This is a genomic window from Leptolyngbya iicbica LK (assembly GCF_004212215.1).
GTDB classification, from domain to species: domain Bacteria; phylum Cyanobacteriota; class Cyanobacteriia; order Phormidesmidales; family Phormidesmidaceae; genus Halomicronema; species Halomicronema iicbica.
The window spans coordinates 57,240-104,175 of record NZ_QVFV01000011.1 but is presented as its reverse complement, the minus strand read 5'-3'; the positions used below and the strand labels follow the sequence as shown (position 1 = coordinate 104,175).

The following is a 46,936-nucleotide window of genomic DNA, read 5'->3' as shown; positions in this document are numbered from 1 at the left end:
CAGTGAGGCATTCATCTACCTCGCTATGATTCGGATTATGGTGCGACGCTTAGCCTAATTTGATACCTCGGATGAATTCTCAAACATCCTCTTAGAGATTGAGGTTCGAAAGCGCCCCCTCGGGGGGATATTTGACCTCGTACTCATAAAAGATGTACTGAGACGATCGCGCTGCCAATTGCGTTAGCCATCGACATTGATGGTCTGGGTCTAGGTCGACGGTGGGTTGGGCCTGAGTGACGTGCACCACGACCTCATCAGAGCGACTAATGGGAATTTGCTCGATCACGGTGACATCAATGGCGTGGTCAAACGGATTAGAGATAGCTAAACGATACGCTCTGAGATCACGTCCCGTCGCTTCGGTTTCTGATTTTTGAGTGACTAATTCCCGCTGAATCGGTACCCGCTCATCAAGTCCCAAACTGAGTTCAAAGGATGCCCCGGGCGCCACGTAGTCAAATGTCTCTGCGCCGACATACCCCCCATCGCGGAATAAATAGGCCGTGCCAGGTAACAAGGGCCACTTATCAGCAGGATTGGTCAACGCTGCGCATAAATAGGCGGCACTGCAGCGCTGGGGGAGCGCCACATAGGTGAGACGGCTTTCGAGTTGCAATTGACCCACCGGGACTCGATGCACTTCGCCGTCACTCAGCACACAGCCTGGCGCGGGTGCAACAAAACAGATGATGGCGTTTGCGGGTTGTAGCTTGGCGTCGCCCACCGGGTCGCTCTCCTTTTGGGGCGGAATCTCGCTGCCGGGCACGGCCCCGAGCATGCGGTAGGTGTCATCCAAAATTGGGCTGGCCGTCTTGCGAGACAGTCGCTTTTGCGAAGTCCCAGATGCAGTGGGCTTAGAGTGCAATGTGGAAGGGAGGCGGAGCAAGCTTGCATCGGGAATTTCGGGCGTTTTTTCTGGTACTGCCGTGGAGACTTTCAAGGCTACGGCTGACCAATCCTCACCCGTCTGCTGCTGCACTTCGGCGATGCAGTCGATTTGCAAGCTGGGCTGATCGGCCTGGAGCCGTACATCATAGGCGGGTTGCCATTTGGCCTCGGTCACATCGTAGACGATGCTGAGGTCGACGATGCCCGGCTGCTGCACGATGAGCGGCAGGCGAATGTGGTATTTGGGGGTTTTGCCGCTGGCTTGAAACTGCTGCAATGCCTGACGAGTGGTTTGCAACTGGTGGTCAAGGTCATGTTTTCGTCGCTCTTGTTCCGCGATCGCTTTACTCAAACGTTGATGGCTGGCGGCTAAGAATTGCGTGAACTCGGTCACGTGGGCGAGGTCAGTCGTTTGTTGGGCCAGGCCCTGGGCTAAAGTCCGGGCGGATTTGTCGGCCAATGATTGTAAAAATGTCTGCTGTTGCTGGAGTCCAGCGATCGCGTCTTTGCAAAGGTGAAACTGGGTTTCGGCCTGGTGAAAGCGATCGCTCAGTTCGGATTCCTGGGCCAACCAGTCATCGTTGCGAAACAGGGGCTTCAGGGTCGGTTTTTGGATGATGACCTGAGCCGTTCCTCGGGCATAAGCTTGAATACTCGGCGGTGCCAGGGTGGCTGGTAGCGGCCCAATATCTAAGATGACTTGCGGCGTCTTGACCTCGAGCTGTCCTTGGCGAGTCACCCGCGCCTGCTCGGGGTAAACAGTGACTGCCACAATCTCAGTCTCAACTGGGATGATTCCTGCGGAACCAGTTTCAGGCATCTGCACGGCTAACTCTCTCGACTGCAAACCACACGTTCAGAAAATCATTCGGTCCATTTGGTCATCACCAATCTCTAAAGAGATTGAGGGGATGCCGTGCAGCACTCGCTTGCAATACAAACTGTGACTGCGTGAGCAGCAAACCAACTGGGTCTCCCAAGAGCGCCGCATTGCACCAGTGCAATAAGCCTAAAGACGGCAGACCCAGAGCAGTGATCTGCCCATTGATGATCTTCATAAGCTGATCTAGCTTATTTCCCTTTACGTTGCGTGAGGGGGGACACCCTGAATGTCTGAGCAAAACTTTGTAGAAAATTCTTTTGAGCAAAGTTTTGGCTAGCGTTGAAGTTGCCAACATATTAACGCTAATACCTATTCATGGTTGCCAGCGGCGGATGCGATCGCGCACTCATCCGCCCTTTGGAAAATCCTTAATACATGGGCGATTGGTCAATGCATCAGAGGTTGGGTACCAATCTCTGGCCCGCGATCGCCGTGAGCCAGACAAAGTTCTAGACCTGGACCAAGCTTGCTGATCTCATTCGATCAGTTTCGATCAGTCCGCTGCTGCACAAACAAAAATTTACAGTGGGGGCGCTATTGTCAACGCCATCTCAAACGTATGTAGCGTTTTGAGAAAACTGATGATTTCGGCTTGAGGAGCGATCGCCGACGTCATTTCACCCAGTAGTCGTTTAACCATCGCCCAATAGGGCTTCTAAAAAGCTAGGTTGAGGCGACGCATTGTCTTGAAAATCGATCGGGCAAGCATAAACTCGGCGGTGACGCTCAAAACCATATTCCCGCGCTAAATCACCGCATGAAGCAGACACCCGCGACAACAGAGGTGGCATGGCCGCGCGGCTAGTAGCCAAAAGGGGATGGCCTTGGCAAATGGTTTTAGATAGGCCCATGGTGACTCCTAAGGACGACTAGAGGTGCCCATCGTGCTACCAAAGTTGACTACTGGCCCTACAGATCAGGCAGTTTTACGCTGGGGCAAGCACTGGGGCAAATGACCGTTACTTGATCAAAGCGGAGAGGACACAATCAACAAAATCAATTTTTCGTAGCTTTATACAATCTTTGTTGAGTCGGCCAACTCGTATGGTTGTTGTGAACTTGCGGATAGAATCAAAAGCCCAATCTAGTAGAGAGCGAGCCAATCAAGATTGAGTGTTGGGAAGGATGAGTCTGAATAGTCTTACATTACCCGTCAGGCGATGCCGATCGCATTTCTGCGGTCAGACCGAAATATTTTGCAACTTCAGACAACTAAGTGTTACTCAAGTCGTTACCTAATTAAGAATAGAAATCTGCTGTCATAGACAGGGATCGATGTGGACTCCATGAGAATTTAGTCATGCGGGGATAAATGGGTGATTGAAGGAATTCAAAAATATTATCCATGACTCGCTGTTCCGCATTAACGGCTGCGGATGGGCTGGCTCGTCAATGATGACTTACTGCTTGTGGCCATGGCTGACCTGATCGGCCGCGCATTAACTAACCCACTCGCAGTGCCAGTGAGATCGGCAGGCTTTCATATAGCCAAAAAAAGGAGGGCGATCGCTGAGTGAGCAATCGCCCTCCTTTTGGGCTATTCAAATAACGAACAGTACTTTTGGAGACTAATCCTCAGCTAAGCGATTATTCAGCTTCGTCACCAGCATCTAGTTGAATCAAATGAATATGCTTATAGCCCAGCTTGATTTCAAACTCATCCCCTGGTTTTAACCCCATTTCATCGGTATAGGTTGAGCCGATGACAATCTGACCATTTTTATGAACGCTTACACGATACGTGGGTTCACGGCCACGACCATCTTTGCCTTTGTCAGGATCTAGCTGAATGCCGCGTGCTTCGAGCAGCGCATCATAGAAACCAGTCACATCGACTCGAATTTGGCCATCTTTTGTCGTGGTGTAGTAACCACACTCCCGAGCCTTTTCTCGCTTGGTTAGATGGGCTAAATCTTTAACTTTTTGCAGTAGGGCCTTGCCCGTCAGCGCATCTGTTTTGGTGCTTGCCATTAGTGAGGGAACCTCTCCGTAACAGTGATTACCACAGGGGATGAATGCATCTTACCGCTAGTTTTTGACACCGCGTGTAGAGAACTAATCGTCAGTTTCAGAAAACTAAGCTTGCTGAACCTAAAAACGCTTCATATCGCCTATTGGCCATTCATCCGGCGAATTATTTGTATTATATTCACACTGATGAATGATGAACACATAAATTGTATTAGAAGTTGGGGCCTTCAGGAAAGATTTAAGCAGGATTATTCGCAGAAGAATTGGCTGAATAATGACTGAATCGCCTTTTCTCCGCTAAGAAATGCTCATTTCCTAGATGAGTAGATTCAATATTGTCAATACTATTGTCGGTGATCAGCACTGCCTAGTTAAAGTGGACTTAGCCGTGACATGTTTTTCTGGCTCAGCGGGGCTAACCTTTCCACTCGAACGCTGATGCTTTGTTTCATTTAACTGTCAAATGCCTGCAGTCAGTGACCGATAACGCTTGCTGATGATATGAGCCCAGACATGATGTGTTTGATTCTCAGTTTTTTTGAGCTGAATTGATGATGAGGCGGAAATCGACATGCCGCAAGTCGTTATTCCACTTAACAGAAAGGTCATGTAACTGTGATGTCATGGGAAGTTGTGGCGCTTGCTGGGGCGGTGGATAGTCAAGCAAGAGAGGATCCTAATTTTGTCTGGTGGCTGACGATCGCAGGCCAGATATCGGCTTTTACCCACAGGCAAATTGGCGAATTTAGAAGGCGTTCTCAAGCGCTGTTCTGCGGGTCAATCTAGCGACGGAAAAGGGTTGACTGGGTGAAAATTATGCTTAGTGGATCGCGATCGCAAATTATACAGATGTTGGGGTCGCGCGATTGACTAATCAAGACGGTTGCGGCGCATCAGCCAAGAATGCGCACGAAGTTCCTAAAGGCTGTTCTCACCATGACGGGTTAGTTAGGATAAGTCTAGCTGAATGGGGCACCTCAGATAATCAAATTCAATCGAGCTGAAAGATCGGTTTTCGAACGGTTGCTGGGCACTGCCAAGGTTAACGAGGGGGCAATTTTGGCGATCAAATTTCGTTCGCCAGCTAGATGTCAACCTTTAATAATCGGAAAAATTGAAAATTTGGCCGCCGTCGGCCAAGGTTACTGTTCTCAACATCCGTTCAGACGTTTTGGCGGGACTTAGGCATAATTTGAACAGTTTGTTTGGGGGAGTGTTGTGAGCAAAGCCCATCAAAATGGTCCCAAGCTTTCCCAAATTCGGGCGCTAGTAGCGGTGGCTGATTTTGGTAGTTTTGGTGAGGCGGCGTTGGAGTTGGGGCTGACTCAACCGACAGTCAGTCACGCGATCGCCACGTTAGAAGATGAGCTGGGGGTGATTTTGCTGGCGCGAGGTCGCCACGGGGCTCAGCTGACGCCAGCAGGTACCGCTGTGACGCAACAGGCGCGAGAGGTCTTGCATCTGTTGGAGCAAATGCAACAGACGGCCAACCTGCACAAAGGTTTGCAGGGCGGTGAAGTGAGGATTGCGACGTTTCGTGGGGCGGCAGCCAACTTATTGCCGCGGATGGTGGCGCAGTTCAACAAAGAGCATCCGGCGATCGCGGTTACCATCACCGAGCATTACGACTTTGGCTATGTTGAGGAACAGATTCGCTGTGGCAAGGCGGATATTGGCATCTCGTTTTTGCCGACCAGTGAGGAGTTTGAGAGTTGGGAACTCATGAGCGATCCGTTTTGGGTACTGTTGCCGCCGACCGCTGAGCCCCCTGATCCGACCTTGACCTGGGAACAACTCATGGCCCTGGCGCTGATTGTTTATCCCGAAGACAATAGTTGCTTTGAGGCGGTGCAGGCGCATTTTCAGCGAGCGGGGTTTACCCTCAAGCCGCGGTATCAGTTTCGTGAGACGAGCACCATTCTCAGCATGGTGGCGCAGGGCTTGGGGGCGGCGATCGTGCCGTCGCTGTCGGCCCATCCGATTCCCCCTGGGGTGAGCATTGCGCGGTTACCTGTCCCCCTCGAACGTCAGGTGGGCGCGATCGTACTGGCAGAGGCGCTGCATCCCCCTGGGGTTTTTGCCTTTTTGCAATTGTTGCAACAGCGATCGCCGGTCACAGCGGTGGACTAAATGGCTTGCTGCCAGGTGACCTCAGGTTTAGAGGTACTGACGAGCAGTTGCCCTCGGGAAATGACCTGACGGACGGTCGCCCGATCGCGAATGGCGGCGATCGCATCTTCGGCATCCAGCGTAATCAGATTGGCGGGTTGTCCTACGGCCAGGCCATATTGGTCGGCCACGTGCAGGGTTTTGGCCCCAAAGCGCGTGATCATGTCATAGCAGGCCATCAGCTCGTCGCGTCCGGTCATCTGGCAAGCGTGTACTGCCATGGAGGCGACTTCGAGCGGATTGCCAGCGCCCAAACTATACCAGGGGTCTTGAATGCAGTCATGGCCCAGACTGAGGTTGAGGCCGTTTTGCCACAGCTCTTTGACGCGCGTCAGGCCCCGTCGCTTGGGGTAGGTGTCAGCGCGGCCCTGCAAGGTCAGGTTAATCAGCGGATTCGCCACAAAATTGATTTGAGCCCGTTTCAAAAAGCCCATGAGCTTGAAGGCATAGGCATTGTTGTAAGACCCAAAGGCGGTGGTGTGGCTGGCAGTCACGCGATCGCCCATATTGCGGCGAATGGCTTCGGCGGCGACGACTTCGACAAAGCGGGACTGGTCATCATCAATTTCGTCACAGTGAATGTCAATCAGGCGATCGTACCGCTCGGCCAAGTCAAATATATAGTGCACCGATTTGACGCCATCTTCGCGCGTGAGTTCGTAATGGGGAATGCCCCCCACGGCATCGGCTCCCATTTTGATCGCATCTTCTAGCCGTTTGGCATTTTCGGGCTGGCTGTAAATGCCATCTTGGGGAAAGGCGACCACCTGCAAGGTCAACCAATCTTTAACGGCTTCGCGGACGGCGAGCAGCGCTTTGAGGGGCGTTTGAGACGGTTCGCTCACATCGGCATGGCTGCGCACAAACAGCACCCCTTGGCTGGCGAGCATTTTGAGGGCGGCGATCGCCCGCTGCTGTACATCTTCTATCGTGAGAGACTGTTTGCGCTCGCCCCAAATCTCAATGCCTTCAAAAAGGGTGCCGCTTTGGTTCCAGCGCGGTTGCCCCGCCGTCAACGCCGAGTCCAGGTGAATGTGGGATTCCACAAATGGGGGACTGACGAGTTGCCCCGCAATATCGAGGGTTTGGTCAGCCGCGAAGTCAAGATCAGGCGAGATCGCGGCAATGACGCCATTTTCGATGGCAATATCCACCACCGTTTGCGGATCTGTCACTAAGCGACCGTGGCGTAACAATAGTGAAGTCATGGGCACGACAGAGCTATCAGTGACTTCACCATACTGGCGATCGCGACTCGCAAACTGTTCGCGACTTTGCCTCTGATGTGATGGAAAAGTGATAAAGCGAGGGTTTGAAAACCATTGAAGCGTAGGGACAAGCGTTCGCCATCACAGTATTTGCATCCAACCCGTCACTCATCCCCCCATTCACCAACTTGGTCAGAATGGGGGTTGCCTGCCAGATTTTAATCACGCGGCGGGTTGACGAAACTGATGAATGGCGGTGATGACCTCAACCCATCCCTGGGTCAGGGCGGCGAGTAGGCGATCGCCCTTGGCCCGACTGGCGGCAGTGGCATCGCCCAAGACCCCACTCTGGGTCAGGTCGCGAGTGACCCAGGCAAACGGTAGCGCCCCTTCCATGCTGAGCAGGCCATCTGTCGGCAACCCCTGGGGATATTCGCACACGGCGCGATCGCTCCGTACTTGATCGGGCAACAGCGCCATCATCAAACTGGTCTCGGCATCTCCGGCGTGAATGCCCAGTTCCAACTCCTTTGCCGTCAGCATTTCCGCCGCCGGATTCGGCACATTCCACACAAAATGGGGAAACACCAGCAGATCGGGATATTGCTGGTGCAGGTCGCGGGCCGCCATCTCGAGCACTTGCGGCTGACCACCGTGGGCATTGAGCCACAGCAATTTGCGAAAGCCAGCGCGATAAAGGCTTTCGGCTGATTCCATCAGCACTTGTCGCAGGGTTTGCGCCGAGAGGGTAATGGTGCCCGGAAAGTGCCAGTGCTCATTCGATTTGCCGTAGTACAAAGGCGGCAACCCGTAGGCCGGAATGGTATCGGGCAGGGCCGTAAGCGCTTTCCCTAAAACCGCTGTCGCGATCGCGGCATCTACCGCCAGGGGCAAATGCGGCCCGTGCTGCTCGATCGCGCCAATCGGTTGAGCAATCACCACATTTTCTTTGTCGGGCAGGTCAGCAATCATTTGCCAGGTGAGGTAAGCAAAGTAGCGCTGAGGAGGAATAAAGCCGTGCAGCATGGGGAGTAGAAAAGACTATCAGGCCCTTAGCCTAGCGAAAACTAGTAGACAGAGCGCACACAGAGTGGGCTGAAATCTGGCTCTTTTTTTGTCAAGCTGAATGAAGGAAATCAATCACCCCTGTTCTGAAAAGCGTCGGAACCTTAGAGCGCATTGTAATGAGTCAACCATTTGCCGATTTGAGTAGCGACGATCGCGATCGCATTATTGAAATGGCGTGGGAAGATCGCACCCCATTTGATGCGATCGAGCTGCAATTTGGCCTGAAAGAGAAAGAGGTCATTAAGCTCATGCGGCGAGAGATGAAGGCCAGCAGTTTTCGCATGTGGCGGAAGCGCGTCACTGGCCGCAGCACCAAGCATCGCCAACAGCGCAGTTTTGAGGCGGGACGCTTTCGCTCGGCTAATCAAAAAGGTTCATGAGCTCAGGGCAGTGGCGGACTCCAATTGTCATCTGCCAGGGCGGCATATTGCCAGCATGTTATGGGTGCCAAGTTCTGAAATGACACTTTCAGGGGACGGGTCCCTAAACTGATTCCGCTTGTGAATCAAGTAATCTGACAGGGACCCGTCCCCTAGCTCTGCGTTTCACATTATTTAGAAGGGCACGATCGCTGCGTGAGCCCTTACGTTGAAATCATTCAGTCAAACTAAACACGATTGCCAACGGTGAAACTTGGCTTAACAGCCAAGTTTCACCACTGAACGTAAGTGCCGCTTACGACTCGATATCAATCGTTCTAAAGTTGGCGTCTTGGGTTGGGGAAGGACGATTTTTAGTCGACTTTTTGCGCTTGGTTGTAGCGCTCAAAAAGACTTGACTTAATTCGGCGGCCAGCAGTGTAGCCACGGCGGCGTCATCAATCCAACCGATGATGGGAATAAAATCAGGTGCGATATCGATGGGCGAAAGCAAATAAATTAGCGTGCCGCCGATAATAATCCAGCGATATTTGGGGTGGCGAATGGTTTGCTTATACCAGTTGTAAAAAGACTGCACTAGATTTTCCATATTCTGGATTTCCCATCAATGTTCCTTTTTATGGTCTCGGGAAATTGGCTGGTTTAACAGTGCTGAAATCTCCCTGATTCATGGGGAAAGCCGTACGTTCCTGCCTTATGGCGGCCATTTCAGGTCAATTCTGTCGGTTCAACGCATTTGCATGGGGGATGGGAGAAGCGATCGCTGTCAGTTTTGACTGGACGGCTTTAGACGACTCATCGGCAGATTCCGAGCCACCCTCGGCGGGGCGACCGTAATCAAACGACTTTGCATATCTCGATACGTTTACTGCTGATGGCGATTCAAGCGGGCCTGAAACTCGCTGGGGTTCCAGTTTTGCACCCATGACACATACTCGGTTACGGGCATTGGCCGGGCGAAGCCATAGCCCTGCCCAAAAGCACAGCCGAGCTGTTTGAGTGTGTGGGCGATCGCATAAGATTCGATGCCTTCTGCCACCACTTCGCGACGGTTATTGGTTTGCGCGATCGCCAAAATACTTTTTACCAGCGCCAGACTTTTAGGATCAGAGTTGAGCTGTTTGATAAAGCGCTGATCGATTTTGAGCGTATCGATGGGCAATGCATGAAAATGGGTCAGCGAAGAGTAGCCCGTGCCAAAGTCATCCAGCGCCACACTCACGCCGAATGCTCGACATTGACTGAGGATGGCGTGGGTGAACTCGAAATTTTTAATTGACGAAACCTCTAACACCTCAATTTCCAGGGTTTTGCCTGCCACCCCAGCCGCTGTGAGCAAGGTCGATAATTGCTGAGGAAAATGCTCATTTTCAACGGTTTTGGGATTAAGGTTCACGCCAAAGGGACCGATAATGCCGGCCTGGCGCAAGCCTTTGCTGTGTGCGATCACCTTGCCCATGACCCAGTTGTCGAGTTGCCATTCCCACTCGGTATCGCGAATGGCGGTGGTGATTTCTTTGGGGGAATAAAACCGGCCATCTTTGAACCAGCGCAGTAAAGCCTCAGCCCCGAAGAGAGAGCCGTCACGCAGATTAACGCGCGGCTGGTAATACAGCATCAACTCGTCTTGATTAATCGCGGTGGCGATCGCATTCAGTAGTTCGCGGCGAGATGACCGAATCTGATGCCGCTCCGTATCAAAGAAACAAATCTGCGATTTACCGTTTTCTTTGGCCTCGTACATGGCCTGGTCGGAATGGCGTAACAGCACTTCGGGGTCGACGCGATCTTGGGGATAGAGTGTGACCCCAATGCTGGCGGTGATATCAAAGCTGCTGATGCGGGTTTTGTAGGGGCCTTCGAGGGCGCGTTTGACTACCTGGACAGCTGCATCGAGGTTCGAATTGTCAAAATTGCTCAAGACCCCGGCAAACTCGTCGCCGCCGATGCGCGCAAAAATATCCTGCGGGCCGGCTAAATCCTGCAATCTTTGTGCGACGCCGACGAGCACTTCGTCTCCGACATCATGGCCGTGGCGATCGTTGATGCGCTTAAAATCATCCAAATCAATAAACAACACGGCGATGTGGGTGCGATCGCGATCGGCTAGTTGCACGGCTGCGTGTAAGCGATCGGCAAAAAACTTGCGATTGGGCAGATTGGTCAGCGCATCGTGATAAGCCAAATGCTCGATGCGTTGCTGGGCGGTGACGATTTCGGTCACATCCTGGGCGGTGCCAATCGAGCGATCGGGCTGCCCCCGCTGGTCGTACAGGGTGACGCCGCGCGCTTCGATCCATTTCACGGAGTCGGCGGCTTTGATCCGATATCGCAGACAATACTCTGTTTGCAGTTTCACAGAGTCCTGATAGGTTTGATGCACCAGTGCGCGATCGTCATCGTAAATCAGACTCAAAAACAGCCCATAATCAGGCTTCAAAGCATCATGATCGAGTCCATAAATGGCATAAATCTCTTCTGACCAGTACAGCATTTCATGCTTGTGGTCTAGCTCCCAAAAACCGACCCCAGACAAGCGTTGGGTTTCTTGCCGTCGGCGCTCTGATATCTTCAGAGCCTCTAGGCTCTCACGCAGATGATCTGGATTCATTGCTGGCTATATTGCACTTATCAAAAATAGTCAGTAAATGTAACTAGTTAAAGTATCGTTAGGTCAGATTGTATGCCAACCCCCTGATGATAGAAATCAGGGAAATGCAGGAAAAGCTTAGCGTTAGGGTTGGAAAACAAGGTCTGGAGGCGGAATTTATTGGGTCGAAAGGATGAATCTGCCGCATTTTTTTGCTGCAACTCTTATAAATGTCGCATGACTCTCTAGAATTGGAATGCCCTAGATGGGGGAGTGTCTCTGGTAAGTGCGATCGCCCATCGGGCAATTTCCCAGACACTAGAATTGCCCCAGAGTGTCAACGGTACGAGTGAGGAGGTGCTGTGTGAATATTGCGGAACTGTTTGCCCGTGGCGGCTTAGCCATGTGGCCACTGTTATTTTTGTCGGTTCTGTCACTGGGCACCATCATTGACCGGATCTGGTTTTGGTCGCGCATTTTGACCAAAGAGCGCGAAGTGGCTGGGCGGGTGTTGGAGGCGGCTCGGCGGGAGTGGTCAGCCGCTACTGAGATTGCCCAACGCGCTAATAAGCTACCCATGGGCCGCTTTTTGTACGCGCCGTTGTCATTAGAGTCTCCTGACCCCGAGGTTTTTCGCCTCGCGTTGGAAACGTCGGCGGACGAGGAACTGACAGTGATGCGTAAGGGGGAAAAAATTCTCGAAGCGGTGATTGCGCTATCACCGATGATTGGCCTGCTGGGGACTGTTTTCGGCCTGATCAATTCGCTGGGGTCGATCGATCTATCCGATTTGGCGAGTGACAGCACCAGCGGCACCGTACTCGGGATCGGTGAGGCCCTGATTAGTACAGCTGCGGGCTTGGTGATTGCGATCGTCAGCCTGGCGTTTTATCGCTTATTTCAAGGATTTGTGTTCGGCCAGGCGAGGGTCTTTCGGCAGTCGGGCAGTGAGCTAGAGTTGCTGTATCGCCAAGCTTGGTCGGTCAAAGCGCGATCGCCCGAGGGTCAGCAAGCTCAGCCTGCGGAGGTGGCTCAGTCCGATGAAAATTAATTTTTTAGATGCGCCCAATGAAGACGTGCGGATTGAGATTATTCCGCTCATCGACATTATCTTTTGTATTTTGACGTTCTTTATTCTCGCGGCGGTGGGACTGACCCGTCAGCAGGCGATCGATCTCGATTTGCCGAGTGCGAATACGGGCAATCCGTTGCCGCCCCAGGGCATTGGCTCCCAGGCGCTGCAGCGAGAGCGGCTATATGTCAGTGTGGATGCGATCGGTCAGGTGTATCTCGATCAGCAGCCAGTGACGCTGAATCTGTTGTACGACGTGCTGTTGCAGCACCAACAGGTGTCGCCCGAGGGGCTGATCGTGCTGTATGCCTCCCGCGATGCTCGGTATGAAGACGTGATTCAGGTATTGGATTTGTTGCGTGAGGTGGGGGGCGATCGCGTAGCGTTGGCGACCCTGCCGGGCGAATCGTTGGACGCATCGCCAGTGCCGGGCTTGGAATCACCACTGCCGGGCCAAACTGACCCCCAACAGGATGATCTGCTCAATCCCAGCCCCTTTCCTTCTGGTGTTGATCCACTAACGCCAGGCAGTGACGACCCCACGTTTGAAGATCGGCTACAACAACTACCGCAAAACGGTCAGGAGCTCGCACCATTGGAGTCGGCGCCCGCGCCAGATGAGCCGGAGTAATGACTCTTCAGGGATGAAGTTTCAATCACACCCAAATTGTTTAGGACAGGCAAGTTCCTGGCCTTTGGGACAGCTGAGACGGCGATGCCAACTCATTCAAGTCTCATCCGTTAGCGCTAACGTCTGTTCGTCAGTTCACAGACTGCGATGAGAGGGCGATGGCGATCTCCATCACCTGTTGTGAGGGCGATCGCGGGCTGCTTCAATACCCCACACTTGCGCGCCGACTTTAGTCAGGGCTTAACCTTGCCTCGAGGGAGCGACGTATTTTTCGGCACTCAAGTGGTTGTATCCGTAACGAATCGGCAAGATGCTCTTGCCGAGAATTTCGGTGGACTAATCGGTCTCTCGCCTGCTTTCCAAGATTTCCTCAACATCACAAGGGCCAACTTTATGAAGGAGAGATGAAGTTGGCCAAGTTGTTATCAAGCACTGATAAACCCTCCGTGATTATACGAAGGCTTAAAACTAGCATTACCGTCCCTTTACTTTCGTCTGGGAAAGTTACTGGTGAACACAATTGGATGGCGTGTGACTGAACCTCAATCTGGTTGGACAGTTGATCGGGCCTCTCCCACCTGTTTAACCCGGTGATATCAGCAATGCCTGGTTTGCTTGAGCTCGCTGAGTTTTCCGAAAGGCCGGGGTTAGAGCTGCGGGTCAGGGCCGCGTTAATCCAGCACAAGCATTGATTTTGGTTCGTTGAACGGATTTGAGTCGGTGTCAGCCCGTGGGCTGGCCCAACTTGTCGTGCTGTCTAATTTTTACTTCCGAGAGGAATTTATGGCTTATACGCTCGAACTGTTACATGCGGCTGACCAAGAGGCGGGGATTCCGGCTCTAGTCGATGCGCCAAACTTTTCTGCTGTTTTGAATGCTCTGAAGGCCCAAGACCTGGGTGGCGACGGCATTGATGACAATACTCTAGTGCTGTCTTCTGGCGATGCCATCATTCCGGGGTTGTTTTTTACCGCTTCTAGCGACATTTATGGCACTGCGGGAATTGCCGATATCCTCATTCAAAACGAGTTGGGCTTTGAGGCGATCGCGTTTGGCAACCATGAATTTGACTTAGGAACAGGCCTGCTGGCTAGCCTGATTGGCGGCACTCCTGACGATCCGGAGACGCCCGATATCAACGAAGCGTTTGCGGGGACAGCCTTCCCTTACCTCAGTGCCAATTTAGATTTCAGTACGGATGCCAATTTGGCGGGTTTCGTCGGGACCGATGCGGTGGCCCCAGCGCCTAACACCATCGCCGCCAGCACGGTGATTGATGTGAATGGCGAAAAAATTGGCGTCGTCGGAGCCACGACCCCCACCATTGATGTGATTTCTAGCCCTGGGGATGTCACCATTGCCCCTGCTGACTTTGGTGGTGCGCCGACTCCGGAACAGTTGGATGCGTTGGCCGCCGAAATTCAGGCTGACGTGGATGCGCTGTTAGCGGCGAATCCTGATGTGAATAAGGTGGTCTTGCTGTCACACATGCAGCAGATTGCGATTGAGCAAGCGCTGGCTGAGCGGCTCACCGATGTTGACATCATCGTGGCCGGGGGTTCCAACACTCGTTTATTTGATAGCGACGACACCCCGCGCGATGGTGATACCAGTCAGGGCGTTTATCCCATCATCCAGACCAGTGCGGATGGTAAGCCCGTGGCCGTGGTCAACACCGATGGCAACTACAAGTATGTAGGGCGGTTGGTCATTGACTTTGACGATAACGGGGTCATCATTCCGGAAAGCTATGATCCCGCTGTGAGTGGGGCCTACCGCACCGATGCTGAAGGCGTCGCGGCGCTGGGCGCAGAGGGGCTGATTGACCCGGAGATTCAGGCGATCGTCGATGCCCTGGAAGGCGTCATTGTGGCGAAAGAGAGCAATGTCTTTGGGGTGAGTAACGTTTACCTCGACGGGCTGCGCGGCAGCGTCCGCACTCAGGAAACGAATCTGGGCAACTTGACCGCTGATGCCAATCTGGCGATCGCGAAAGAGATCACGGGCGAAAACGTCTTGGTTTCCATCAAGAACGGCGGCGGCATCCGTGATGATATTGGCCAGGTGGTCGTGCCGGCAGGGGGCACGGGTGAGGCCGTTGAGCTCCCCAACGAAGGTATTCCTGGTGTGAAGCCCGATGGTGGCATCTCGGAAACTGACATCGCGAACAGTCTGCGCTTTAACAACGGCTTGACCGTGTTGGATATCACCCGCGCTGGGTTAGTGGCTGTGCTAGAGCATGGTGTTGCCGCGAGCAGCTTGGATGACAGCAATACTCAGGGCCGTTTCCCTCAAGTGAGCGGTATTGAGTTTAGCTTTGACTTGACCGCGCCAGAGGGCGATCGCATTCAGTCTGCCGCGATCAAAGATGAAGATGGCAACATCATCGACATTCTGGTTGAGAATGGCGAACTGGTGGGCGATGCTGACGCGACCGTGAAAATCGTGACCCTGGGCTTCTTGGCCGGGGGTGGGGATGGCTATCCCTTCCAAGATTTTGGCAGCAACTTTGTCGACTTGGCGCTAGACGAAGATGCGCCCCGCACGGGAGATGCCACCTTCGCGCCCGATGGTTCCGAGCAAGATGCGCTGGCTGAATACCTATTCGACAACTTCAATCCGGATAACGGTGGTGCGCCGTTTGACCAGGCTGAGACCGATCGCGAGGCTGATACTCGCTTGCAAAACCTGGCTTTTCGGGAAGACACCGTGCTCGGCGGCGGCAGTGGCGATACGCCGACAGAGCCGACCGAACCAGCAGTGGGTCTGTCGCTGCTAGGCACCTACGAAACGGGAGCCTTTGACGAAGGGGCCGCTGAAATTAATGCTTTCGACCCTGACAGCGATCGCCTGTTTGTGGTCAACTCCAACGCGGTGACCATCGACATTCTCGATGTCAGCGACCCCAGTAATCCCACCCTGATCAACCAGATCGACGCGACTCAGTTTGGGGCGGGGGCCAACAGTGTTGCCGTCAAAAACGGCATCGTTGCCGTCGCCATTGAGAATGAAACCGTGACCGATAACGGCAAGGTGGTGTTCTTTGATGCGGATGGCAACTTCTTGAACGAAGTGGAAGTCGGGGCGCTGCCCGATATGGTGACCTTTACCCCTGACGGCTCCAAAGTGTTAGTGGCTAACGAAGGCGAACCCGATGATGGTGTGAACCCCGAAGGTTCCGTCAGCATCATTGATATTTCCAGCGGTGTGGCCAGCGCCACGGTGGCAACGGCTGACTTCAAAGCCTTCGACGGTCAGGAAGACGCGCTCCGGGCTGAGGGGGTCCGTATCTTCCCCGGTATTGACTTCTCCAAAGATGCTGAGCCGGAATACATCACCGTCTCTCCCGATGGCACCCAAGCCTTCGTCAGCTTGCAAGAGAACAATGCCTTTGCCGTCATTGACCTGGCGACGAAGCAAGTTACCGATGTGGTCGGCCTGGGCTACAAAGACTACAGCTTGCCGGGCAACGGCATCGATGCCAGCGATCGCGATGATGCCATCAACATCCAAAACTACCCCGTGTTTGGCATGTACATGCCCGATGCGATCGCCAGCTACGAAGTCGGTGGCATGACTTACGTGGTCACCGCTAACGAAGGCGACGCCCGCGACGAAGATGCTCGTGTAGCTGACCTGGTGCTTGATCCGGTCGCTTTCCCCAATGCGGCCGAACTGCAAGCCGATGAAGTCCTGGGTCGTTTAGAGGTTTCCACCATCGATGGCGATATCGATGGCGACGGTGACTATGACGCGCTGTACGCCTACGGTGCCCGCTCCTTCACCATCTTTGATACCGCCGGCAACGTCATTTTCGACAGTGGCGACCAGTTCGAGCAGATTACCGCCAGCCTGTTCCCCGACTTCTTCAACTCTACCAACGACGAAAACGGCTCGTTTGACAGCCGCAGCGATGCCAAAGGCCCCGAGCCCGAAGGTGTCGTGATTGGTGAAGTCGATGGCAGCATCTATGCCTTTATCGGCCTAGAGCGGATCGGCGGCGTCATGGTGTACGACATCACGGATCCGACTAATGCTGAATTCGTGCAGTACATCAACAACCGCGACTTCACTGTTGATGCACAGTTAGGAGATGGCAGCACAAACCCCGCAGTGGGCGACCTCGGCCCTGAAGGTTTGACCTTCATTGCGGCGGCAGACAGCCCCACGGGCGAAGCGCTGCTGGCGGTTTCGAACGAAATCAGCGGCACCACCAGCCTCTTTGAATTCAACCCGCCTGAAAAGCCGGTTGAACCCGTTGATCCAGCGGAGCCAGTGGCCGAAATCCTCGACCTGACGGGCATCGATGGCAACATCACGGCCAACGTCAGCCTCATGCGTGAAGCGGCGTTCGACAACCTGCTGCAGTTCTACGTCACTGATGCCCAGGGCGCAGTGAACGGCATCAACCCCGGTGAAGCGGGCTATGAAGATGCCGTCCGGCACAACCTGCTAGCCATGCCGCAGCTCTTTGTTGAAAATCTGACTTCGAAGGATACCACCATCACGCTGGCGGGCGGTGCTTACTATGCGCCAGCGCTCATCATCGATGGCGACCTGCACAATCTGGCGACCATTGGCGATGCGGCCATGGGCATGACCATGATCAAACGCGATGGCAACGTGTGGACCTTTGAAGACTGGGTTGATGCGGACTTCAATGACCTGGAGTTTGCCATTAATTCTGTTGACATCACCCCAGCGGTTGCTTAGTTGTCGCTAGAAAATGAGTGAAGCAGGCGTTTTGGCTTGCTTCCTCATTAGCTTTGATGAAGCTGCACATCAGGGGGAGCTAGTTCTCCTCCTGATGTCATCAGCAAAAAATCCTTATCTTATAGAGAAGACAGCTATCCAGCGCTTATTTAAGATGATATTTTCAGTGCAGGCTCCTAACATTTACTCGTCGATTTATTTGAGAGTTTTTGTATATTTTGTGAGATGATCTGAGGCGAATGCATCTCAGTTTAATCGCCCTCACCCAGTTTTGGGAGAAGAAGTTTTCCGGTCCTCCTTTATCCCAGTTTTGGGATAGGCGGTTAGGGGATGGGGCAATTTGAAAAAGTAACATGCATCCAGTCGAGGCTATTGAAGCCCTGATGATCAGGATTTCTGGCAACGTAGATCAACTGTAGAGTAAACCCTGAAAGTCTCTGAATCTAAGGCTAATGAACGATTTCAAGACTTTTTCGTTTTTCCTGATTGATAAAGTTTTTTTAGGGCTGAGGTAAGACAATAAAAATAGGATGCACCTCAACCCTACAAAATAAAGAAACTTATTTGTGTGAATAATTCATGCAATCTTTACACTATATGTTGCGTGGATAACACGGGTTAATAAAGTTTTTAATGGTACGTTTTTCACGTGTGTTTCCATCCTTTTTTGTTTCGAGTTTGATGCGATCGCGGCTCAAATTAAGCTCTGCTTTTCGCTGCTTCAATGAGCCCGCGACTCTGATTTAGTAACTTAACTAGATAGTTTTCTCAGGAGTCAATAATCGAATGGCTACGACACTTTCTGCTGGCGATATTGCTATCACAGGCTTTAATTTTGATAACCCAGATGAGCTTGCGTTTGTCCTCCTTGTGGACATCGAAGCGGGGACTCAGATCACCTTTACGGACAATGGCTGGCTAGCGGCTGGCGGTTTTCGCGCCAATGAAGGGAGCTTTACTTGGCAAGCGACCGAAAACTTGGCGGCTGGCACCCTCGTGACTCCGACGGTGAGTGGCGTAGCGTTCTCGACTAGTGGTGACCAACTCTTGGCTTACCAGGGGGATGCTAACAGTCCCACCTTCATCTACGCGCTGAACAGTGAAGGGGCTGGGGTTTGGCAAGCCGATGCGACAAGCTCCAACACTTCTGCGCTGCCTGCTGGCCTGCTGGATGGCGCAACTGCTGTGGCGTTGGATGAAATTGATAACGCCATTTATGTTGGCCCCACATCAGGGACAAAAGCTGAGTTGTTGGCGGCGATTAGCGATCGCACCAACTGGACTGGCAGTAACAGCGATCGCCAAATCTTCTCGACATCGGCCTTCACCGTGACCGACGCGAGCGATGACTCTGGTGTGGGTGGTGACGATGACGAGACCACTGGCCCAGTGATCAATGAGGTGCTGGTCAGCACGACGGGAGCTGACGTTGAGTTCATCGAGATCTTTGGCACACCGGGCACATCGCTTGCGGGGCTGAGCATTCTCAATATTGAGGGCGGCACTGGCGCGGGCAGCATCGACAACCGCTTTGATCTCCCTGACGATGCTGTGATTGGTGACAACGGCTTTTATCTAGTTGGCAACAGCCTGGTGGCGACGGCCCTGGGGGTGATGCCCGACACGGAATTTCCCACGAATTTCTTTGAGAACAGCAGCTCCACCATTGCCCTGGTCGAAACGGCGACTATTGCTGGCGATGGGGTCTCCGGTGCCGAAGCCGTGGTCGATGCGGTGGCTCTGCAAGATAGCAATAGCGGTACCTTTTTCTACGGTGCACCAGTCCTCGGCCCCGACGGCAGTTTCTATCCTTCTGCTGTTACGCGATCGCCTGATGGCGGCGATTTCCAGATTGTAGATGCCTTTAGCCCAGCGGGCGCTAACACCACCCCCACCGCTGGCACCGATAACAATGGCGGCGACAACAGCAGCGGCGATGCGCCCCTAACTCTCATTAGCGCAATTCAAGGGAATGGTGCGGTCAGTCCGCTCGACGGCAGCCCGGTCACGGTTGAAGCCGTTGTAGTGGGAGACTTCCAAGATGGCGGCGCGGGCACGAACGGTGATTTCAACGGCTTCTTTGTGCAAGAAGAAGATACCGACGCCGACGGGGATGCGGCCACCTCGGAAGGACTGTTTATTTTCGACGGCAATAGCCCAGTCGTGGATGTGAACGTGGGCGATCGCGTTCGGGTCACCGGTACGGTCACGGAGTTCTTCGGCGAAACGCAACTCTCCGGCGTGACCGTCGAAGTGCTCGACAACGGCGACAACAGCGGACTGGTGACTCCGGCCACAGTGACCTTCCCGGTCGCGAATACGGTGACCAACAGCGACGGTGCCCTGATTGCCGATCTGGAAGCCTATGAAGGCATGTTGGTCACGATTCCTCAGGAATTGACCGTGTCGGACTTGTTCACCCTGGGCCGCTTTGGCGATATCGGCCTCCACGCCGATGGCCGGTTGGAAACCTTCACCCAAGTTAACGCTCCCAGTGTCTCTGGGTTCCAGGCTTACCAAGACCTGGGCGTGCGCAACACTGTGATTTTGGACGACGGCAGTACCGTGCAAAATCCCGCAGTGATTCCGTTCGAGATTCCCGCCGAACCAGGAGATATTGTGGGGCAGCTGGATGCGAATGACGATTTGAATGTGGGCGACACGGTCACTGACCTGACTGGGGTCGTGCGGTTTAGTCGTGGTTCCGGCGGCTCTGGGGACGAAATCTATCGCATCAACCCGGTTGAGACGGTGGAGTTTGTCAACAGTAATCCTCGTCTGACCGAGGCTCCCGAAGTTGGCGGCAACCTCAAGGTTGCATCCTTCAACGTCCTCAACTTTTTTACTTCGCTAGGCGATGAAGGATTAACGTCTGGGCCGGAGGGTCTTTCTCCCCGAGGGGCAGATAATCAGTTTGAATTCGATCGCCAGGTGGCAAAGCTGGTCGCGGCGCTGGCGGCAATTGAAGCGGATGTCTTTGGTCTAGTCGAACTCGAAAATGAGTTTGGCGATGTCAATGGCGACGGTGAGTTTGCGATCGGCTTTCTGGTCGATGCCCTGAATGCGGCGATTCCGGGGGCGAACTATCAGTACGTGGATCCCGGTATGGACTATGTGGGGACGGATGCGATCGCGGTGGGCTTCATTTACAACGCGAATACGGTCGGCATTGCTGAGGGCACAACGGTCGAAGTCCTTTCTGATAGCGACCTGGCAGGGCTCGGCGTTGATTCGGGTAACTCCGTGTTTGATGGCTCTGGCACTAGCCGCAACCCGATCGCCGTCACGTTTGAAGAGTTGGCGACTGGGGAAACCTTCACAGCGGTCAACAACCATTTCAAGTCCAAGGGCTCCATCAGTCCCTTCGGCAACAACGCCGGGACGGGCGATGGGACGGGCAATAACAACGAAGCTCGCCTGCAAGCCGCGATCGCGATCGATGCCTGGCTAGACACCGACCCCACCGGCTCCGGCGACAACGACTTCCTGATTCTGGGCGACCTCAACGCCTATGGCATGGAAGATCCCATCCAATATCTGCTGGGTGAAGGCTACGCCAACATGGTGGCAGCCTTCCTGTCGCCAGGGGAAAACAGTTACTCCTTTGGCTTCCCCCTGGATCTGGATACCAGCCCACAAGTCCAAGCCTTTGGCGCTTTGGATTACGCCCTTGCTAATGCTTCCCTCGCGGCTCAGGTCGTCGATGCCGCCGAATGGCATATCAATGCCGATGAAGCCTCCGCGTTTGACTACAACACCAACTTCAAACCGGACGCGCAAGTCGATGACCTGTTCGGAGCCAATCCCTTCCGCTCCTCTGACCACGATCCCCTCATCGTTGGGCTGAACTTGAGCAGCCCCGATGACGACAATAACGACACCGACCCAGACAACGGCGGTAACGGGGGCGATGACGACAATGACGACACCGACAATGGCGATACTGGCACTGATAACGGCAGTACTGGCGGCGAGCATGACGGCACCGATGATGACGATACCGATACTGACACGGACAACGGCGGTACTGACAATGGTGGTACTGACGATGGTGGCGAGGATGTAATTGCCGAAATCCTTGACTTGACAGGGATTGACGGCAACATCACGGCAAATGTCAGCCTCCAGCGTGAAGCTGCATTCGACAATTTGCTGCAGTTTTATGTCACTGACGTCCGGGGCGCTGTGAACGGCATCAATCCGGGTGAAGCAGGCTATGAAGACGCGGTACGGCACAACCTGCTAGCCATGCCGCAGCTCTTTGTTGAGAACCTGAGTACCCGGAACACCACCATCACCCTGGAAGGCGGTTTCTACTATGCGCCAGCGCTCATCATCGATGGCGACCTGCATAATCTGGCAACCATTGGCGATGCGGCGATGGGTATGACCATGATCCAGCGCGACGGCAACGTGTGGACCTTTGAAGACTGGGTTGATGCGGACTTCAATGACCTGGAGTTTGCCATTAATTCTGTCGAATCCACCGCGATCGCCAGCTAAGGCCGATCACAACGCCTGAGTGGTTGGCGTTGCCCTATGCACCTGGGTCTCAGGGGCAGTTCACGACCGCCCCTGAGACCCTTGCCGATCATTCTTGCCTTTCCTATCGTTTTAGACGGCTTGGCCCACGAACTAAGCTACGGTATTCACGGCAGAGATCATTGATTGCAGCATGGACAGAGTTCACCTGATCGTCCAAGGCCTTGTGCAAGGCGTCGGCTTTCGATATCACACCCAAAATGAGGCAGTGCGGTTGGGCCTCACCGGCTACGTCAAAAACTTGCCGGACGGCACCGTCGAGATTGTGGCTGAGGGACCGTCTCCGGTGGTGGCTGAGTTGCTGGATTGGGCGAAACAGGGACCGCCAGCGGCGCAAGTCAAGCAGGTGGATATCACCTACGGCAGCGCTAATGGGGAGTTCGGGAGCTTCACGATCGCACGCTAGATCTAGTGAGTGTGAAAGTAGCTGGGGGAACTTAATTTTCGTGAGGGAAATGGATGATCGGGCGAATTGTGCAAATTAGTCTTTCGCAGGGCGGGGTGCCCAAAACAGCGGTGCCGGAAGCCGAAGTGGTGACGACGGGGTTGGTGGGCGATCGCCACAGCAATCCCGACATTCACGGTGGTCCCGAAAAGGCCGTCTGTCTGTGGGCGCTGGAAGTGATTGAAGCTTTGCAGCAAGAAGGCCATAACCTCGCCCCTGGATATGCCGGAGAAAACGTCACCATCACTGGTCTCGACTGGTCGCAAATCAGGCCGGACTCGCAGTTGCAGCTGGGCCATGATGTGGTGTTGGAAATCGCCAGCTACACGACGCCCTGCCGCAAAAATATGCGCTGGTTTGCCGACAAGCGCTACAGTCGCATCAGCCAAAAACACCATCCCGGCAGCAGTCGCGTCTATGCGCGGGTGTTGCAACCCGGCAAAATTTGCACTGGAGATGCCGTTACTCTAATAGCGCCATAAACACTCACCACTGTGGTGACTGGCAAGGCTGTTTATCGGGCTGACCACTTTTCCCTGATCGTTACTCTGTTTGGTATCGGTGCGCTCCTCACAATTCACAGGGTTGCTTTGTACACTGGGAGGGTGCTCAGTCAGCCTGCGTGCTTGCAGGCAGTAACTAGGTGTATCGCGAGTTGTCCGACGTTGTGAAGTGCAGCGCCGGATTTCTTTGAAATTCCCCCATCACAGGGGCGAGTGCGTCACCGTTTCGCAGTGGTGTCATCCAGAGAGACTCATGGATAATCCTTATTCCCGCCCGACCCCGCAGCGTATCGTCAAGCGTGATGGTGAATTTCCCGACATTATTCGGTTGGGCGATCCCCATTCCCCCTGGCGCGATCTTTACCATCTCCTGCAAACCATTTCTTGGCCGGGGTTTGTGGCGGTTTTGTTGATGGCCTATTTGTTGGTCAATGCGGCTTTTGCAGTGGCCTATTTGCTGGGGGGAGATGCGATCGCCAACGCCGATCCCAACTCCTTTTTGGATGCGTTTTTCTTTAGCGTGCAAACCATGGCCTCCATCGGGTACGGGGCGATGTATCCCCAAACCGACTACGCCAACTTCCTTGTTGTGGCCGAATCCTTCATCGGGCTATTGTTCATCGCGATGGCCACGGGGATGATCTTTGCTCGCTTTTCGGTGCCCACCGCCCGCATCCTGTTCAGTCATTACGCGCTGATTGCCCCCTTCAACGGTGCCCCGTGCCTGATGTTTCGCACCGCCAACAAGCGCCGCAACCGAATTTTAGAAGCGCAACTGTGGGTGACGTTAGTGCGCGACGAGTTCACCAAAGAAGGCGACCTCTTTCGTCGTTTTTACGATCTGGAGTTGATCCGATCGCACACACCGCTCTTTGCCTTAACCTGGACGGCACTGCATCCGATCAACGAAAAGAGTCCTCTCTATGGCGCCACGCCGGAATCGCTGCGCCGAGACCACGCCGAAATCATCGTGATCATTACTGGCATTGACGAAAATCTGTCGCAAACAATCCACGCTCGTCACTCATTCGTGGCGGACGAGGTATTGTGGAATTTTCGTTTCAAGGACGTGTTGGGGTGGACGCGGGATGGCCGTCGCGCCATCAATTTCAACAACTTTGACAAGGTGTATCGCGTTGACCCAGTAAACGGCTATGCCCTCACACAGGAACCGTTCGAGGATATTGCGCCATCAAAGTCTGCACCTGCTCGGCGTGGTAAGAGCTCCGAGTAAGGGGCGACGACACCACCTGCAAAAAGCCCATCTCTTCGCCGATGACGCGCCACGCATCAAACTGCTCGGGCGTAATGAAATCTTGTAGCTGCAGGTGCTTGTCGCTGGGTTGCAGATATTGGCCGATGGTCAAGATATCGCAATCGACCCGTCGCAAATCGGCCATCGTCTGCCGCACTTCTTCATCGGTTTCACCCAAGCCGACCATAATGCCTGATTTGGTGTAAACCCACGGGGCCAGTTCCCGCGTGCGCCGCAACAGCTCTAGCGACTGGTCGTAGTTGGCCTGGGGCCGTACCCGCCGATACAGACGTGGCACCGTTTCCGTATTGTGATTCAGGACTTCGGGCTTCGCTTTTAGAATGTCGGCCAGCGCATCCCAGTTGCCGCACAGGTCAGGAATCAAGACTTCGATGGTCGTCTTGGGGGATAACTTGCGTACTTCTTCGATGCAGCGGACAAACTGAGACGCGCCGCCATCGGGCAAATCATCGCGGTTCACGGCGGTGATCACCACATGGTTGAGGCCCATGCGCTTCACGGCTTCGGCCAAGCGCCAGGGTTCCGTCGGGTCAAGTGCCTGGGGCTTTTTCTCAAAGTCAATATCGCAATAGGGGCAGGCGCGGGTGCAGGCTGGCCCCATGATCAAAAAGGTGGCAGTTCCCGCGTTGAAGCATTCGCCAATGTTGGGACAGGATGCTTCTTCGCAGACTGTGTTGAGCTGCAAATCGCGCAGCAAGGATTTGACGTTGCCGACTCGCTCCCATTGCGGAGCCTTGACCCGAAGCCACTCTGGTTTTACCGCCACGATGCTCTCTTCACGTTTCAATGACACGCTTTCCATCCTAACGGTTGGACTGGGCATTTTGCGGTTCGAGATCGCTCAAATCGTTTGCGAACCATAGAAGTCTGTGATGTGTCTTAAAGAAAGACATCTGGCTTTGGAAAATAGGCCCAATCGATCGCGCTAGGCACCCGGTCCCTGCGGTCTAACAGTTGGTTATCGAGTTACCCGTCAGGGACCGGGTGCCTCTTAACTTTGGTGTGGGATCTGCCTGCTTGAGGCAAGGCGGCGTCATCATAGGAGTATGTGGGGCCGTCACGCTGGAGCGATCGCCTATGTTCCGTTCGACGACTCCACCAACGACCAGGAGCGAACGATGACTGCCATCCTGACAACGGCTGATCAGTTTGCACCGGGGCGAGTGCTTGCCCTGCGGAGCAGCGTCGTGGATGTCTGCTTTGCCGAGGGGTTGCCAGAGTTGAACACCCGGCTGGAAGTGCCGGGCGAGCCGCCGGTCATTCTGGAGGTGGTGAGTCAAGTCGATGAGCACGTTGTCCGGTGTATGGCGTTGACCCCCACTTCGGGTTTGGCACGGGGACGCCAAGTGATTAATACGGGGCAGCCCATCACTGTGCCCGTGGGCGATCGCCTCTTAGGGCGAGTCTTTGACGTATTTGGCCAGGCGATCGATGGCAAAGACCCGGTGACCGGGGGCGAGTGGCGCTCCATCCACCAAGCACCGCCGCCGATTACGCGCCAGTCCACTCAGGCCGAAATTCTCACGACGGGTATTAAAGCGATCGATCTGCTGGCACCGCTAGAACGGGGCGGCAAAGCGGGACTGTTTGGCGGGGCTGGCGTCGGCAAGACCGTGCTGATTACCGAGATGATTCACAACATGGTGAGCCAGCATGAGGGCATCAGTCTGTTTTGTGGCATTGGAGAGCGCAACCGCGAGGCCGAGGAGCTGTACCAGGAGATGCAAGACGCGGGGGTTCTGGAAAATACGGTGATGCTGTTTGGCCAGATGAACGAGCCGCCAGGGGCCCGTTTTCGCGTTGGTCATGCGGCGCTGACCATGGCGGAATATTTTCGTGACGACGCCCAGCGCGACGTGTTGTTGCTGATTGACAATGTGTTTCGCTTCATTCAAGCGGGGCAAGAGGTGTCGGGCCTGATGGGGCGATTGCCGTCGCGGGTAGGCTACCAGCCAACTTTGGGCACCGAACTCTCGCAATTTCAGGAACGCATTACCAATACGGGAACCGGGGCGATTACCTCGGTGCAGGCAGTGTATGTGCCTGCGGATGATTTTACTGATCCCGCAGCAGTGCATACCTTTGGGCATCTATCAGCGTCAATTGTGCTGTCTCGCAAGCGGGCGAGTGAGGGACTGTACCCGGCGCTAGATCCGCTGCAATCCAACTCCAAAATGCTGTCGCCGCAGATTGTGGGCGATCGCCATTACCAGACTGCTCGCGCCGTTCGCAGTACTTTAGCAGCCTACGCCGATCTGAAAGACATCATCGCCATGCTGGGACTTGAAGAATTATCAGAGCGCGATCGCAAAACGGTGCGGCGGGCGCGGCGGCTGGAGCGTTTCCTGACTCAGCCATTTTTCAGTACGGAACAGTTCACGGGCAAAGCGGGTAAGCGAGTGTCGCTGGAACAAGTGCTAGACGGGTGCGATCGCATCTTGAATGATGAATTTGCCCACTACGCTGAACAGACGCTCTACATGATTGGGGCAGTGGACGAGGCTGAGCGATCGTCCTCAAGGGGCGCCGCAGCCGCAGCTGTCGTGGGTGATCCATCGACCGATGTCTCGCTGGCGGAGACGTAGCCCATGGCTGATACCTTTGCCCTGACCATTCTCTTGCCCCATCGAGTGCTGCTCACAACGTGCGCCAGCCGTCTCGGAGCCGATGCCGAGCAGGGGCGGTTTGTGGTGTGCCCCAACCATATAGATTGTGTCACCGTCCTCGTGCCCGGCATTCTCTACTATCAGGAGCCCGAGGAGACCCGATTTGTGGCGATTGATACGGGGCTTTTGGTCAAGCAGGCCGAGCAAGTGTGGGTATCGGTGCTGCAAGCAGTACAGAGCGACGATCTGGAGCAACTGGAACACATTATCGATCACGAATTTCGGGCGTTGAATGAGCGCCAAAAACAAACTCAAACGGCATTGACGCGGCTAGAGGTAAGTTTTATGCGCGGCATGATGAATATCGGGAGGGCCCATCGTGAGTTCTGACCCTCAATCTCAAAAGCCCCCGCCGCGCCAAAAGCCTGACGCTCATCAAGCCGAGTTTCGACTACGGTTACACCGCCAGCTCCAACGTCGCCGTCGAGCCCAGCGCGAAAAACAGCACCCCTTCTATGGTCTGAGCGTGTTTGGCGTGGTGGGGTGGTCGGTGGCCTTACCCACGCTCATTGGCATTGCGATCGGGGTGTGGATCGATCACAATTGGCCCAGCCAATATTCTTGGACGCTAATGTTGCTCTTTGCCGGAGTTGTTCTGGGCTGCCTCAACGCCTGGGTGTGGATCGATATGACCCATCGGGGCAAATGAGTTGCTCAGCGGTCAGCTCAATGAACTACCCAGGGGTCAGGTCCCTTGTGAGTTCATCGAGGCGTTTTACTGGGCTTACCCAAAGGGACCTGACCCCTGGAATACGGTATTTGACAGCGATTTCCAGACAATCGCCGAGATTTGTCGGGGAATCGCTCTGATCGTCTGTAAATAAAAACAGCAAATTCTTTAGCGACTGTGTCGTCTCATTTGGTGAATTAGCGATTAAATGTGATGAGAAAAATTGTTCCTGAACGATCGCACGTGGCTAGCTAGGTTGACCGACGGAAATGGCTGTTAAGAGGCGCTGAATCTATGCGTAAGTTGGCAAAATTGGGCGGGTGGTGTCTGTCTGGGGTGGTCATAAGCTGGCTGCTGGTCAATGCAGTTCCGGCGAGGAGTGCCATGACGCCTCCAGAGTCGCCATCCGCAGCAATGACGGCTCCTTGGTTCAGCGATCGCACGATCGCTCAAAACCGCACTCGCCTCGGCATTCCCCAAGATCTTGACCCCGCCACGCTGCCCGATTTTCCGTCTCGCGATTTAAACGGTGAGTCTCGCGACCCTGCCGACCAGATTGCCCCACCGGGGCTCCTCGTGCGTCCTGGCGATGCCCCAATTTCTTACTTTTTCGGCATCCGTATGGAAAAGGAACTCGATAGCCTGGTGGGGCGCTACGAGAGTGCCCTCTTTGCCGCCAACGCTGCGAGCCAGCCGGTCGAGGTGCGCCTGCCCGAAGCGGGGGAATCGGTTGCCACAACTGAAAATAAATCACGCCCTGCGAGTACTGAGCTCGCCGTCGTCAGCACTCCCGCCCTCGAAGCCGCCAGCCAGCTCAAGCAAGACTGGCCCGATTTGCTCGCTACCGAAGCCTATGGTGAGGCCCGTCGCCGCTGGCTCGACGTGCGCGATGCCCTGTGGGACGAATTTCCCCTCGATCGTCCCTTTGCCCAAACCGAAATTCGGGCCATGTGGCTCGATCGCGGCAGCATTGTGCGGGCTGGTTCCCGCGCTGGCTTGGCCCGGCTCTTCGACAACATGCAAACGGCGGGCATTAACACCGTCTTTCTCGAAACGCTGAACGCAGGCTTCCCGATTTATCCCAGTCAGGTCGCCCCGCAGCAAAATCCTCTGACCCAAGGGTGGGATCCCCTCGCTGATGCGGTGGAACTGGCCCATGAGCGCAATATGGATCTGCATGCCTGGCTCTGGATCTTTGCGGCGGGCAACTTACGACACAATGCGATTCTGGCGCAATCGGATGAGTTCTTGGGGCCGTCGCTGACCGCCAACCCTGATTGGGTAGGCTATGACCAAGCCGGGAGCCCGATTCCCCTGGGGCAGACCAAACCGTTTTACGACCCCGCTAATCGGGAACTGCGGGATTATTTGTTGCGGCTAGAGGCGGAGATCATCACCAACTACGATGTGGATGGCCTGCAACTCGATTACATTCGCTATCCGTTTCAAGATCCATCGGATGAGCGCACCTACGGCTATGGCACCGCTGCCCGCCAGGCCTTTCGCCGCCAAACCGGGGTTGACCCGATCTATCTCACTCCCCTGGTAGATCCCTGGCTGCCTCGGGGAGAGCGCGATCGCCTCCATGATCTCTGGCAAGCCTGGAATGACTTTCGCATTGAGCAAGTTACCAGCTTTGTCGCCGAAACCTCGGAGTTGGTGCGCCGCGAGCGTCCCGACATCACCCTCTCGGTGGCCGTTTTTGCCATGTCGGAGGAAGAGCGCCTGCTCAAAATCCAACAAGACTGGAATACCTGGGCCGAAGAGGGACTCGTCGATTGGATCGTGCTGATGAGTTATGCCCAAGACGCCAACCGCTTTTCTGAATTGATTACGCCGTGGGTGGTGGACCAGAGTTATGATTCGACACTGGTGATTCCGGGACTGCGCCTGTTGAATATGCCGGTGCCCGTCATGATTGACCAATTGCAGACCCTGCGGGATATGCCCGCTACAGGGTATGCCCTCTTTGCCACTGATAACCTCGATCGCCGCCTGCAAGGCATTCTCAACACCACTCAGGGGCAACACGAAAGTCTCATCCCGCAAAAAACTCCCTACGCTACTGCCTCAGAACGCTACCAAGCGCTGCAACGGGAATGGAATTGGCTGTTGACCAATGGGCTCATCACCCTGCAACCGCGTCTGGCAGAACGCTGGGTGATGGAGGTGAACGCCGTCGGCGCGAGTCTAGATGCCTTGGCCAACAACCCCGACGCGGCCACAGCGGCGGCTGTGCAACTACAGGTTCAAGCGCTGCAAAGGAGTATTGGGGCTGGGCTCACCCTAGATATCACTACGACCCCTGAGTATCGACTGGGCACCTGGAAAAATCGCCTGGAGGCGATCAACCGCTTTCTCGCTTATGGCGCGCAGAGATAGTTCACTGACAATGCCCTATGAGCTGAGGGCGATGCGCTGAAAGAACCTCTCCAGACTCGGCAAGGAGCTTTATGGGTTGAGCAATGCCCAACCCCAACAACTAAGGATGCGATCAGCAATCCCCTCTCAGTGCGGTCTAGAGGTTTTTGAATCACCGGGTTTTCCTTCCAGTCGAGGCATTTAGAGCGATCGATAAACGCGGTAATTGATATTGGGGAAGATATTGTCGATCGCTTCTAACTTCACCAGCCAGCCTGAATCGACTTTGCCCTCATTAATGTCTTCCCAGAGCTTGGTAAAGCGAGAGAGGTGAGATCGCGTCCGCCGCACGGCATAGGGCACCATCGTCCCCGTCCGCATGATGAAGGCCCAGTCCGACGATTGCGCCAGCAGGAGTTCTCGTGCCGCTTGGTTCAGAGCCCGCCATTCCAGGTCATCCGCCGGTTCCCGCTTAGCCAGATCAATCATCCGTTCCGCCGCTTTATGCAAGTGGGGATAAATCCAGGAATTCGTTTCATTGAGCCAGTATTCATGGAAGCCCTTATAGCCCCAACTGGACTGGGAGGGCTTCGCCACCTGCTGAGTGGGATTATCGCGCAGATAATCGGCCAGGTGCGTCATCTCGTAAGTGCCCTGGTCAAACCAGGTCTTGCGGAAGAGATAGTCGAGGAACCACGGCCCCTCGTACCACCAGTGACCAAACAGCTCGGCGTCGTAGGGCGACACAATGACCGGAGGACGCTGCATGATGCCGTGCAAATGCTCGACCTGTCGCTCTCTGTTGAACATGAAGTTGGCGGCGTGCTCGGCTGCTTTTTCCCGTGCCCAGTAGGGGTCGTACCAATCCTTATCAGATAAGCCGAGTCCCTTACCCGTGATCTTGTGATACTTGATGCCCACATTTTTGCGCTGGCCGTTGGGCATCACATAGGGCTTGATATATTCATACTCGGCATCCCAGCCCAGGTCACGGTAAAACTCGCGATATTCTGCCGCGCCAGGATAACCCACTTGGGATGACCACACCTGCTGTGAGGATTCATGATCGCGCCCAAAAGCTGCCACCCCAGTTTCCGTGTAAATCGGCGCATAGGAGCCAAACCGAGGTCGAGGACGCGCGTACAAAATACCGTGACCGTCGGTTAAGAAGTAGCGTAGGCCAGCATCGGCCAGCATCCGCTCGACACCTTCGTAGTAAGCGCATTCTGGCAGCCAAATGCCGTTGGGGGGGCGATCGAAGTGCTCGGCGTAGCTCTCCACGGCCACTTTCACTTGCGCCCACACCGCTTCGGGATACATCTTCATCAGCGGCAGATAACCATGGGTCGCGCCGCAGGTGATGATTTCTAAGTTATTGCTGTCCTGGTATTGCTTGAAAGCTTTGATGAGATCGCGATCGTACTTTTCCCAGATTTCACGAACGTGGCTAAATTCTTCAGCGTAGTGCTCGGCCAAGTAGCGCAGGTGACCGTTATGCTCGTTACGCTCCACTTCCATCTCGATCAGTTCTTCGAGCTTGCTGAGGTGCTCGTCATAGCGGTCTTGCAGCAGCGGGTCGCGTAACATCGACACCAGCGGCGGCGTCATGCTCATGGTCAGCTTGAAGTCAACGCCATCCCGCTTGAGGCCCTCAAACATGGTGATGAGCGGCACGTAAGTCTCGGTGATGGCCTCAAACAGCCACTCCTCTTCCAGTACGAAGTCGCTTTCTGGGTGGCGCACAAATGGTAAGTGGGCGTGCAGAACAAGGGCGAGATATCCGATACTCATAACGGTTATTTTTCTCTACTGGATGGATGGAGACGAAGCGAGGCTGACACCACGGAAGTATTGGACAGATTGTAAAGCAAATCTAAACCTTCGATAAGCCTCTCCGCGAATCGCTGACCAAGTCGGGATTTTGGGGTGTGGCGCTGGCGATCGCCCATGAACAAGGGCGAAGACGGGCGACTGTAAAGTGTTGGCGGGGCAAGTGCCGGTTGATGCCACATCAGTTTGACTCATTGGGTCTAGCGCTGGTTGCGGTAATGGGTGGCCAGCTTGAAACTTGTTGCATGGCGTTGTTGAAGGGGGCTCCTGAGAGAAGTGGCTGCGATCGCGCAGCGTCGCTTGGGCGAATCGCTGCCAAGCTTAATCGAGGGATAACGGCTCAGCTAGGTCAACTAAGGCTAACAGTGGCCCAGTCTGCTCCTGACCGTTCACCGCTAGGTCGCTGTGGCAGAGGATGACCCGCTCAGTGGTTCGACCGAGTAAGTCTCGCAAAATTCGCTCAAGGCGGGCTTCATGGCTGTGCTCGACAAAGTCGACGGTCATTGGTTGGCCGTTCCAATCTTGCAGAAAAGCGGCATAGCCAAATAGCTCATCGGTGCCGGTGAGCCAGCGGGGTGAGCTCGCATCGAGCCAATACTGTCGACGGTGCTGCAAGCGCTGCGATCGATATTGAAAGACGGTGGATAGGGTAACGCCCTGTTGGTCGGGCTCTAGCGACCTGACGGGGTAGGGATTAGCCGTCACAATGCCCTGCTGGAGTAACTGCAAAAATCGCGCCACGGGCGATCGCGATGTCTCTAAGCTGTCACCACTGAGCTGCTGGCGTTGGCGGAGTCGTCCTTGCACTTCCCAAAAATGTTGGGCGGTTTCCATCAGTTCGCGGAGGGCGGCGAGTTGGTCATAGGGGAGATAGTTGCCCCGCCAGAGAAACTCTTGAATGGCCCGATCAATCAGGTTGACGGGACTGGTGATCAGCCGCTGCTGGCGGGCTTGCTGCTGCTGCGCAATCCACTGGCGAATGGCGTTGTAGGCATCGGTGGCTTGATAGCCGAGGCGATCCCATCGAGGAAATTCGGTCACGTCTAACAGTTGTGGCTGTTCGGGATCGGGCTGAAAGCAGTGATCCACGATGAGCTCGGCCCGTACGGGATCAATTTGCACGCGCTCAAACCAAGAGCGCTGAGGGTTGCCCGTGGGCGATTGGCTGAGCACCACCAGCATTTCGGCGACGGCGTCGGTGGTTAAGTGTCTTCCTAAACCGGGATAAACAAAGGGCAGTAAGGTCAACACCGATCGCACTAAGGGCGTACTCACTAGGGGGCGCTGGTCGTTGAGCGACGCGACTGGAATGCCTTGCTTTTGTAAGATTTCGGCCAGGGTATAGCGGGCGATCGCGTCAAAACCGGGGCCAATCACCGCAATCTCTCCGGGGGGCACCGCCTCATGGTGAATGGTATGGGCGATCGCTTCGGCAGTTTGGCGTAGCAGTTCTCCCCGTGAAGTGGCTTGAATCAGGTTGACCGCTTCAACTGGTTGGGGCGTCGCGACGGGGTTTAGTACCGTTTCAACCACGGCGGTCGCCCAAGTGGCCGCCAGGGCATCGGGGGCTGTGTCAGGCAAGATTTCCACAGTGGCGATCGCTCGCAAGTCAAAGGTCGCCGCCGGATCCGCCCCGACGCCGACTCTGACTTGGCCATGGGGATTCCAGGTGACGGCAGTGGGCAAGCCCCAACGATCGCCATAACGCAAGAGATCGGCAAAAATGCCGGGATATTCATCCCAATCGTCGGCAAACAGTCCGCCAAACCGCTGCGGAAATTTCTCTTGATAAAGCGGATGGGGCAGTAAATGTTGCCCGTACAATTCTGTGGCGATGCCATAGGTTAAAAAGCCATGACGCAGACACCAATCACGCCAATGCATCACGGCCTCAGCGATCGCGCCCCAAACTTCCAACGTGGCGGTGCCCCTGGGCATGCCGTCTGCCAGCAGGGTGGGCAAATCGGCCGCAGGAATGCCCCCCGCCGCTGCCAATTGCAAAAAGTCGAGCGATCGCCGCACGATTTGCGTTTCCGTCCAGCCGGGCACTTCCAACTTCCCTTCGTCTAGAGCCTGCCGCCAAAGTTGAGTCGCCAATTCTTGCTCATTTTCGGGGCGCAGCTTCATCGGAAACTGCGGACTCAGATCCAGGGCTTCTACCAAAACTGGCCAGAATAAAGTGACCTCGTTTTGAATAAAGCCAGCAGGCGTCGCTGTGGTGATCGGCAAGGCTGCAGGTACCGCATCGGCCAGGCGATCGGTGAGCGTCAGGCGGGTATCGCCATTGGCCGCAAATAACAGATAAACTGCTCCCGGCGGCAGGGTCGCAGACGAGGCAACGGCCACAGTGGTTAAATGCTCCAGCAATCGGCCCGTCTTGCCGCTGCGGGTGCCCCCTTCAATCCAGGTGAGATTCGTCATGGCCCAAGCTTATCGCGTGCTCACACGCAAGACTGACCTACCAAGAGTCATCTGGCTTCGCACTGAGGGCATTACAGTCACCTATTTCACGGTGATCGTAATCGGGTCTGAGAGTACCGGCGGATCGTGGGGCACGTGGACGTAGTTGGCGAGCAACAATTGCAGGGTGTGTTCGCCCGGCGAGAGCGTCAGCATCGCTTCAGTTTGCCCGCCGCCAAAGTGCTTGATGTGATCGGTCGCGGGCAGGGCTTCGTCTAACTTTGGCAATTCGGCCAAGTCAATCAGCAGGTGATGGTGCCCCGTGCCCGCTTGGTCAATGCCAGCGGGGGCGACTCCCATCTCTTTGAGGCCAAATTTGACGGCGAATGGGCTCGTCACCACGGCACCGTCTTGCGGCGTAATGAGATAAACCTCGGCGTTGCTAGGAGCCGTAGAGCGATAGTCGTTGGCGAGTGCAGGCTGCCCCGCCGATAGCACCACGGTCACCATCAGCAACAGCCAACTCGCTAAAGCGATCGCGCGTTTCATAACCACCTATTCCCATTCCAATACAGTGCTGCCTGCATCCTATCAGCCCATCTGCCGGACTGCTGTCGACTGCTGCCAATCATGGGGCATTCTCACCAGAATGTGGATGCTCAGCCGTGGTGATAGTCGGGACGGTCGTTGACGGCCAGGCACTCTAAGAATGTGGCCAGCATGGCGCGGCATCTAACTCTGACCTGTTGTGGCCCAGGATGGTTAAAGATCTGCCAGGGCAGCGCCTGACTTGCCCGGTTATCGAATTGAGCCCTGAGCAATCGGGCAATCATAAAGATCAACTCCTAGCACCAAATCATCTTCAAAGGCGAGAAAACTTTGCGGCTCAGCGTTGACCTGATGGACTTGATAATTACGCTGACCATCTTCGCCATTAAATCCGATCTGGACGTAGCATTTGCCCCCGCCGACGCCCCAGTGGTCGTAATCGTATTCACCATTCATGGGCGGAGTTTCTGGCCAGTTCACAATGCCATTGGGGCGCGCGCCGGCATTTGTATCTGGCGGATATTTGCCATTTTCCAACAGGTAGGCCTGGACCTCTCTGGCCATCACCCCCATTTGTTGTTTGACCTCGGCATATCGGGCCCGACGAACCATTGAGCTATAAGCCGGATAAGCCAAAGCGGCCAAGACGCCGAGAATCACAATCACCACAAGCAACTCGATGAGGGTAAATCCGCTTTGATTCTGAATTTGCTGACGATTTTGTAGGCGCATGGGATGTATGGGGAGAGGCACAAACAGGTCATTCGGCTTGACCTTGCCAACCGTCGGACACGAGGTCCGCTCAGGTGTTTAAGGCCGATCTATTGACTGGTGACAGCAGCCATGAGCTTCATCACTATTCGCCAATAGACGCTTACGCTTTCTGCCGTGCGATCGCCCAACAGTATTTGCGGCGCAAAGTTAGTCAATTCCCCATAAAAAGCGCTGCTAACTTTACCGATTCTTTATAAATTTCTAGGGTTGATTCGGTTGCGATCAGAGTCAAACCCTGTGTCGAAAAGCGATCGCGTCATCGAAGTGTTGCCGAGCGAGCCGCCGACCAACCGGGATGAGTGTGGAGTGAACGACCGACTAGAGGTTCAAAATCTGCTGCCGATGCTGGAAGTTCGCCGCGTGTTGTGAACCCACCACCACTCACCCCTCTGGAAGGAAGACGCTGCACGTCTGAGAGCAAGGTATAAGGAGGCGAGATAATTCGAGTGCAGTCGGCAAGACTGATAACTAAATACTGATGTTGAGTTCAGCTTTGACGCTCTAGTGTCAAAGCTGAACTCTGTAGGCGATTTGGACTGTGGCGATCGCCTACGGAATCAGTGTTTTTCTGGGGCGTACTGAGATCTTCCCTCTGACTGCTCGAACTGCCAAAGTGGTCTTATCGGTGATGCAGCGATAGATCGCAACGTCAGGTGAACGGAGTGCTGAGAGACGGATTCACGACACAAACTCGGCACCTTCCGCCGCCCTGACTCATGAACCTAGCTCACATCATGAGCCAGGCAGTTATTTTTTTGCTAACTTCCTAACACTAGGCAGCGGTTTTGCTGGCTGCAGGCTGATGCCAGGAAAGCGATAACGTCTGTCGGCCCAACTCACGATGGTGGGGAGCACATTGCCAGTCAGGATGGGCGGTCATCAACAGCGACTCCAGCGCCTCTTGGTCAAAAAGATGCGTCGCCGGATGGCCGTTGACTTCAAAATCGATAGCAAAACAATTTTTCGAAGCGCATCGGATCGCTAATGCAGTACCCGTAGCGGTTGGCAGCTCTAACGTATCGCCAGCGACTAAACCTCGAAAGGCTAAAATCGCCTGCCGAAACTGATCAAAGTCGTGGGTGCTCAGCCCTGGCAAAATAATCGGCTTAGCTTCATCCCCATTGACCAGCAACCAATAGCGGCGGAGGGGATCAATCCCAACCAGCCAGGTTTGCTCATCATCTAATCGATATCGGGGAACTAGGGGAAAGCGATCGCTCATAGCTGCATCCGAAAACTCGTTCTTTAATAGGATTTCCTACTCGGCAGGATTTCTCAATCCTATGAAACAAAAGTTTAATGATGGCGATAAATTTTGTGAATGAGCTGCGACCAAACTGTTCCTGCTAGCGTGAGCGGAGTTTTTGCCCGGTGGCTTGTAACTGCGTGATTACTGTTCATGCTTCTACGCAAAAGCGCCGTTCTTCAGTAGCAGGTACGATCAGCGATCGGTTTTCAACCAACTCCATCAACCGATGAGGCTCTTCTGCGATGGTTTCCTGTTCTGGTCAACCACTGACAAGGGAGTGCAACTGATGATTTCTAAACGGTCAAGAAGTGGGAAGATAGACGGTGATTAAGGGCCACACGACTAGGGTGTTGGCTCAATCAGTGGGCGACTCGATGACTACCAGATATTGGCCTCCTGCCCTCTGAATTCACGTCGTTATGAACGGCTGACTCAGACCTGCGGCCCTAGTGAACCTGGCCCTTGGCCCACATAAGCGATCGCTTTACCAGCGCTTTTTGCTGAATTACTGATCTGAACGGAATTCTATGACTGCTGTCGAACAACTGGTGCCGCCCTCGATCTTTGGGTTGACCTTTCTGCTATTTATTGGACTGTTCTTTTTTATTCGGGCTTCGACCAAAGACCGCACCGAGACAGCCCTGTACGTGACAGCTCTATCGGATGTGGCCCTGCTAGAAAAACTGCAGGAGTATTTTGCCAATCGGGCCTATCGGGTCAAAGTGGTCGATCCGGAGTCGGGGCAAATCGCTTTGGAAGGCAACGTTGGGGCCAGCGTGTTTCTGGCGGTTTTTTTGGGAGGGCTCGCAGCGGTTGGTTTATTGTGCCTAGCGTTGGTAATAGTCATATCGGCCCCACAGCTGGGTTATTGGCCTTATGCGTTGTTGGGGTTATCGCCGCTGGCTGCTTGGTTTTATTGGCGCGGGGCCAATCGCTTAGAGCAAGTTTCGTTTTGTGTTTTGCCATCGGATGAGACAACCCAGGCCGCAGACCAAGCCGTTGAAACACGACTAAAGGTCACAGCCCACCGTGACGAACTCGCCACGCTAGTTGCTCACTTACCTTTAAAGCAACAACGAGAGACAGAGTAGTTAATCTCTGCCTCTCGTTAATTTAGGAGTCTACTGTTTCTCTTGTTTCTAAACGAGATACTGAAAGGCTGGAAAACTTTATTGTCTCAAGAACTCCAGCGATCAGATGAAACGCTTACTTCGATAAGCTCACCACTTCATCTTCATCTTCATTCAACAGGGCTCTCAAGCTAGGAAACAAAAAGTGGTTCTCTTCAACATACTGGGCACCAAACAGACCTTTCTCTGCCCAAAAATATCGATCAGTTGTGTGCTCGTTACGTTTCACCAATAACAATGCGGGGGGAGCAATGTTTTCACTATGGATAAAGTTACGAGCTGCGGTCACCGGTTTATCAGTGCCACTTTCGATACTATATTGAGGTACACACTCCAGAATACGCCTACCTTCTAGACGACGGCGGCTTTTGCGTTTACGTCTTCTTGCCAACCTGCCTACCTCCTACTCTCTGGTGTACATATAAAATAGGGGATGTAGTTTGTGCTACAAAACCCTAACCTTGCAAAGTATATCCGGTAAAAACTAAAATTTCAACTTGTCTAAACGTACTATTGGGTAACTGGCGTGGTTAAATGGTAAGTTTTCGTGAGCCGCCCCTTACCCATAGTCTGAAGCTGTATACAGCTCCTGGTCAGGGGTTTGATTTTTCTTTTTGAAAGGCTTTTCGGCGATTTTGATGATGTTGATGCCTGCCAGCGCAGAATTTGCCGCCCTGTGTCAGTCTCAATTGGCGATGATGACCAAGCTGGTAGGGGCTGACTCGACTGCTGTCTACATGGCGGAAGGGTGGTCAGATCAAGCCAGCCCTAATTTATTGCCGATCGCGGTCTACCCACCAGAGCCGGCTGGGACAGAATCCCCAACGTTGAACAGGTCGTTGCCGGCAGCAACGGGTAACTTAGCCGCGCTACGGGGGCGGCCTGATAAGCTTGCCGCCGTCCGGCCGTTTGAGTCTGCTCCTTCTGAGTCGGCTGATACAGCAGCACCGCCGGAGCAATTGGCGATTCCTATGATGCATGAGGGCGGCGTGTTTGGGGTGCTGGTGAGCTGGCGCGCCGATCGCCCCTGGCGCGATGTCGAGCGCGATCGCCTGGAGGAATGTGCGCGATCGCTGACTCTCGCTTGTGTGTTAGATCAGCGTGGTCAATGGCTGAAAACGCAGATGTCGTCTTTAGACCATGTGCAGGCACAGCAGTCCGATCGCTTCCATGAGCTGCTGCATCAGTTGCGCAGTCCGCTGACGGCGCTGAAAACCTTTGGCAAGTTGCTGACCAAGCGATTACCGACGGAAGATCCCAATCGGCGGCTGGTGACTAACATGCTGCGCGAGAGCGATCGCATGCAAGAATTGCTGGGCTACTTTGATGACACGCTCCAGGCGGCGGATGATTCGCGGGAGGAGACCGCGACCACCATTCCCTTACTGCTGCCTGCTGATAAGACGGTTAAGGCCTCGCCAGCCTTGGCGGCAGCCCCGGATTCATTGGCTCATTTTGGGGGAGCCTTGACCCTGCAGACGATCGCGATCGCCACGATCGTTTTGCCATTGGTGGAACTCACACAGCCCCTCGCCGAAGATGCGGGGTTATGGCTGCAAGCGATTGCGGATGATGAAGGTCTGCAGGTGCAGGCTGATCCTAAAGCGCTGACTGAGAGTTTGAGCATTGTGATCGACAATGCGCTGAAATACGCTACGCCTGGCAGCCAAATCTGGTTGGAATGGGGGTGGTCTTTGCCCAGCGCCCCCGACTTAGTCGGCATTGTGGTGGGAGATACGGGCCCTGGCATTCCCCCAGAAGATCAGGGGCGCATTTTTGAGCGGCATTACCGGGGTTTGCAGGCAGCTGGAGACTTGGATGGCAGTGGGCTAGGACTGGCGATCGCGGCGGATTTGGTGCAAGAAATGCACGGTCAGATGCAGGTGTTTAGTCCGCTCTCGGCTTGGCCCTATTCATTGCCTGACATGATTTCTGCAGAGGCTCACGAGCACGGCACGATATTTGTGATTTGGCTGCCGCGATCGCAGTAGGACTCAAAACGAATCCAAAGCTCTTTCTGGCGGAATCTGTACACCGTGTCGAGGAGTGAGCAGTCAAGTCGACAGGTCGGCTCATCGTGGTTGTCTCCTTGCTGTAAATCGGGACAACACATGGTGCCCCCTTTCTCCCTTGCTCCCCCGCTTATGGAGTGCTGTTAACCAGCACTGGCATTACTCGCTGCCCTCGCCGGTCAAGTAAATCTTGGCGTCAACAAAGTCCGGGGTGCGTTTCAGCTCAAAGCCGACCTTTTCGCACACCCGCTGCATGGCACGATTTTCGTGCAAGATTTCGGCGGTGATATAGTCTAGCCCTTCATCGCGACCGACCTGCACCAATTGCTCTAACAGCTTGGTGCCGATGCCTTGTTTTTGGTAAGTATCACTGATCAGCATGGCAAACTCGGCGGCCTGAGTACCGTGAGATTTGCTTAAGCGACCGACTCCGAGAATTTGGTGGTTGCCACTGTCGTCTTTGTGATCGACTACCAGGGCCATTTCGCGATCGTAGTCCACAAAGCAGATGCGGGTCAGCCGCTCATGGGCGATGCGATGGTTCAGCGTCATCAGATGGAAGTAACGGAAGTAGACGCTCTCTTCCGAGAGGGTACGGTGAAACTGGACGAGGAGCGGCTCGTCTTCGGGGCGAATGGGACGCACGGTGACGGCGGTTTCGTCTTTGAGCTGCCAGGGAGAAACGTATTGGGCGGGATAGGGACGAATGGCGGGCTTGGGAATCGTGGCCGTATCGGTGTTGGCAGGATGCAGGGCAATGCGGGCATCTAACGCCAGGAGGGGATAGCGACTGTTTGCTTCGGCGACAAGGAGGGGGTTGATGTCGATTTCTTTGATCCAGGGTTGCTCAAGGGTAAGTTGGCTAAATCGCACTAACAGCATTTCTAATTCGCCGAGATCAGCCGGTTCCCTGCCCCGCACGCCTTGCAAAGCCTCGTAAATTTTAGTTTGCTCCATCAGACGACGCGCCAGAGTGGTATTGAGGGGCGGCAGGGCGATCGCTCGATCTTTGAAGACTTCTACCAGTTGCCCCCCGGTGCCAAAGAGAATGACGGGGCCAAATTGGGCATCCAAGCTGCTGCCAATAATCACCTCGTAGCCTTGGGCGCGATCGATCATGGGCTGCACTGTGACCCCTTGAAAGTGGTCGGTGCCGACTTTTTCGGCGATCGCGGCTTGAATGTCAGCAAAGGCGCGTTTGACCGCCGTCGCATTTTGCAAGTTGAGTTTCACGCCGCCCACATCTGTTTTGTGGACAAAGGTGTGGGACACCAGCTTCAGCACGACGGGATACCCCAGCGCTTTGGCATGGGCAACGGCGGCTTCGGGCGTCTCGGCAAAGCGCGACTCTACGGTGGGAATGCCGTAAGCACTGAGAATTTGTTTGGATTCCAACTCGGTGAGGAGGGTGCGGCCCGTTGCTTTGGCCGCCTCGATGATGGTTTCGACTTGAGCGCGATCGGTATGGCCAAATTCGGACTCGGGCAACAGGGCAGGGGTTTCGTAAATGCCCCGCAGGTTGTAGCTGTACTTCCACATGAAGTTAAACAGCCGTGCGGCCGCGTCGGGGTAGCGATAGGTGGCCACACTGGCCCGATTGAGAATGGTCTCGCCATGGGTGACTTCGGCTCCCCCCATCCACGAGGCGAGCACCGGCTTTGTGGCCGCTTGCGCGTGCTTTTTCAAATGTTCGGCAGTCTCGGTGGGGTCGGTCATGGCCTGGGGCGTCAACACCACGAGCAAGCCGTCACTATTGGGATCTTGGGAAACAATTTCGAGGGTTTTGGCATAGCGACCGGGGTCGGCATCGCCCAGAATGTCGATGGGGTTGCCGTAACTCCAGTGCGGTGGCAAAAATTCGCTGAGTTTAGCGACGGTTTCATCGGCGATCGCCGCCAACGATCCTCCAGTATTGATTAACGCATCGGTGGCGAGTACGCCCGGTCCTCCTGCGTTGGTGATGATTGCCAGACGTGGCCCCTGGGGACGCTGCTGTTGCTTTGCCAAAACTTCCGCCAGGTCAAACAATTCTGAAATGTGCTCGACCCGCAGCACTCCGCAGCGTCGAAAAGCGGCATCTAAAACGGCATCCTGTCCGGCGAGAGTCCCCGTGTGGGAGGCGGCGGCTTGGGCGGCGGCGGCGGTCCGACCGGATTTGATCACGATGATGGGCTTGGTGAGCGCCACTTCGCGGGCGGCAGAGAGGAACGATCGCGCATTGCCGATCGATTCCATATAAATCACGATGCTCTTGGTGCGTGGGTCGTCGCCCAGGTAGTAAATCAGGTCGCCCCAATCCACATCCAGCATGGAGCCGATGGAGATAAAGGCGCTAAAGCCGACATGTTCCTGAAAGCTCCAGTCCAAAACGGCGGTGCATAAGGCGCCACTCTGGCTAATGAAACCGACATTGCCGGGACGCGCCATATTGCTGGCAAAGGTGGCATTCAGCCCCGTCAGCGGATTCATGATGCCCAGACAGTTTGGCCCGATTAGTCGCAGCGGACTGCGCTTTAACTGCTCGACAATTTGCTGCTCTAATTCAATGCCCTGGGGACCAATTTCTTTGAAGCCTGCCGACAGGACGATCGCCCCTTTGACCCCGGCCTCGACGCAATCTTTCACTAGGTCGGGCACCGACGCCGCTGGTGTGGCAATGATCGCGAGATCAACTTGGTCGGGCGCTTCGCGAATGCTGGGATAGGCGCGAATGCCCAGCACACTCCGACGTTTGGGATTGATCGGAAAAACTGTGCCCCCAAACGGGCTGCTAATTAAATTCCACAATAAGGTGCGGCCCACACTGCCGGGGCGATCGGTTGCGCCAATCACCGCCACTGTCTTTGGGTTAAAAATGGCGCTGAGGGGCTGATCGTCCGAACGGAGAATGTCGTAAGCCGGATCAAGCGAGGGTTTGAGCGACATCAGAAAACCTTAAACCTTGGAAAGTACGGCGATCGCAGACAGTCGAACCAGCGCCTCAGCCCTTCAGAGCACTGGTGAGCAGCTTGAAAGGAACCTCTATTGCGGCAGTAGTGTGCTGGCTACGTATCCTTTCATCACTAAATCCGTCACCGAGACAATGCCCAGCAATTGTCCTGCTTGAATGACGGGAGCTCGCTGAATGCCTGCATCAGACATGGTGACGGCCGCTTCGCGCAGGCTGACGTGCGGTTCGAGGGCAATACAGGGTTGGCGCATAATGTCTTGCACGCGCACCCGGTCTGGATCGAGGTTGCGGGCAAACACTTTGTACACAATGTCGCGCTCGGTCAAGACGCCGTAGGGCAAGTCGGGGGCAGGCCGATCAACGATGAGCGATCGCACTCCGTGGGTCTGCATTTGCACAATGGCGTCGGCAACGGTGGCCAGACGGTCAATGACTTGAACCTCGGCGGTCATAATGTCGGCGATCGTCAACATGTTGGGAATATGCCTCCTAACTGAGTAAGGAATTGGAATTAAATTAAGTGTGAACAGCCGTCTCGGCTGTTCAAGAGCAGGCAAGATGCCTGCCCGACAAAACTTGGATTTTATAAAATCCTGATTCCTTAGGGCATTNNNAACAGCCGTCTCGGCTGTTCAAGAGCAGGCAAGATGCCTGCCCGACAAAACTTGGATTTTATAAAATCCTGATTCCTAAGTTATTTAACCTACTATCATTTGCGGTCTTAATCTGTAATTTCGATCCTGTCTACAGAACGCAAATTAGGCCCAATTCTGCGGGATATTTTTAGCTTTTCAGCGAGAATTGGTTAGCAAAACTATGCTGAAAGAAATATGACCGGGGGCGATCGCTGCATTACCCCCAGGCCCCCGGTCCCTCTTGGATAACTCAATATCCTTATCCTTGAGGCCACGATCAAGGGACCGGGGGCCGCTGCTGGGTGGAACGGGTTTTTCATTCCGGGAATCTTGCCAGGCAAGTGTCCCCTTCGCCACTTAATCGTTAGTGTCAAGGCGACGCGATCGCCGAATTGATTTCCGAAATGGAAACCTAGACTTGTTTTTCTCCCGGCAAGAACTTCTAAAATCAAGAACGGGTTGGTCATTGCCCATGTTTATCTGCGTTGAGTTTGTCACACTGCATGACTGCCCCGCCGCCGCGTCCTACCTTGTCTGACACCCTCATTGAAGCGACCTATCTCCGCACCCGCCGACATCTCATCGGTGGGGCCTGCGCTCTGTTGGGCGTTGTCATCTCCGGTGTGCTTTGGTATCGCTTGGTAGAAGGCTGGACTTGGCTGGATGCCGTCTACATGTCAGTGATTACGCTGGCGACGGTGGGCTTTGCCGAAGTGCAACCTTTGGGCGCCCGGGGACGCATTTTTACCATCGTGCTGATTTTGATGGGCGTGGTGGTGATTGGTTATATTTTGAACTCGTTCTCTGAAGCGCTGATTCAAGGCCACTTTCAGGCTGGCATTCGGTTACGGCAACGCCGGAGACTCATGGACTCATTGCAGCAACACTATATTATTTGTGGCTTTGGCCGCACGGGCCGCCAGGTCGCCGCCGAGTTTTCGCTAGAGCGCATTCCCTTTATTGTGGTCGACTCCGACGAAAATTCGATTCAAGCGGCGCAAAGCCTGGGCTTCATTACCTATCAGGGAGACGCCACCCAAGATCAGGTGTTGCAGCGGGTTGGCATTGAACGGGCGCTCTGCCTGATCGCGGCCTTACCCTCCGATGCCGAAAATCTCTACACGGTGCTGTCAGCCAAAACCCTAGCGCCTAATATCCGCACGATCGCGCGCGCCAGTTCGGAAGAAGCGGTGCAAAAAATCCAGCGGGGCGGGGCGGATGTGGTGATTTCGCCGTACATCACCGGGGGTAAACGCATGGCGGCAGCTGCATTGCGACCGCAAGTGGTGGATTTTTTGGAGGGCATTTTATCGGGGGGCGATCGCACTGTTTATGTCGAAGAGTTCTTGATCTCGGTGGATGACTGCTCAAAAGTTGGGCAAACCCTCGGCCAAGCGGAACTGCGGCTCAAGTCAGGGGCCCTAATCCTGGCGATTCGGCGGGCCGACAATACCCTGATCGTTGGCCCCAATGCCAATACGGTGATTTGTGCCGGTGACATGGTCATTGGCATGGGCACATCTGACGAACTGCGGCGGCTGAACCAAGTCTTGTGTCCGCTCAAGCGGCGCGATCGCTAAGTCTTGGGGCCAACCATGCAACGGCTAGAGGGCGTGGCTTGAAAATAGCAGCCCTAAGCGTTGGGGTTGGGCATTGTCCAATCTGTATAGATTCTTTAATGAACTGAGAAGGTGATTTCAGCGCACAGCCCTAAACACTACGGTTTTCGAAATTCTGTCTTCATTACGGGGTTCCTGTGTTAGAAACGAGGAGCGCAGGTTCCAGGAGTAACAGGGCATTGGCCTCATCGTCGCGAGTCGTGTTGAGAGGATTTGGATGGGCGGACAAATATTGGGCGATCGCTATCAAGTAGAGCGTCAATTAGGCAAAAAAGCGGGGCGCTGGACGCTCAAAGCGCAAGACATCCAAACCGACAGTCCCGTTATTTTGAAAATTTTGTTTTTAGATGATGGTTTAGACGCGACTGACCTCCGACTCTTCAAACGTGAAGTGGATGCGCTCAAGTTGCTCAACCTGGAAACTACGCCGCGCTATTTGGGCTACTTTGAGATGGAAATGCCCACCCAAGACCAGGCGATGGTGCTGGTGCAGTCTTATGTTGATGGGGTCTCACTGCAAACCTATTTGGGCCAGTCGCGCATCTTTAGCGAGGTCGAAGTGCGCGAGATTGCCTGCCAAGCTCTAGAAATTTTAGACGCCCTGCATCGCCATGAACCCCCGATCATTCATCGCGATGTGCGTCCGAGCAATTTGCTGCTACAACCCGGTTTGCCTGTGGCGACCGCAAGGGTCTGTCTGGTTGATTTTGGCACCGTCAAGGCGTTGTCTGCCAACACGACTGCGATCACAATGATTGGCACCGATGGTTACTTGCCGCCTGAGCAGTCAGCCGGGCGGGTATTGGCGACATCCGATTTGTATAGTCTCGGAGCCACCTTGGCTGAAGCCCTCACGGGCAAATCACCGCTAGAAATGCGCACTAAGGGACTGCGGATTCGGTTTGAAGAATTTGTCGAAGTGACGCCAGATTTTGCTGCCTGGCTCAAACAGCTTTTAGCTCCGAGTCTAGAAAATCGCTGGCAGTCGGCCTCTGAAGCCCTCGCCGCACTCAAGCAATTGCCTTAGCTGAGCGTCGTTAACGCTCTGTCGAGTTTACGGCTTAAGAAGTCGTCGAGGATTGGACAGGGCCACGGGTGATGGCCGAGAGGGGCTCATTGACCTCAAACAGTTGGGCAGAGAAGTCGCTCATGCCAGGGAGCGATCGCATCCCAGCCACCACTGGCCCTTGTAAATAGGCTTGGGCACTAGCTTCATCCACGAACAAATAAAGGCCGCCGTAGACGGCCTCAGAGGGCTGAGCAATCCACACCTTCCACAGTAAGCCAGGCCACGCGGCAATTTGATGCGCTCGCTCCCAGGCGGCTTTTTGAGCCGCTTCCGAACCGCCGTTCGGATTCCGAAAGGTGATTTGCAAAATTTTGCTCATAGCTGACGCTCTAGCAATCCTGAAAATGTGGTTCGTGTCGGGCAAAAGGCCTGCTGACAGGACACGGCTCTCTAAATGGAACGCCAAACCCATGGCAATTATCCAAAGAGAACCGTCCCCGATCAGCCCACCCTACTTAGGCTTGCACAACTGCCCTGGCCGCTTTGGAAGAGCGGTAATGCTGATCTAGCTGGATTAGGGTGTGCAAGAGCACGTTGGCACCGTTGGCGCAGTCTGCGGGGCTGGTGTACTCCGTCTCAGAGTGACTGATGCCGCCCTCGCTGGGGACAAAGATCATGCCCATATCGGTGACCCGTGACATTTCTTGGGCGTCGTGACTGGCGCGGCTGGGCAAATGGCA

The 46,936-nt window shown here is 54.6% G+C and carries 36 protein-coding genes (1 of these 36 running past the window's edge); 18 read left to right on the top strand and 18 right to left on the bottom strand.

The annotated features are described in order from the left end of the window. Window positions 1-91 precede the first annotated feature (91 nt). From DYY88_RS22985 to DYY88_RS22975, 3 genes are all read right to left on the bottom strand, one after another. On the bottom strand, window positions 92-1,663 hold the full coding sequence (locus DYY88_RS22985) for a mucoidy inhibitor MuiA family protein (RefSeq protein WP_160299605.1): 1,572 nt from the start codon (window positions 1,661-1,663) through the stop codon (window positions 92-94). A 743-nt stretch (window positions 1,664-2,406) separates the two neighbouring features. Next, window positions 2,407-2,625 carry a hypothetical protein gene (locus tag DYY88_RS22980; protein WP_130199572.1) on the bottom strand — a complete coding sequence of 73 codons (219 nt, stop codon included), beginning with the start codon at window positions 2,623-2,625 and terminating at the stop codon, window positions 2,407-2,409. A gap of 736 nt (window positions 2,626-3,361) precedes the next feature. Then, window positions 3,362-3,745 (bottom strand): AbrB family transcriptional regulator, encoded by a 384-nt coding sequence (locus tag DYY88_RS22975; RefSeq protein WP_039728843.1) that lies wholly within the window; start codon window positions 3,743-3,745, stop codon window positions 3,362-3,364. A 1,218-nt stretch (window positions 3,746-4,963) separates the two neighbouring features. Here DYY88_RS22975 and DYY88_RS22970 point away from each other — a divergent pair. Then, complete coding sequence (locus DYY88_RS22970) at window positions 4,964-5,875, top strand: LysR family transcriptional regulator (protein WP_039728827.1); 912 nt, start codon at window positions 4,964-4,966, stop codon at window positions 5,873-5,875. Here the strand turns inward: DYY88_RS22970 and codA are convergent. Together codA and DYY88_RS22960 are read right to left on the bottom strand one after the other, a co-directional pair. Continuing rightward, window positions 5,872-7,122: a cytosine deaminase gene (gene codA, locus DYY88_RS22965; RefSeq protein WP_039728826.1), complete on the bottom strand. Its 1,251-nt coding sequence runs from the start codon at window positions 7,120-7,122 to the stop codon at window positions 5,872-5,874. The genes DYY88_RS22970 and codA overlap by 4 nt on opposite strands. Before the next feature lie 222 nt (window positions 7,123-7,344). After that, entirely contained in the window at window positions 7,345-8,148 is an 804-nt protein-coding gene (locus tag DYY88_RS22960) for a creatininase family protein (RefSeq protein WP_063776205.1), read from the bottom strand. A 158-nt stretch (window positions 8,149-8,306) separates the two neighbouring features. Between DYY88_RS22960 and DYY88_RS22955 the strand changes: the two genes are divergently transcribed. Then, complete coding sequence (locus tag DYY88_RS22955; protein WP_039728825.1) at window positions 8,307-8,570, top strand: TIGR03643 family protein; 264 nt, start codon at window positions 8,307-8,309, stop codon at window positions 8,568-8,570. Window positions 8,571-8,865: 295 nt separating this feature from the next. Here DYY88_RS22955 and DYY88_RS22950 read toward each other — a convergent pair whose 3' ends face one another. Beyond that, window positions 8,866-9,159: a YkvA family protein gene (locus DYY88_RS22950; protein ID WP_039728824.1), complete on the bottom strand. Its 294-nt coding sequence runs from the start codon at window positions 9,157-9,159 to the stop codon at window positions 8,866-8,868. Between the two features lie 276 nt (window positions 9,160-9,435). After that, window positions 9,436-11,181 (bottom strand): putative bifunctional diguanylate cyclase/phosphodiesterase, encoded by a 1,746-nt coding sequence (locus DYY88_RS22945; protein WP_039728823.1) that lies wholly within the window; start codon window positions 11,179-11,181, stop codon window positions 9,436-9,438. 343 nt (window positions 11,182-11,524) lie between these two features. On the opposite strand from DYY88_RS22945, the gene DYY88_RS22940 reads away from it, so the two are divergent. From DYY88_RS22940 to DYY88_RS22905, 7 genes are all read left to right on the top strand, one after another. Further along, window positions 11,525-12,211 carry a MotA/TolQ/ExbB proton channel family protein gene (locus DYY88_RS22940; protein ID WP_039728820.1) on the top strand — a complete coding sequence of 229 codons (687 nt, stop codon included), beginning with the start codon at window positions 11,525-11,527 and terminating at the stop codon, window positions 12,209-12,211. Continuing rightward, window positions 12,201-12,863, top strand: a complete 663-nt coding sequence (locus DYY88_RS22935; protein ID WP_052288627.1) for an ExbD/TolR family protein — start codon at window positions 12,201-12,203, stop codon at window positions 12,861-12,863. Before DYY88_RS22940 ends, DYY88_RS22935 begins: the two co-directional genes overlap by 11 nt. A 783-nt stretch (window positions 12,864-13,646) precedes the next feature. Further along, the gene (locus DYY88_RS22930) at window positions 13,647-17,576 is read left to right on the top strand and encodes a choice-of-anchor I family protein (protein ID WP_084607261.1); all 3,930 of its coding nucleotides are present in this window, start codon (window positions 13,647-13,649) and stop codon (window positions 17,574-17,576) included. A 786-nt stretch (window positions 17,577-18,362) separates the two neighbouring features. Then, on the top strand, window positions 18,363-22,079 hold the full coding sequence (locus DYY88_RS24790; protein ID WP_052288625.1) for an ExeM/NucH family extracellular endonuclease: 3,717 nt from the start codon (window positions 18,363-18,365) through the stop codon (window positions 22,077-22,079). A gap of 172 nt (window positions 22,080-22,251) precedes the next feature. Next, complete coding sequence (yccX, locus tag DYY88_RS22915) at window positions 22,252-22,524, top strand: acylphosphatase (RefSeq protein ID WP_039728814.1); 273 nt, start codon at window positions 22,252-22,254, stop codon at window positions 22,522-22,524. Window positions 22,525-22,577: 53 nt separating this feature from the next. Next, the gene (locus tag DYY88_RS22910) at window positions 22,578-23,045 is read left to right on the top strand and encodes an MOSC domain-containing protein (RefSeq protein WP_039728813.1); all 468 of its coding nucleotides are present in this window, start codon (window positions 22,578-22,580) and stop codon (window positions 23,043-23,045) included. A gap of 274 nt (window positions 23,046-23,319) precedes the next feature. Then, window positions 23,320-24,300, top strand: a complete 981-nt coding sequence (locus DYY88_RS22905; protein WP_044151393.1) for an ion channel — start codon at window positions 23,320-23,322, stop codon at window positions 24,298-24,300. Here DYY88_RS22905 and lipA read toward each other — a convergent pair. Further along, the gene (gene lipA / locus DYY88_RS22900) at window positions 24,227-25,135 is read right to left on the bottom strand and encodes a lipoyl synthase (RefSeq protein WP_437438595.1); all 909 of its coding nucleotides are present in this window, start codon (window positions 25,133-25,135) and stop codon (window positions 24,227-24,229) included. The two genes, DYY88_RS22905 and lipA, sit on opposite strands and share 74 nt — an antisense overlap. Before the next feature lie 325 nt (window positions 25,136-25,460). On the opposite strand from lipA, the gene atpD reads away from it, so the two are divergent. The 4 genes from atpD to DYY88_RS22880 all read left to right on the top strand — a co-directional run bounded on the left by atpD (window position 25,461) and on the right by DYY88_RS22880 (window position 30,060). Continuing rightward, on the top strand, window positions 25,461-26,927 hold the full coding sequence (gene atpD, locus DYY88_RS22895; RefSeq protein ID WP_044151717.1) for a F0F1 ATP synthase subunit beta: 1,467 nt from the start codon (window positions 25,461-25,463) through the stop codon (window positions 26,925-26,927). 3 nt (window positions 26,928-26,930) lie between these two features. Continuing rightward, window positions 26,931-27,338: a hypothetical protein gene (locus tag DYY88_RS22890; RefSeq protein WP_039728811.1), complete on the top strand. Its 408-nt coding sequence runs from the start codon at window positions 26,931-26,933 to the stop codon at window positions 27,336-27,338. Beyond that, window positions 27,328-27,657 carry an AtpZ/AtpI family protein gene (locus DYY88_RS22885; RefSeq protein WP_039728810.1) on the top strand — a complete coding sequence of 110 codons (330 nt, stop codon included), beginning with the start codon at window positions 27,328-27,330 and terminating at the stop codon, window positions 27,655-27,657. Before DYY88_RS22890 ends, DYY88_RS22885 begins: the two co-directional genes overlap by 11 nt. Before the next feature lie 405 nt (window positions 27,658-28,062). Then, window positions 28,063-30,060: a glycoside hydrolase family 10-like protein gene (locus DYY88_RS22880; RefSeq protein WP_165390138.1), complete on the top strand. Its 1,998-nt coding sequence runs from the start codon at window positions 28,063-28,065 to the stop codon at window positions 30,058-30,060. Between the two features lie 180 nt (window positions 30,061-30,240). Here DYY88_RS22880 and DYY88_RS22875 read toward each other — a convergent pair whose 3' ends face one another. From DYY88_RS22875 to DYY88_RS22860, 4 genes are all read right to left on the bottom strand, one after another. Beyond that, window positions 30,241-31,830 (bottom strand): glycoside hydrolase family 57 protein, encoded by a 1,590-nt coding sequence (locus DYY88_RS22875; RefSeq protein WP_039728809.1) that lies wholly within the window; start codon window positions 31,828-31,830, stop codon window positions 30,241-30,243. Between the two features lie 360 nt (window positions 31,831-32,190). After that, window positions 32,191-34,290 (bottom strand): hypothetical protein, encoded by a 2,100-nt coding sequence (locus tag DYY88_RS22870; RefSeq protein ID WP_039728807.1) that lies wholly within the window; start codon window positions 34,288-34,290, stop codon window positions 32,191-32,193. A gap of 81 nt (window positions 34,291-34,371) precedes the next feature. Beyond that, a complete protein-coding gene (locus DYY88_RS22865; RefSeq protein WP_039728806.1) occupies window positions 34,372-34,818 on the bottom strand; it encodes a DUF4399 domain-containing protein in 447 nt (148 codons plus the stop codon). Window positions 34,819-35,067: 249 nt separating this feature from the next. After that, window positions 35,068-35,550 carry a type II secretion system protein gene (locus DYY88_RS22860; RefSeq protein ID WP_044151392.1) on the bottom strand — a complete coding sequence of 161 codons (483 nt, stop codon included), beginning with the start codon at window positions 35,548-35,550 and terminating at the stop codon, window positions 35,068-35,070. Window positions 35,551-35,829: 279 nt separating this feature from the next. Here DYY88_RS22860 and DYY88_RS24980 point away from each other — a divergent pair, with 279 nt between their 5' ends. Next, a complete protein-coding gene (locus DYY88_RS24980) occupies window positions 35,830-35,961 on the top strand; it encodes a hypothetical protein (RefSeq protein ID WP_302849264.1) in 132 nt (43 codons plus the stop codon). Window positions 35,962-36,364: 403 nt separating this feature from the next. Here DYY88_RS24980 and DYY88_RS22855 read toward each other — a convergent pair whose 3' ends face one another. Then, window positions 36,365-36,814, bottom strand: coding sequence for a hypothetical protein (locus DYY88_RS22855; RefSeq protein WP_039728803.1), 450 nt, complete (start codon window positions 36,812-36,814; stop codon window positions 36,365-36,367). Window positions 36,815-37,368: 554 nt separating this feature from the next. Between DYY88_RS22855 and DYY88_RS22850 the strand changes: the two genes are divergently transcribed. Beyond that, entirely contained in the window at window positions 37,369-37,932 is a 564-nt protein-coding gene (locus tag DYY88_RS22850; RefSeq protein WP_039728801.1) for a cofactor assembly of complex C subunit B, read from the top strand. Between the two features lie 115 nt (window positions 37,933-38,047). Here DYY88_RS22850 and DYY88_RS22845 read toward each other — a convergent pair whose 3' ends face one another. Further along, complete coding sequence (locus DYY88_RS22845; protein WP_039728799.1) at window positions 38,048-38,362, bottom strand: DUF3155 domain-containing protein; 315 nt, start codon at window positions 38,360-38,362, stop codon at window positions 38,048-38,050. A gap of 247 nt (window positions 38,363-38,609) precedes the next feature. Here DYY88_RS22845 and DYY88_RS22840 point away from each other — a divergent pair, with 247 nt between their 5' ends. Next, a complete protein-coding gene (locus DYY88_RS22840; protein WP_130199571.1) occupies window positions 38,610-39,962 on the top strand; it encodes a sensor histidine kinase in 1,353 nt (450 codons plus the stop codon). A gap of 180 nt (window positions 39,963-40,142) precedes the next feature. Here the strand turns inward: DYY88_RS22840 and DYY88_RS22835 are convergent, their stop codons facing one another. Together DYY88_RS22835 and DYY88_RS22830 are read right to left on the bottom strand one after the other, a co-directional pair. Beyond that, window positions 40,143-42,908, bottom strand: a complete 2,766-nt coding sequence (locus DYY88_RS22835) for a bifunctional acetate--CoA ligase family protein/GNAT family N-acetyltransferase (RefSeq protein ID WP_039728798.1) — start codon at window positions 42,906-42,908, stop codon at window positions 40,143-40,145. A gap of 96 nt (window positions 42,909-43,004) precedes the next feature. Then, complete coding sequence (locus DYY88_RS22830; RefSeq protein WP_052288622.1) at window positions 43,005-43,406, bottom strand: CBS domain-containing protein; 402 nt, start codon at window positions 43,404-43,406, stop codon at window positions 43,005-43,007. A 665-nt stretch (window positions 43,407-44,071) separates the two neighbouring features. Between DYY88_RS22830 and DYY88_RS22825 the strand changes: the two genes are divergently transcribed. Next, complete coding sequence (locus DYY88_RS22825; protein WP_044151391.1) at window positions 44,072-45,148, top strand: potassium channel family protein; 1,077 nt, start codon at window positions 44,072-44,074, stop codon at window positions 45,146-45,148. Window positions 45,149-45,404: 256 nt separating this feature from the next. Continuing rightward, on the top strand, window positions 45,405-46,214 hold the full coding sequence (locus tag DYY88_RS22820) for a serine/threonine protein kinase (RefSeq protein ID WP_044151716.1): 810 nt from the start codon (window positions 45,405-45,407) through the stop codon (window positions 46,212-46,214). Window positions 46,215-46,248: 34 nt separating this feature from the next. On the opposite strand, the gene DYY88_RS22815 is transcribed toward DYY88_RS22820, so the two are convergent. Together DYY88_RS22815 and DYY88_RS22810 are read right to left on the bottom strand one after the other, a co-directional pair. After that, window positions 46,249-46,575 carry a YdhR family protein gene (locus DYY88_RS22815; RefSeq protein WP_052288621.1) on the bottom strand — a complete coding sequence of 109 codons (327 nt, stop codon included), beginning with the start codon at window positions 46,573-46,575 and terminating at the stop codon, window positions 46,249-46,251. A gap of 136 nt (window positions 46,576-46,711) precedes the next feature. Continuing rightward, a protein-coding gene (locus tag DYY88_RS22810) for a Zn-dependent hydrolase (RefSeq protein WP_039728797.1) crosses the window boundary here: on the bottom strand, window positions 46,712-46,936 show its final stretch. Its footprint extends 1,053 nt past the window's final position; the window shows 225 of its 1,278 coding nt (coding positions 1,054-1,278); the start codon falls outside the window, past its right edge — the gene reads right to left on this strand; its stop codon occupies window positions 46,712-46,714.

What these genes read in the sequence shown, in the direction of transcription:
- DYY88_RS22880 (WP_165390138.1), top strand. Translation starts at nt 28,063, where the DNA reads ATGACGCCTCCAGAGTCGCCATCCGCAGCAATGACGGCTCCTTGGTTC.
- DYY88_RS22905 (WP_044151393.1), top strand. Translation starts at nt 23,320, where the DNA reads ATGGATAATCCTTATTCCCGCCCGACCCCGCAGCGTATCGTCAAGCGT.
- DYY88_RS22875 (WP_039728809.1), bottom strand. Translation starts at nt 31,830, where the DNA reads ATGAGTATCGGATATCTCGCCCTTGTTCTGCACGCCCACTTACCATTT.
- DYY88_RS22820 (WP_044151716.1), top strand. Translation starts at nt 45,405, where the DNA reads ATGGGCGGACAAATATTGGGCGATCGCTATCAAGTAGAGCGTCAATTA.
- DYY88_RS22950 (WP_039728824.1), bottom strand. Translation starts at nt 9,159, where the DNA reads ATGGAAAATCTAGTGCAGTCTTTTTACAACTGGTATAAGCAAACCATT.
- DYY88_RS22840 (WP_130199571.1), top strand. Translation starts at nt 38,610, where the DNA reads ATGATGTTGATGCCTGCCAGCGCAGAATTTGCCGCCCTGTGTCAGTCT.
- DYY88_RS22850 (WP_039728801.1), top strand. Translation starts at nt 37,369, where the DNA reads ATGACTGCTGTCGAACAACTGGTGCCGCCCTCGATCTTTGGGTTGACC.
- DYY88_RS22860 (WP_044151392.1), bottom strand. Translation starts at nt 35,550, where the DNA reads ATGCGCCTACAAAATCGTCAGCAAATTCAGAATCAAAGCGGATTTACC.
- DYY88_RS22975 (WP_039728843.1), bottom strand. Translation starts at nt 3,745, where the DNA reads ATGGCAAGCACCAAAACAGATGCGCTGACGGGCAAGGCCCTACTGCAA.
- DYY88_RS22830 (WP_052288622.1), bottom strand. Translation starts at nt 43,406, where the DNA reads ATGTTGACGATCGCCGACATTATGACCGCCGAGGTTCAAGTCATTGAC.
- atpD (WP_044151717.1), top strand. Translation starts at nt 25,461, where the DNA reads ATGACTGCCATCCTGACAACGGCTGATCAGTTTGCACCGGGGCGAGTG.
- DYY88_RS22955 (WP_039728825.1), top strand. Translation starts at nt 8,307, where the DNA reads ATGAGTCAACCATTTGCCGATTTGAGTAGCGACGATCGCGATCGCATT.
- DYY88_RS22960 (WP_063776205.1), bottom strand. Translation starts at nt 8,148, where the DNA reads ATGCTGCACGGCTTTATTCCTCCTCAGCGCTACTTTGCTTACCTCACC.
- DYY88_RS22855 (WP_039728803.1), bottom strand. Translation starts at nt 36,814, where the DNA reads ATGAGCGATCGCTTTCCCCTAGTTCCCCGATATCGATTAGATGATGAG.
- codA (WP_039728826.1), bottom strand. Translation starts at nt 7,122, where the DNA reads ATGACTTCACTATTGTTACGCCACGGTCGCTTAGTGACAGATCCGCAA.
- DYY88_RS22890 (WP_039728811.1), top strand. Translation starts at nt 26,931, where the DNA reads ATGGCTGATACCTTTGCCCTGACCATTCTCTTGCCCCATCGAGTGCTG.
- DYY88_RS22945 (WP_039728823.1), bottom strand. Translation starts at nt 11,181, where the DNA reads ATGAATCCAGATCATCTGCGTGAGAGCCTAGAGGCTCTGAAGATATCA.
- DYY88_RS22935 (WP_052288627.1), top strand. Translation starts at nt 12,201, where the DNA reads ATGAAAATTAATTTTTTAGATGCGCCCAATGAAGACGTGCGGATTGAG.
- DYY88_RS22930 (WP_084607261.1), top strand. Translation starts at nt 13,647, where the DNA reads ATGGCTTATACGCTCGAACTGTTACATGCGGCTGACCAAGAGGCGGGG.
- DYY88_RS22815 (WP_052288621.1), bottom strand. Translation starts at nt 46,575, where the DNA reads ATGAGCAAAATTTTGCAAATCACCTTTCGGAATCCGAACGGCGGTTCG.
- DYY88_RS22865 (WP_039728806.1), bottom strand. Translation starts at nt 34,818, where the DNA reads ATGAAACGCGCGATCGCTTTAGCGAGTTGGCTGTTGCTGATGGTGACC.
- DYY88_RS22825 (WP_044151391.1), top strand. Translation starts at nt 44,072, where the DNA reads ATGACTGCCCCGCCGCCGCGTCCTACCTTGTCTGACACCCTCATTGAA.
- DYY88_RS22835 (WP_039728798.1), bottom strand. Translation starts at nt 42,908, where the DNA reads ATGTCGCTCAAACCCTCGCTTGATCCGGCTTACGACATTCTCCGTTCG.
- DYY88_RS22870 (WP_039728807.1), bottom strand. Translation starts at nt 34,290, where the DNA reads ATGACGAATCTCACCTGGATTGAAGGGGGCACCCGCAGCGGCAAGACG.
- DYY88_RS22910 (WP_039728813.1), top strand. Translation starts at nt 22,578, where the DNA reads ATGATCGGGCGAATTGTGCAAATTAGTCTTTCGCAGGGCGGGGTGCCC.
- DYY88_RS24790 (WP_052288625.1), top strand. Translation starts at nt 18,363, where the DNA reads ATGGCTACGACACTTTCTGCTGGCGATATTGCTATCACAGGCTTTAAT.
- DYY88_RS22980 (WP_130199572.1), bottom strand. Translation starts at nt 2,625, where the DNA reads ATGGGCCTATCTAAAACCATTTGCCAAGGCCATCCCCTTTTGGCTACT.
- yccX (WP_039728814.1), top strand. Translation starts at nt 22,252, where the DNA reads ATGGACAGAGTTCACCTGATCGTCCAAGGCCTTGTGCAAGGCGTCGGC.